Genomic DNA, 54,036 nt, shown 5'->3' with positions numbered 1-54,036 from the left:
TACCAGACTTATAAATAGCTTAAGTTAATAGCATTGGTGTCGCGTCTGACCAAGATGTTTACTAACATTAATTACTTATGCAAAAGTTATTCGCTCTCCTCATTTTATTTACGCTTTTTGGATTTGAACCTGTTGCAATCAATAAAATTAGTTCCAACAGGATTAATGAAGCCCTAACTTTCTGCAAGAAAAACAAAATGGATACATCTATCGCCATTATGGTTGATATGAGCATCCATTCTGGTAAAAACAGGATTTTTGTTTACGATTTTACACGAAAAGAAATTATCATCGAAGGTTTATGCGCCCATGGTGTTGGCGGTGGAAGCACACCAACCAAACCTGTTTTCAGCAATAAAGAAGGGAGTTATTGCACCTCATTGGGCAAATACAAAGTTAAAGGCCGTGCGTATAGTAACTGGGGCATCAATGTACATTATAAAATGTACGGACTGGAAAAAACAAACAGCAATGCTTTTAAACGGATTGTGGTTTTACATTCTTACACGCCAATTCCGGCTCAGGAGATTTATCCGCAAACCCTCTTCGGACAAAGTGCCGGCTGCCCTGTTTTATCAGATGCTACCATGCGAAAAATAGATACATTGCTTAAAACCAGAAAAAAGCCTGTACTGCTTTGGATTTATGTTTAAAATCGGCCCTCGCTCTTATCCGATAGGAGCTATCGAATTTGTTTCAGGGTCTATTAATGAAGAATTCTCCATCGATACATTTACCACATAAATTAATTCTGACAGGTATTTTATGGAAATCACTTCAGTTCCACATCATTTTCCAAACCATTTAATAAAATGAAGAAATATTTTATCGCAATTGCGCTCCTGGCCATCATCAATACTGCCAAATCTCAGAACACTAAACCTGCTGAAAGTTTTGAAAAAATAACTGAGCAGAATAATTTAATATTTAATCAGCCTTCAGGTTTTGTAAAAACAGAACCTATCAAAAATTCAGCTATGTTATATGAATATGCAGTTATTGATACTTCGAAACACATAGAAATCAGGTATGCTGTACGTTCTTTAACCGAAAGGGTAAAAGAATATCGAAAATGGTTAGAAACCAAAAAAGAAGGAGAAAACAGGATAAACCCCAATACCATGCCATCGGCCGCACTTACAGCAATCGCAATGAACATAGCTGGTAATTTTACTAAACCACCTTCTATTCAACAGTTTCCGGCGCCAGCTGTAAAAAAAGATTTTAATGCCGATGCGGGATTTTTTACCATAGTTGCACCCACCAAAAATTTCGGCAAAGACTACAAATTCTGCATGGTGGTTGCCATACATAAAGATGACATCGCCGATGCCTATACATTTATATTGACCGATGAAATGGAAAATCTCAAAAAATACATCACCCCAGCTATTTTCAATGCTTTAAGGTTTAAATAACAACAGCTTGTAAATTTCACCAATGCAAAAAAATGGCTTGTTTTTCATGGGCAATTCCTATCGGTCGGTGTGTCACCGACAGAAACGCATTAAAAAAACTATATATCTAACAACCGCTCTAAATGATGATAACCAATGCCAAAATACTCTTTGCTGGCTTTAATTTTCTGTAAAACTTCTGCTTTTCGCTCTGCACTAAGCGCTTTACTTTTAACCCCCACAACAAGTACATTCTTTGGCGTGTGCGCATCAGAAATAAATTCGAAAACCTTGGTTTTATAGCCAAAATATTCTAAAATCAAAGCACGTATACCATCGGTTACCATTTCGGCCTGGCGTTCTAAAAAGATCCCGTATTTGGTTAAAAAAGAAACATCGTTTTTCACTTTGTGATGCTCAATTTCCCTGCGGATTTGTTTGTGGCAACATGGTGCAACTACAATCAGTTCGGCATTGGCTTTAATACCTTTAAAAATGGCATCATCAGTTGCTGTATCGCAGGCATGTAACGCAATTAAAAGATTCACATGCTCTGCATTATAATCTTCAATCGTTCCCTGAACAAAATTCAATTGAGCGAATGAAGATTTTTCGGCAACCTGATTGCACAAATCAACCATATCCTGGCGGTATTCTACTCCCACCACCTGGCTTTCTAGTTTTAAAACCGAATGCAGGTAATCGTATAATGCAAAAGTTAAATAACCTTTGCCCGAACCCATATCCGCAACCTTTTTTATCGTTCCTGCTGGTAATTCTTTAATTAAAGAACTTAAAATTTCTATATAATGATTAATCTGCCTGAACTTATCCTGTGCATTTTTAAAAACTTTACCTTCTGCATCCGTAATTTTCAGTTCAGTTAGATACGATTTCGAATCAGGTTTAATCAACCTTGTTTTTTCTTTATCATGACTGACTGAAGGGGCTTCTTTACTCGATGCTTTACTTTCTCTCAAAACCATTTTTCCATTGTTCAGTTCTTCCAAAATCAGGTCTTTTTCAGTACTAAACAGTGTGGCAATCTTAAATCCATTATCCAGATAACCGGAAATTAGATCAACAGCCTCATCAGGGGCATAGTTTTTTACCACATCGCGTGTTTTGTAACGATAGGTAAAAGCCAGTTTAGTTTCGCGTTTAATGATCACTTTACGGATCAGCAATTGTTTTAATGCTTCCTCCTCTCCTTTGTAATTCCCTAATGAAATTTTGACAAAAGTTTCGGCATCCAGGCTTTCTTTTAAAGCGGTAGTAAATTGGTTGTTGTATTCTGACACTGACATTGATTTGAACTACAAAGATAATCAAGTTTATCCGGAGCTCAACATTCAGGAAATAATGTAACAATAGAGCGACTATATAAAAAAGTGATGGAAGATGTGAGATGGAAAATGGAATGTATTTTTGATTAAAGAACCACTTGCATTGCATTAAACAAATGAATCACGTAATACGATTTAGAAACATACAAAGCCATTATTATCTATATTGATTCCAAAATAGCGGAACACTTTTTTTTCAAAAAATTAAACTTTAGATTAGGGTATTTAAACATCTAACCACAATACATGAGTGACTTTCAGATAAAAAAATCGCCTACCGTATACGATGCCATTATTGTTGGCTCTGGCGCAGGTGGCGGTATGGCAGCGTACGTTCTGGCGCATGCAGGTCAAAAGGTTTTATTGCTCGAGGCCGGTCAAAATTTCGATCCGCGATTAGATTCACATCAATTAAAATGGCCCTGGGAATCGCCACGCCGTGGTGCAGGTACTGTTCGTCCATTTGGTGATTTTGATGCATCTTACGGAGGATGGGAATTGGAAGGCGAACCCTATACCCAGAAAAATAAAAGTGAATTTGAATGGTTCCGTTCGCGTATGCTCGGTGGCCGTACCAACCACTGGGGAAGGATTTCATTGCGGATGGGTCCGGATGATTTTAAACCGAAGGATGGCTTAACCGATGCCTGGCCGATTACTTATGCTGATGTAAAGCCATTTTATGATAAGGTTGACCGCATGATCGGTATATACGGAACGGCCGAGGGGATTGAAAGCGAACCCGACGGGATTTTTATGAAACCACCTAAACCGAGATTAAATGAACTTTTCATCAAAAAAGGGGCAGAAAAAGCAGGTGTGAAGGTAATTACCGGTCGTGGCTCTGTATTAACAGAAGCCTTACCAAATAACAGCGACCGTGCACCTTGTTTTTATTGCGGCCAATGTGGAAGAAGCTGTAAAGTTTACGGCGATTTTTCTTCTTCATCTTGTCTGGTAAATCCGGCGGTAAAAACCGGAAATTTAACCGTGATCACTGATGCCATGGTACGCGAAGTAATCACCGATAAGGATGGTTCGGCCAAAGGTGTTTCTTATGTAAACCGTAAAGATTTACAGGAATACCAGGTTAATGGCAAACTGGTTATTTTAGGTGCCAGTGCGTGCGAATCGGCACGTATATTATTAAATTCAAAATCTGCCTCGCATCCTAACGGCTTAGCCAATAGCAGCGGTGTGGTGGGTAAATACCTGCACGACTCCACCGGGGCAAGTGTTTCGGGGTTTCTGCCACAGTTAATGGATAGGAAACGTTATAATGAAGATGGTGTGGGCAGTGTACATATTTACTCACCATGGTGGCTCGATAACCGAAAACTCAATTTTCCACGTGGTTACCACATCGAATACTGGGGCGGCATGGGTATGCCAGCCTATGGTTTTGGTGGGGGCGTCGCCGAAATGAACGGCATGGTGCCGGGCAGGAATGGTAAAATGAAAGATGCCGGAGGTTATGGAAAATCGTTAAAAGACGATTATCGCCGTTTTTATGGAACTGGTGTTGGTATGGCCGGTCGTGGTACAGCCATTGCCCGTGAAAGCAACTATTGCGAAATTGATCCTAATATGGTGGATAAATACGGTATCCCTGTTTTAAGGTTCAACTATAAGTGGGACAAAGATGAAATCCTGCAGGCTAAACACATGCAGGAAACCTTTCTTTCGATTATGAAGGAAATGGGCGCCGTGGTTACTTCCGAAATTCAGGGAGCCGATACCAATTATGGATTGCTCAATCCGGGTAAAATCATCCACGAAGTGGGTACGATCCGCATGGGCGACGATCCGAAAAAATCGGCATTAAATAAATATTGCCAGGCACACGACTGTAAAAACCTTTTTGTAGTGGATGCCGGTCCGTTTGTACAACAAGGCGATAAAAATGCAACCTGGACAATTTTAGCCCTTTCGATGCGTACTGCCGAATATATTTTAGCTCAAAAGAAGAAACAAAACATTTAAGAATTACCATTATGAACAGACGTGATTCCATAAAAGCATTAGGTTTAACGGCGATCAGTACAGGAGTACTTCTTGAAGCCTGCAAACAACCTGAAACAAAAACCGAAGCAGCTGCGCCGGAAGAAACTGCTAAAGAAGCCGGCAGGGAACAATGGGAATTAGACCGTGATAAAAACCTGAAGTCAGAAACCTTTTTCACCAAACATGAAATGGCTACGATTACAGTTTTGGCCGATATCATTATCCCTAAAGATGAAGTTTCGGGTAGTGCATCGGATGCTAAAGTGCCAGAGTTTATCGAATTCATCGTAAAAGATATTCCCGAACATAAGGTACCTATGCGCGGCGGCCTGAAATGGCTCGATGTATACAGTTTTAATAAATTCCAGAAACCATTTGTTGAGGCTTCGGCAGATCAGCAGATTTCAATCGTAGATGAAATTGCCTACCCTAAAAAAGCCCGGCCAGAAATGCAGGCAGGCGTAACCTTTTTCAACAGAATGAGAAACTTAACGGCCTCGGGTTTTTATACCACAGAAATGGGCGTAAAAGACATCGGTTATGTTGGCAACGCGCCAAACCAATGGGCTGGTGTTCCTGCCGATGTACTGAAACAGTACGGCATGGAAAATGTAAAGATATAATCGTAAACCAAAGAAGTCAACTTGACTTCTTTTTTTTTGCCCTATCACAACAGTACGAAACGTTCCTAAGGAACGAAAAAACATGCTATTCTTTTTCCACCCATTAATCGTCCCGATGGGACGATTTTAGATATAAATATTATCCGCACGAAACTCCCGTCCCATCGGGACGCTTGATGGGTAGCCAATTGTGAAATTGGCGGTTTCGTTCCGTCGGAACGTTTGGTGTTTTATCTATTTAGTGCATCATATACCTATGCCATCTAAACCTAAACCGCTAGCTATCGGATGGAATGGATGCCGATTTTTCATCAGCAGAAGCGTAAAGCAGTACCGAGCAGAACCAATAGGCAACTGCACCTGCTTTTCTAAAAAATGCGCNAATAGGCAACTGCACCTGCTTTTCTAAAAAATGCGCTATAACCAAAGAAGTCAAGTTTTAAAAACTTGACTTCTTTTAATTATGAGGTTACTCCACAATCAAAATCAAACCTTTTCCTTTTTCAACAGGAACCGATTTTCCGTCAGGGTAACTGCCCGCGCTTTGGAATTTATCAATTGCTGGAGCGGTAATTTTAACTTTTGATGCATCCAAGCCTAATTTGTTCCAATCGATAACCAAATTAACTTTAACGTCGCCATCTGCCCAACTTGCCAAAGCAATCATCGTTTTTCCCTGCTTTTTATATACCGTTGCGAGTATTTTAGGGTTATCGGTTTTAACCGGACAGTTTTCGCTCCAGTAACCGATCATTGCAGATCCTTTGATACCGAAGTTATCCCAGGCCTTCCATAGTGGTTTCGGATCGCTCTTATCCGACCAGCCTAAACGGCTTGTCATACCGTAAATCATTCCACGCCATGGGTTTCCATCATCCTGCAACATCTCGCCCATTAAACCGAACGGAATACCGCTCACTTCGGTTAAAAAGAAATCAGGATTGTTTTTTTGATAGTCGAAATATTCGCCAAACCATAAACGATTGAGATAAGGGAAATGCTCGAGGTATAAAATGGCACTGTTGTTAAAACCATCACTTTTATTGTATTGGTTTGCCGAGTGCAGGTCGATAATACCGGGGTGGTTATTCTGCGTTAATACCCTTTTAATTCTTTTCATGGTTACGCGATCGAAGGCCACGTCATCAAGGTATACGCCATCAATCCCCACATTATTTACCAGCCAGTTCATGCCTTCTACATAGTAATTGTGCCAGCGGTTCATCCCGCTGTTGATTACGGCAGCATCTTTAATTTCGGGTACAAACCAGGCAGCAATATAATTTGAATCCAAATGTTCCTGCAACCAGCTAAAGCCGCCACCTTTGCCCGGCGAATATACTTCGGTACCCAAACTCCTTAAGGCAGGCCACTCGTAAGCATGGTTGGATAACTCGCGAACAGTATTGTAAATCTTTACTTTTAATCCTTTCGAGTGTGCATCATCGATGTAATTTTTCATCTTTTTCCATTCAATGAAAGGATAATTGATCCATGGATTAATCGGCGTGGCATGGTGGATATTAACTACCGTTGCCCCAATTGATTTGATTGCATTCAAATCATCATATTTATGATAAAAACGGTTATCCCACTGGAAATCGGTATTGATTAAATGGAAAGGCGTGATCAGTAAGTTGAAATTGTAATACAGTACATCTCCCTTTTTCATGCTTCTGGCACCTGTAAAATTATCAGATAACATCGAGCTGCCTTTCACATTAATCTGAATTCCGCCTTTATCTCCATTTCCCCACGATTTTGGCAATAATAAAGGCTTCTGAAGATAGAAATTGGTATTCAGCGGGCGAACGTAGTTTTCGTCCCTTAAATTGTAATAGAGGCCTGCATTTACGTTTCCGATCCATACGGCATCCTGGTTTTTACTGGCCACATCCCATTTCCATTTTACCGTATCGGGCCTAACACCGCCTTTTTCGCCTAAACCCATTAAATATTGGGTAGAACCTTTATCGAATGGGATATGGAAATTGACATTACTAAATTCTACATCCTTTAATGCTGTAACCTTAATTACATAATGTACATAACCATCAAATTCCAATGCACCTTCCAGATCCATTTTCAGGTTTTCAGAAGTATTGGTTGAGGTCCATTTTACCGTTCCGGCTTCTTTACTGGTGATCTGGAAATTACCCGGAACAAATTTCTCCTGTGTTTTTGGTGTATTATAAAAGTGAAAGTGAATGGGTTCTGCCAAAATATTGTTTGGTTTTTCACTGTAACCGGTCATTTCTGCATTAAAAAAAGTCTGAATCTGCTTAGGAAAACCATCAGCGTTAATTTCGAATTTTCTACCCAAAAGAGAAATTACATTTCCTTCAACCCTTAACGGTGTATAAGGCGCTACTACTGTATTGGCCTGTGCAAGGGTTGAGTTTAACCAGGTTAAGCGGGTTTGTTTATTAGGCGTTCCCACACCGGCATCTGCTAAAACTTCGTTACCAACGGCAATTTTCACGTCGACTATTTTCGATTTTCCGTTAGCTTTAACCGCAAACTTACCGGAGTACGTACCTGCTGTTGTGCCTTTTGGTACATTAACGGTAATCCACATCGGCTGAACTTTGCCTGAAGCTACATTTACCGTTTCAACCAAAGGTTTGTTATCGTAACTGGTTCCATTGGTATTTAAACAGTTGATGTATTTTGAAGAAATTACTTTACCAGTGGCAGTTCTTAAATCACCGAAGCTTACTTCTACATTTTTTAAATCTCTCAAAGCAAATACACCCAGTTGAAAGGCATAATTTTCACCTTTGCTTGTTGTTCCGTTAAATGAATTGCTTGCGCCTTTCTGTACCCAACGATAAGGCAGATCGCTTTGCATTTTGATGGGGAACATCCTGTCCTCCGGAAATACAATAAAAGCTTCGGATGGATACTTTGCTTTAATTGCATTGATTTCCTTAGCTATGGCAATTACTTCCATCGGATAAAAGGAGTTGAATGCATCGATAGACTGAATCTCTACCACACCAGCATTAACCTTAACCTGTTTAGCGTTAGCCAGCCAGGCCGCATCCGTTTGTTTAGGTTTAATGTAAACACCTTTTGGGTAATTACTTCTCCCTTCGTTTTTATACGCCAGATAATAAACGTAGTACCTGCCTGCACCAGAAGTTTCGAAATAGACATCGGCACTTTCTCTGGTTAATTGATCTGTTCCAACAGTTGAAACCGTTTTACCATTTGCATCCTGAACGATAATCCCCTTTAATTCGGGATGCTCATCCCTCCTGCGCCAGTCTATTTTGGCATGGGCAATTTTACCAGTACCTGCAAACTGGAGCACAACCCTGTGGTTACCCAACGAATCGGGATTCCAGGCGTTGTTACCATTGGTATATTTTAATATCTGTGCATTAAGGGAAAGCTGACTGAATAAACAGAACAGCAGAAAAAGCCTAAATTTCATTATCAATTTGTTTGAGGCTAATTTATGTATAGCAGACTGAAATAAAGCTATGTAATGAAAAAATGAGACAAACGTTTGCTTTGTTGGTGCATTAGTTAAATAGGTGCTGGTTTATTGGTGCGTAGTGTGTTACGATTGAAATCAATACTAAACGCAGTTCAATAAGTATTTGTTAAAAATAGTATTTTTAAAATGCCTGGTCCAGATCGATTCGCCATGCTGAATTCATTTCAGCATCTTTTTAGCATGAAAGACCCTGAAATAAATTCAGGGTGACGACTATGAATCGAAAGTATCTTACAAAAAGTCTAATAAAGGCACATAGTGATCTGACTGTGGTTTTGAGATGGTTAGATTAACATAAATCGTCAAACGGTAACCTCTGACACACAAAAAAAGTCCTGATCTTTCGAACAGGACTTTCTTATGCTTCAGGTGAATAAAATTATTCTCCTTTTGGTTCTTCAGTAGCAGGAGCTTCTTCAGCAGCAGGAGCAACTTCTTCGGCAACTTCAGCTTTCGCTTCAGCAGCTTTAGGTGCAGCAGTAGATTTGCTTCTACCACGACGAGTTGTTTTCTTCTCTTCTTTAACTTCTACATCATTACCGTAAACTGTATTGTAGTCTACCAATTCAATTAAAGCCATCTCAGCGTTATCACCCTGACGATTGTTTAATTTAATGATACGAGTATAACCACCCGGACGGTTAGCAACTTTCTCAGCAACTTCACGGAACAAAATAGTGATTACTTCTTTATCCTGTAGATAAGAGAAAACTGTACGACGTGAGTGAGTGGTGTCATTTTTCGCTTTAGTGATTAATGGCTCAACATAAGTACGTAAAGCTTTAGCTTTAGCTAAAGTTGTAGTAATTCTTTTTGCTTTAATTAGTGATGTAGCCATGTTAGCTAACATCGCTTTTCTGTGGCTGTCGGTTCTACCTAAGTGGTTTACTTTTTTACCGTGTCTCATTGTTTTTTGATTAAGTGTATACCGTCTCTGTCTCAGAGGGAATTATACACTGTGAACTAATAGTTTATTTCGCTTAGCGCATGGCGCTGTGCGCTTATTCTTCGTCTAATTTAAATTTAGACAGGTTCATACCAAATGATAAACCTTTTGATTTTACTAATTCCTGGATCTCTGTTAAAGATTTTTTACCGAAGTTTCTGAATTTTAACATGTCAGCAACATCGTAAGAAACTAAATCAGCCAAAGTACGGATATCAGCAGCTTTTAAGCAGTTTAATGCCCTAACTGAAAGGTCCATATCCACTAATTCAGTTTTAAGGATTTTACGCATGTGTAAAATTTCCTCGTCAACTTCTTTAGTTTCTTCTTTAGCCTGAGATTCTAATACCAGGTTCTCATCAGAGAATAACATAAAGTGTTGGATAAGGATCTTAGCCGCTTCTTTTAATGCTTCTTCAGGGTGAATTGAACCGTCGGTTGAAATGTCTAATACCAATTTCTCATAATCCGTTTTTTGTTCAACACGGAAGTTTTCAATTGTGTATTTTACGTTTTTCATTGGTGTGTAGATCGAATCGATAGCGATTACGCCTACAACAGCATCAGCAACTTTATTTTCTTCAGCAGGTACATAACCACGTCCTTTATTGATGGTTAATTCCACTTCCAAAGTAACAGATTTATCCATGTTGCAGATTACGTGCTCAGGATTTAAAACTGTAAAGTTGTTAGAGAATTTAGTGATATCACCAGCTTTAAACTGATCCTGACCATTAACGATGATGAAAACTTTTTCAGAATCGCCTGAATCACCAGTTTTCTTAAAACGTACCTGTTTTAAGTTCAAAATGATATCAGTTAAATCTTCTACAACACCTTTCATGGTAGAAAACTCATGAGAAACGCCTGAAAAACGAATAGTAGTAATAGCATAACCTTCTAATGAAGAAAGTAAAATTCTTCTCAAGGCATTACCAATTGTTACACCGAAACCGGGCTCTAAAGGACGAAATTCAAATGTGCCATCGAAATCAGTTGATTTCTGCATGATCACTTTGTCTGGTTTCTGAAATGCTAAAATTGCCATTTATAATTTTTTAAATTCGTTATTGAATATATAGTAACAAGAAAAAAGTTAATTACCCTTTGGAGGTAATTAACTATCTTATTTATTACTTTGAGTATAACTCGATGATTAAGTTTTCCTTGATGTTTTCAGGAATCTCATCACGTTGAGGGTAAGTTAAGAATTTACCGGTTAATTCACTGGCATTCCACTCTAACCATGCGAACTTGTTGATCGTTCTGCCTGCAACTGAGTTACTAATTGATTCTAATGATTTAGATTTTTCACGAACAGCAACCACATCACCAGCTTTTAACTGATATGAAGGGATATTTACAACTTCACCATTCACGGTTACGTGTTTATGGCTAACTAACTGGCGTGCACCAGAACGGGTTGTTGCAATACCTAAACGGTATACTGTGTTATCTAAACGTGCTTCTAATAATTGAAGTAAGTTATCACCGGTAATACCAGCACGTGAAGATGCTTTTTTAAACAAGTTACTGAACTGCTTTTCTAATACACCATAAGTATATTTTACTTTTTGTTTCTCCATTAACTGGATTGCATACTCAGATTGTTTTCCTCTTCTTTTAGACACACCATGTTGTCCAGGAGGATAATTTTTTCTGTCTAACACCTTATCAGGACCGAAGATTGGTTCTCTGAATTTACGGGCGATTTTTGATTTTGGGCCTGTATATCTTGCCATTTTTTTCTGTTTTTAAAGTATCATCCAACCTGTAGCTGGAGATTCTTAGCTTTAAAATTAATTAAACTCTTCTCTTTTTAGGAGGACGACATCCGTTGTGAGGAAGTGGAGTAATATCTTTGATAGATGTTACTTCGATACCTGCTACCTGTAAAGTTCTGATTGCAGATTCACGACCTGAACCCGGACCCTTTACAAATACTTCAACTTTACGTAAACCTAAATCAAACGCAACTTTACCGCAATCTGAAGCTGCTTGACCAGCTGCATACGGCGTGTTCTTTTTAGAACCTTTAAAGCCCATTTTACCAGCAGATGACCATGAAATAGTCTGTCCGTTGTTGTTTGTTAAGGTAACGATGATGTTGTTGAAGGTAGCATTGATATGTGCCTGACCAACAGGCTCAATTACAACGATACGTTTTTTTGTTACTTTTTTACTCTTAGCCATGTTTTTTATTACTGAATGAAAGAATGTTTGAGTGCTGAATGAAAGAATGTATAAACATTCAAAAATCCAATCATTCTATATTCAATCACTTATTTCCTATTTAGTAGCTTTTTTCTTGTTAGCAACTGTTTTTCTCTTACCCTTACGAGTACGTGAGTTGTTTTTAGTACGCTGACCACGAGAAGGTAAACCTTTTCTGTGACGTAAACCGCGGTAACAACCAATATCCATTAAACGTTTGATGTTTAACTGAACTTCAGAGCGTAAAGCACCTTCTACTTTAATCTCATCGTTGATCATTGTACGGATTGCTGATAACTCATCATCAGACCAGTCTTGTACTTTTTTGTTCAAATCGATACCTGCAGTAGTTAAAATACGTTGTGCAGTTGTTCTGCCAATTCCGTAGATGTAGGTTAAACCGATCTCTCCTCTTTTGTTTCTTGGTAAATCAATACCTGAAATCCTTGCCATATTTATTTATGTTTTTAAGTAACTCCGAACGGCGGGCCACCGTTGTACGGTACATTACAATATTTTTTAATTACCCCTGACGTTGCTTGTATTTAGGATTTTTCTTGTTGATTACGTAAAGTTTACCTTTACGGCGAATAATCTTACAATCAGCGCTACGTTTTTTAATTGATGATCTAACTTTCATTTTATTTGTATCTATAAGTAATGCGTCCTTTTGTTAAATCATAAGGAGACATTTCCAATTTAACCTTATCTCCAGGAAGAATTTTGATGTAGTGCATCCTCATCTTACCTGAAATATGAGCAATAATCTCATGCCCGTTCTCGAGTTCAACCCTGAACATTGCATTCGATAATGCTTCTCTTATTACTCCGTCTTGTTCAATTGAGGCTTGTTTAGCCATATTTTATTGATTGTTACTTAATTAGCTGCTTCTAAACAGGGTTGCAAAATTAAATAAAATAATTTAATTATTTATTTTTTTTGTTGTAAAACTTCTTCTATAATAGAAAACGTTGATAAAACCTCTGCTTTGCCCTTTTTTACGGCTACTGTGTGCTCAAAATGTGCCGATGGCTTATTATCTTTACTTGTTACTGTCCACCCATCCTTATGGAATTTAACACCGGCAACGCCCGCATTGATCATGGGTTCTATCGCAATTACCATTCCTTCTTCAAGTTTTGGTCCTGCGCCACGCTTTCCATAATTAGGAACTTCCGGTTTCTCGTGAAGCTTAACCCCCACCCCATGTCCTACCAGTTCTCTTACCACTCCGAATCCATTTGTTTCCGCATGGTTCTGAACCGCAAAACCTACATCTCCAATACGCATACCGGCCACTGCTTTTTCGATCCCCAACTCCAGGCAACGTTTTGTAACCTCAACCAGTTTCTGTTTTTCGGCATCAATCTCCCCGATGGAGAAAGTATAGGCCGAATCGCCAAAGTAGTTGTTTTTGATTACGCCACAATCAACTGAAATCAGATCCCCTTCTTTAATTACATATTCGCCTGGAAAACCATGAACAACCTGCTCATTTGGCGAAATACATAAAGAGTAAGGAAAGCCATTATAGTTTAAAAATGCAGGGATTGCTCCGTTGTCACTAATAAACTCGTAAGCCAGTTTATCTAATTGGATAGTAGTCATGCCTGCCTTTATCACTTTAGCCACTTCGGCCAAGGTTTTAGAAACAAGCATGGAACTTTCTCTTATTAACTCGATCTCCTCAAGAGATTTGTAATAGATTTTAGACATTTATTCTAGTTTTGAATGATTGAATTTTGAATGAACGAATAGCTGGATCAGCAATTCATTCATTCCATCATTCAAAATTCACTAATTAATATTTACAAAGCCGCATTGCTACTTGCTGCAGGAACACCTGTTCTGCCAGTAACCCTACCCGTTTTCATTAAACCATCGTAATGGCGCATCAATAAATAACTTTCGATCTGCTGTAAAGTATCCAATACAACACCAACCAAAATCAATAAAGAAGTACCACCAAAGAAGTGTGCGAATTCTTGTTTAATACCGAATTTAACCGCTAATGAAGGAAGAATAGCAATAATCGCTAAGAATACCGCACCTGGGAAAGTAATTTTAGAAATTACATCATCAATAAAAGTTGATGTTGCAAAACCCGGTTTAACACCAGGGATAAAACCACCGTTTTTCTTCATATCATCGCTCATTTGAGTTGGGTTAACTGTAATAGCCGTATAGAAGAAAGTGAATGCAATAATTAAAATAGCGAACGTTAAGCTATAAGCCAACGACGTTGTGTTACTGAACTGGATTAACCAAGAACCTTGTAAAGAAGGAACAAACTGCATTAAAGCACCTGGAATGAACATCAACGCCTGAGCGAAAATGATTGGCATAACACCTGCAGCATTCACTTTTAAAGGAATGTACTGGCGAACACCACCAAACTGGCGGTTACCAACAATTTTCTTAGCGTATTGTACAGGTACTTTACGTACACCCTGAACAATTAAAATGGTAAACATTACCACAGCAAATAATGCAACGATCTCTAAAACCAAAGCAACCGGGCCACCACCTTCACTGGCAGAACCTACACGGGCACTAAACTCTTGAGAAATTGCAACTGGTAAACGGGCAATAATACCAACCATAATGATTAGTGATGTACCGTTACCAATACCTTTATCAGTAATTTTTTCACCCAACCACATTACAAATAATGTACCTGCCGTTAATACAAACGTAGATAATACTAAAAATAAAGTGTTCGGTAATAAAATAGCTTCTGCAGGAACCTGCGTTTTAACGTAACCAACAGATTGAACGATTGTGATCGCTACCGTTAGGTAACGGGTAATCTGGTTCATTTTCTTTCTACCACTTTCGCCCTCTTTCTGCATTTTTTGGAAAGAAGGAACAGCAATACCTAATAATTGCACCACGATTGACGCAGAGATATAAGGCATTACCCCCAATGCTAAGATAGACACACGAGAGAAAGAACCTCCGGCAAACATATCCAGTAAGCCTAAAAGTCCTGATTTTTCGTTATTGCCTAAAGCAGTTGGATCCACACCTGGTAAAACCACGTGAGATACGAAACGGTATACCAAAAGAATTAAGAGCGTAAACAATATACGCTCTTTTAATTCCTGAATTTTCCAGATATTACTTAAAGTAGTAAATAGCTTCTTCATTTAATAATTACAATTTTACAATAGAACCACCTGCAGCTTCAATAGCTTTTTGTGCGGTTGCAGAGAACGCATGTGCTGTAATTTCTAGCTTTGCTTTAACTTCACCACGACCTAAAATTTTGACTAAGTCGTTTTTAGAAGCTAAACCATGTGCTTGTAAAGCAGCAAAATCGATAGTAGTTAAGCTGTGTTTTTCAGCTAATGCTTGTAACACATCTAAGTTTACACCAACATATTCGGTACGGTTAATTGGTTTGAAACCAACTTTAGGCACACGACGTTGTAAAGGCATTTGACCACCTTCGAAACCGATTTTGGTTTTGTGACCTGAACGAGAACCCGCACCTTTGTGACCACGGGTTGAAGTACCGCCACGACCAGAACCTGTACCACGACCAATTCTTTTGCTGTTTTTTGTAGAACCTACTGCAGGTTTTAAATTACTTAAATTCATTTTTTTGAATTTGTGTTGCCCTTCGCTTTCACTAAACAGGTACAACGATAAATAAATAATGACTGAATTTTGAATGATTGAATGTTTTGCAATATGCACATTCTTTCACTCAAAATTCATTCATTTGATAATTCTCTTAAATTGCTTCGATTGCTACCAAATGGTTCACTTTGCGAACCATACCGATAATTTGCGGAGTAGCTTCAACCTCAACACTTTGGTTCATTTTTGATAAACCCAAAGCCTGAACGGTTCTTTTTTGGCGCTCGCTTCTGTCGATAACGCTTTTTACTTGTGTTATTTTGATCTTAGCCATAATATTATCCGTTAAATACTTTGTTTAAATCAATACCACGGGTTTGGGCTACTGTATAAGCATCACGCATTTTAGTTAATGCATCAACAGTTGCTTTTACCACGTTGTGTGGGTTAGATGATCCTTTAGATTTTGCCAATACGTTGTGTACACCGGCACTCTCTAATACAGCACGCATTGCACCACCAGCAATTACTCCGGTACCTACTGCAGCTGGTTTGATCAATACAAAACCACCTGAGAATTTACCGATTTGCTCATGAGGAACAGTACCGTTTAAAATTGGAACTTTTACCAAGTTCTTTTTAGCATCATCCACACCTTTTGCAATTGCTTCAGTTACCTCTTTCGCTTTACCTAAACCGAAACCAACAACACCGTTTTCATCACCTACAACAACAATTGCTGAGAAGCTGAAAGTACGACCACCTTTGGTTACTTTGGCAACACGTTGTATACTAACCAAACGATCCTTTAATTCGATATCGGTGGTTTTTACTCTTTTTATATTAATAGTTGACATCTTACTTTTTCTTCAGATTAAAATACTAAACCAGCTTCGCGGGCACCCTCTGCCAACGATTTTACACGTCCGTGGTATAAATAGCCGTTTCTATCGAAAACAACTTGTTTAACACCTGCAGCAATTGCTTTTTCGGCAACTAATTTACCTACTGCAACTGATTGGTCGCTCTTGTTTCCAGTACCAGTAAAATCTTTCGATAATGATGATGCTGATGCTATTGTTTTACCGGTTACATCGTTAATTACCTGCGCATAAATCCCTTTATTGCTTCTATATACAGATAACCTTGGACGTTCTTCCGAACCGGTAAGTCTTTTTCTGATCCCTTTTTTAATACGATCTCTTCTTGATAATTTTTTACCTGCCATGATTACTATTTTTTAGATGCTGATTTACCTGCTTTTCTTCTTAACACTTCACCTACAAACTTGATACCTTTACCTTTGTATGGCTCTGGTGCACGTAACGAACGGATTTTCGCTGCTACCTGACCAATCAATTGTTTGTCGATACTCTCTAAAATAATTTTAGGAGTCTGACCTTTTTCTGATTGTGTAGTTACAGTAATTTCCGCCGGCAATTGGAATACATAATGGTGAGAATAACCTAAAACTAAATCTAATGTATTACCAGTGTTTGTAGCACGGTAACCCACACCAACTAGCTCTTGGGTTAATTTGTAACCTTCTGTAACACCAACAACCATGTTGTTAAGCAATGAGCGATATAAACCGTGTAATGCTTTGTGTTTCTTTTGCTCTGAAGGACGTTGAACTGTTAAAATTCCTTCTTCTTGACTTACAGTGATATCTGAATCTACTGCTTGAGTTAATTCACCTTTAGGACCTTTTACAGTTACTACGTTATCGTTAGATACGGTAATTGTAACACCTGCAGGGATTGTAATTGGGGCTTTTCCTATTCTTGACATTGTGCTGTTCTCCTAATATTAATAAACGTGACACAATACCTCACCACCAATGTTTAATTTGGCTGCTTCTTTATCGGTCATTACACCTTTAGAAGTAGATAAGATTGCGATACCTAAACCGTTTAATACTCTTGGCATATTTTCAACACCAGCATAGTTTCTCAAACCTGGTTTACTTACTCGCACTAATGTACGAATAGCAGGAACTTTAGTAATCGGATTGTATTTCAAAGCGATTTTAATGGTGCCTTGAACTGTAGTATCTTCAAACTTGTAGTTCGCGATGTAACCTTTATCGAAAAGAACTTTTGTAATTTCTTTTTTAAGGTTTGATGCAGGAATTTCTACAACACGGTGGTTGGCCTTAATGGCATTCCTTACTCTTGTTAAATAATCTGCTATTGGATCTGTATTCATTTTTTATTATTTATGGTAGTGGTTTCCTGTCACCACCCGGCGATGGGACCTGCTACCGGTTAAAATTCTTTTTAGTAAATAGACATAAGTATCAAGTATCAAGAAACCATTTGGTCTCGATACTTGATACTGTAGTACTTGATACTATTTATATTACCAAGATGCTTTTTTAACACCTGGGATTTTACCGTCTAATGCCATCTGGCGGAACGTTACCCTTGAAATACCAAAGGTACGCATATATCCACGAGGACGACCAGTTAATTTACAACGGTTGTGCAAACGTACCGGAGACGAGTTTTTAGGTAATTTATCTAAACCTTCGAAATCTCCTGCAGCTTTTAATGCTGCACGTTTTTCAGCGTATCTAGCTACCAATTTTTGGCGCTTAACTTCGCGTGCTTTTACACCTTCTTTTGCCATTATTCTGCTGTTTTTTGATTTTTAAATGGTAATCCGAATTGTTTCAATAACTCAAGCGCTTCAACGTCAGATTTTGCCGAAGTTACGAAAGTTATATCCATCCCTAAAATTTTATTGATTTTATCTATATTAATCTCAGGGAAGATGATTTGCTCAGTAACACCTAAAGTGTAGTTACCTTTTCCATCGAAACCTTTATCGTTAATACCTTTGAAATCGCGGATACGTGGCAAAGCTACAGAGATCAAACGATCTAAGAACTCGTACATGTTGTTATCGCGTAAAGTAACACGTACACCTACTGGCATACCTTTACGTAATTTGAAGTTAGAGATATCTTTCTTAGAGTTAGCTGCAACCGCTTGCTGACCGGTAATGGTGGTCAATTCTACGATTGTAGTATCCATGATTTTTTTATCGGTAACTGCGAAACGACCAACACCCTGATTGATACAGATTTTTTCCAATTTAGGAACCTGCATTACAGTTTTGTACTGAAATTTCTCTTTTAATGCATTTACAACTTCTTCTTTGTATTTGCTTTTTAACCTAGGTGTAGCCATTATTTGATCTCCTCTCCTGAAATTTTAGCAACTCTAACCAATTTACCATCAGCGTTTAGTTTACGACCAACGCGGGTAGTTTTACCAGATTTTGGATCAACCAACATCAGGTTAGAAATGTGAAGAGCAGCTTCTTTTTTAATAATACCACCGTTAGGATTAGCAGCATTAGGTTTAGTATGCTTAGATACTAAGTTAACGCCTTCTACAATGGCTCTGTTTTTATCTATTTGTACTGAAAGTACTTTTCCTTGTTGACCTTTTGAATCGCCAGCAATTACTTTAACTAAATCTCCAGTGCGGATTTTAAGTTTTGATGGTGTATTTACTTTGTTTCCCATTTTATAATACCTCCGGTGCTAATGATACAATTTTCATGAATTGTTTTTCACGTAGTTCTCTCGCAACCGGGCCAAAGATACGTGTACCTCTTGGCTCATCCTGTGCGTTCAATAATACAGCTGCATTATCGTCGAAACGGATATAAGAACCATCTTTACGACGGATTTCTTTTTTAGTTCTTACAACAACTGCTTTAGAGACTGTACCTTTTTTAATGTTACCTGACGGTATTGCGCTTTTTACGGTAACAACTACTTTATCACCAATTGAAGCATAACGTTTGCCGGTTCCACCTAGCACACGAATTACCAATACTTCTTTTGCGCCGCTGTTATCAGCAACGTTTAATCTTGATTCCTGTTGTACCATCTTATTTAGCTCTTTCTAAAATTTGTACCAATCTCCAGTTCTTGTTTTTACTCAAAGGACGAGTTTCCATAATTAATACTGTATCACCGATACCGCATTCGTTTTTCTCGTCGTGAGCCATAAATTTGGTAGTTTTCTTAACGAACTTACCATAAATCGGGTGCTTTACTTTACGCTCAACGCTCACTACAACAGATTTATCCATCTTGTTGCTTACCACTAACCCCGTTCTTGTTTTTCTTAATTGTCTTTCCATGACTCTCGAATTATTTAGTTTCAGTAGCTACTTCAGTGTTTTTCACTTTAGTTAACTGCGTGTTTAAACGGGCTATCTCTTTCCTTACTTTTGCAATACGCGAAGGATTTTCGATAGCTGAAATAGTGTGAGCGAACTTTAATTTTGATAAGTTCTCTGTCTCTTCCGCAATCTTAGCTACTAATTCTTCTTTTGAAAGCCCTGTGATTTCTGAATTTTTCATTTTTCTTTTTCTTTTACGTTGAGTGTAGCGGTTATAATAAACAAGTATTTACAACATTCATCTCAACACCTTTACTATGCTTCTACGTAATCTCTACGTACTACGAATTTGGTTTGGATTGGTAATTTTTGTGCAGCTAAACGTAATGCTTCTTTAGCAATTTCTAAAGGCACACCTTCAGCTTCGAAAATTACACGTCCAGGTCTTACAACTGCTACCCAATATTCAGGAGCACCTTTACCTTTACCCATACGTACCTCAGCAGGTTTTTTAGTTACTGGTTTGTCCGGGAAAATCCTGATCCATACTTGCCCTTCACGTTTCATGAAACGAGTTACGGCAATACGGGCAGCCTCTATCTGACGACTTGTGATCCAAGTAGCTTCTAGAGATTTGATACCGAAAGATCCGAATGCTAATTCAGCTCCACGAGAAGCTAAACCCTTCATTCTGCCTTTTTGCATCTTCCTGAACTTCGTTCTTTTTGGCTGTAACATTTTATTTTGTTCTAATCGTTAAACGATGTTAATAAATCAATTATTTACGAGGACCTCTGTTAGCGCCTGCGCCACCACCTCTGTTCTGGCCACCCTGACCCGGACCACGACCGCCTTGGTTTCCACCACGTCTGTCGTTACCACCGCCACGGTTGTCTCTTCCACCACCTCTGTTATCTCTTCCACCGAAAGCTGGTTTCTCTGACTGGCCTTTTGGACCGTTGTTTGTTGCACCAATGTTTGGAGACAAATCACGTTTTCCATAAACCTCACCTTTACAGATCCATACTTTAACGCCGATTTTACCATAAGTGGTTAAAGCTTCAGCTAAAGCATAGTCGATATCAGCACGGAATGTATGCAAAGGCACTCTTCCTTCTTTGTACTGCTCGGTACGTGCCATCTCAGCACCACCTAAACGACCAGAAGTCATGATTTTGATACCTTCAGCACCCATACGCATGGTTGATGCGATAGAAGATTTCATTGCTCTACGGAATGAGATCCTTGCTTCTAATTGTTTTGCAACACCTTCTGCAACTAATTGTGCATCAAGTTCAGGGCGTTTAATTTCAAAGATGTTAATCTGAATTTCCTTTTTAGTCAATTTCTTTAACTCTTCTTTGATTTTATCAACCTCAGCACCTGCTTTACCGATTACGATACCTGGACGGGCTGTGTGGATAGTTACAGTGATACGTTTTAAAGTACGCTCGATAACTACTTTTGCAACACCACCTTTAGCGATACGGGCAGAAAGGTATTTTCTTATTTTCTCATCTTCAACTAATTTATCGGAGTAGTTGTTGCCACCGAACCAGTTAGAATCCCATCCTTTGATAATTCCTAACCTGGCACCTATTGGATTTGCTTTTTGTCCCATTTCCTAATTAGTTTTGAGTTGTTTCTGTGTTTTTACTATCTACAATCAGCGTTACGTGGTTAGAACGTTTACGAATTCTATATCCACGGCCTTGAGGAGCTGGACGTAAGCGTTTTAACTGACGGCCACCATCAACCATAATTGTTTTAACAAAAAGTTGACTTTCTTCAGGGCGGGCACCTTCATTTTTAGCTTCCCAGTTTTTAATAGCAGATAATAATAATTTCTCAACTCTTATTGCTGCTTCTTTATTGGTAAACTTTAAAATGCTTAATGCTTTCTCTACACGTTCACCTCTGATAAGATCTACAACCAAACGCATCTTACGCGGTGAGGTTGGACAATTGTTTAATTTTGCTATTGCTTCCATTGTCTAATTATTTTTTCTTTTCAGCGTGTCCTCTGAATGTTCTGGTTGGAGCAAATTCTCCCAACTTGTGACCAACCATGTTTTCTGTAACGTACACAGGGATAAATTTATTTCCGTTGTGTACTGCAAATGTATGATTCACAAAATCTGGTGATATCATTGATCTGCGAGACCAAGTTTTGATTACAGACTTTTTGCCTGAATCATTCATAGAGTTTACTTTTTTCTCTACGTTATGGTCAATATAAGGTCCTTTTTTTATCGAACGAGCCATTATTTCTTCCTTCTCTCTATGATGTAACGATTAGAATATTTTTTAAGTTCTCTGGTTTTGTAGCCTTTAGCTAACACACCTTTTCTTGAACGAGGGTGACCACCTGATGATCTACCTTCACCACCACCCATTGGGTGATCTACCGGGTTCATTGCTACCGGTCTGGTTCTCGGACGACGGCCTAACCAACGTTTACGACCAGCTTTACCTAATACTTCGTTTGCGTGATCTGAGTTAGATACAGCACCGATAGTAGCAAGACAAGTAGTCAAAATTAAACGGGTTTCGCCTGAAGGCATTTTTAAAGTAGCATATTTACCATCGCGGGCAGCTAATTGTGCATAAGCACCTGCACTACGAGCTAATTGTGCTCCTTTTCCAGGGTGGATCTCCACGTTGTGGATGATAGAACCTAATGGAATTTTCGATAAAGTTAAAGTGTTACCTACTTCAGGTGCTGCTTTATCGCCCGATAATAATACCGAACCAACCTGCAATCCTTCTGGAGCAATGATATAACGCTTCTCGCCATCTGCATAGTGTAATAATGCAATGCGGGCAGTACGGTTTGGATCGTATTCAACAGTAGCAACTGTTGCAGGAATATCGAATTTATCGCGTTTGAAATCGATTAAACGATACGATTTTTTATGACCACCACCCATGTAGCGCATAGTCATTTTACCTGTATTGTTACGTCCACCAGACTTTTTTGATGATACAACCAAAGATTTTTCGGGCGTGGTTGCTGTAATCTCCGTAAAACTAGCACCAACTCTGAAGCGGGTACCTGGAGTAACTGGTTTAAATTTTCTTAAGCCCATAGTTATAATTAATTATTAAATTAAAGGGTTGCGTAATAATCTATTGTTTCGCCGTCTTTCAACGTTACGATTGCTTTTTTGTATTTAGGGCTACGGCCTGATACAAAACCTGCTTTAGTGTAACGAGATTTAGCTTTTCCATCAACAACCATTGTGTTAACTGCAACGATGGTTACACCGTACAATTTCTCAATAGCAGCTTTGATCTGGATTTTGTTAGCCTTGTGGTTAACGCTAAAAGTGAAACGGTTAGATTTCTCAGTTAAAGCTGAAGCTTTTTCGGTTAATATTGGTTTTTTTAAAATTTCCATATTACTTGGCAAATGCCTCCTCCAAAGTTTTAACAGAATCAGCAGTTAACACAAGTACACCAGCGTTTAATACATCATAAGTATTTAAATCTGCTGCCGAGATTACTTTAGTTTTCTGAACGTTTCTGCTTGATAAATAGATATTATTATTTTGCGCAGGTAAAACCAATAAAGTTTTTTGAGTACCTACGTTTAACGCAGCCAATAAACTTGTATAGTTTTTAGTTTTAGCTGTATCGAAGTTGAAATCTTCTAAAACTACCACGTTGTTATCTTTTGCTTTATAAGCTAAAGCTGATTTACGTGCTAATGATTTTAATTTCTTGTTCAATTTAAAGCTATAATCACGTGGCTGAGGACCGAAAACACGACCACCACCGTTAAATAACGGAGATTTAATGCTACCAGCTCTTGCACCACCTGTACCTTTTTGTTTGTATAGTTTACGGGTAGAACCTGCAATCTCATTACGTTGTTTAGATTTGTGAGTACCCTGACGTTGGTTAGCCAAATACTGTTTTACATCTAAATAAATCGCGTGGTCGTTAGGCTCGATACCAAATACCGATTCAGGAAGTTGCACCTTGGCACCTGTTTCTTTACCTGAAATGTTTAATACTTTAACTTCCATCTGATTACTTGTCTAAGATTACGTAAGAACCTTTAGCTCCTGGAATGGAACCACTAACTACTAATAAGTTTTGATCAGCATAAACTTTCAAAACCTGTAAGTTTTGAATTTTCACTCTGTCTCCACCTGTTCTTCCTGCCATGCGCATTCCTTTGAATACACGTGAAGGGAATGATGATGCTCCCAATGAACCTGGGGCACGTAAACGGTTATGCTGACCGTGAGTCTGCATACCAACACCGGCAAATCCGTGGCGTTTTACAACACCCTGAAAACCTTTACCTTTTGAGGTACCTACAACATCAACAAAATCGCCTTCTGCGAATGAATCAACAGTTACCACATCACCTAAATTAAGTGAAGTTGTAAATGAATCAAATTCTACCAGCTTGCGTTTCGGAGTTGTGTTTGCTTTCGCGAAATGGCCTTTTAACGGTTGAGTTGTGTTTTTCTCTTTTTTCTCATCGTAACCCAGTTGGATTGATGAATACCCGTCTTTTTCTTCGGTCTTTACTTGTGTAACTACACAAGGCCCAGCCTCGATTACCGTACAAGGAATGTTTCTTCCTTCGGCATCAAAGATACTGGTCATTCCTACTTTTTTTCCAATAATTCCTGACATTTTATCTTTTAATTTTAACACCCATCGAAGCAGTAGGGCTTCGTTCAAGGTGGTTGTGCATCCCCCGAAAGGGACGGCAAAGATAGGCAAGAATTATTAATTTTCAAATAGTTAGCGAAATATTTTTTCAAATAAATTGCTGATATGATGGTCTTTAGCCTGAAAAGGGAGGTAAATGGGCTATTAGCTTATTTAAAGCGAGGCGTATAAATTTGATTAAAAGCACTTTAGATATCGTTTTGCCTCGAAAAACCATAAAAGAAGTGCCTAAAATCAACAGGTTAAACTAATCTTCAATCCTATTGGTAATTATATTGCAAATAAATTGAATAATCAATTCAGTACAGCCATAAATATGCAAATCACATATCAATAGCCTACCGCAAATCACAGCATTAAAAAAGGTTGTTTTCAATGAAACAAGACTAATGTGCTATTCCACCATTTAAACTGATGGTGATAATGGTTAGAATAATAATCCCAATCAGCACATATAGATAATCGCGCTCTATTAAAAAGCTGAAAATGGCAAAAACGATGCGTGCGATGGGTGTAAAAATGAGCATGAGGATACCAAACTGTACAATGGCATCACCCTGGAAGGTTAATATCCCTTTAAATATACCTGCTATTGAAGAAAACTTGTTCAGTTCGGGTTTAAAAACTTTATAATCGGTGATGGCACCTTTGTTATGGATCAGGAAAATAGCGCCTCCCAATAATACAATAGCCATCGAAATGATTACACCTGCACGAAGCAAAGTGCCTAATATCACCTGAATGTCTTTATCGTTTAAGTTTTCTTTTTTCGCTGTTTCCATTATAATCCGCTTATACCTTTATAAATCATTTGCAGCGCCAAAAAGGCTACCACTACCGCAAATACCATTTTAAGTTTATCGGTTTTGGTTCTTAATAAAACCTTTGAGCCTAAAGATGCACCTGTTAATACGCCGATACATACAGGCATGGCAATACCAGGATCAATCTGCCCGCGGTGCAGGTAAACTACCGCACTGGCTGCAGCGGTAACGCCCATCATAAAATTACTGGTGGTGGTTGATACTTTAAAAGGCAAACGCATAATGTTATCCATAGCGATTACTTTTAAGGCCCCACTGCCAATACCTAACAGGCCAGATAGTGTACCTGCAAAAAGCATCATTAAAAAACCACCCGGAACATGTTTTACTGCATACGGATGATCGGTTCCTTTATCAGGAAAAGATCCGTTGAGTTTAAAAAATCTGGCCCATTTGTCGGTATCATCCTTAGTTGTGTGATCTACCTTTTTCTTCAAAGTCATGATGGCCGAGAAAATAAGTATGCAGCCAAAAAGAATGGCAATGTAGTTTGCATTGAGGTAAACGGCTACAACAGCACCACAAACAGCCCCAATTGTAGTGGCAATCTCCAAGAACATCCCAATGCGGATATTGGTGATACCCTCTTTAACATAAGCAGCAGCCGAACCTGATGAGGTAGCGATAACCGAAACGATGGATGCGCCAATGGCATAATGAATATCGACCCCTAATGCCAGTGTTAGCAAGGGGATAATAATTACACCACCGCCCAAGCCCGTTAAGGAGCCTAATAATCCGGCTAAAAAAGCACCTAATAAAACGATAATGGTAAACAGCAAAACCGACATGCGGGCAAATATAATGTACTGTTTTTGGCTAAACGAAGGTTTAAAGGAATAAAATAAAGTCTATATGGTATATGGATGATGTAAGATGGGGGATGGAAAATGTGGAAGAAACGGGTGATGGAAGAGGTAAAATGGATAATGGAAAAATAAAAAGGATAAACATCACAACTCATCATATTCACTTTCCAGTTCTGTTAAAATAAATTGAGGCTTGGTAACAGCATATTTGAACTTTATGGAATCGCCTACCTGTAAACCCTTAGGATTTATATCCCATCCTCCATCAAATGAATAATCAACATGATTTACCTGATATTTTACTTTAATAGAATGCCCTTTATAAGGTTTAATGTTTATAATCAGACCTTTTCCATAATCATATCCACTTTTAATAAAACCAATTCGCTCTTGTTGATCCTTTTTTGAAGATTTGTTTATCATAAATAAACCCAAAAGTACTAGGATTGTTATAACAAGAAGTGTTATAGCTACTTTAAACTTATCACTCATTTGGTTTCCTCATAAACTTTAAACCATCATCCATCTTCCATTACACATCTTAGATCATTTCCCCAGTCTCTTAATCATCTCCGCACTCAAATCCCTTCCATCATTTAAGCGGTTGGCAAAAAATGATTTGGCTGCTTCGAAATGCTCTTTATAACCTTTTAAATCACCATAACCAATAATAGATGCCCACTCGTGCACGGCGGTATGAAACTCCAAATCATCGCCACGGATGGATCTATCGTACAAAGCGGTGCTGATCGATTCTTCTAACATCGCTTCATTTTTAAAAAGATATTCGGCAATGCCCAATCTCAGTTTAAAAGGTGGAGTTTGGCAGATCAGGTTATCGTAAGGGTTTACGCCCATTTTATACCAGGCATACACCATGCTGAGCAAACTTAAATGCGAATTGGGTTTCTGTTTATGGTTGGCATCCGACAGGCTGAATTCTTTCATAATATTATCATCCAGCAGCAAAAGCGAACGGCTCTCGTGGAAAACAAAATCACGGGCAGCATAAATCTTTTCCCTAAACTCGGCTTCATTTTCACAGATCATCAGTTTAAATAGTTCTGATTCTGCCTGTGCATAATATTTCACCTGTTTTTGTGCATAAGGATTTAAGATCGCCAAACCGGCATAAATGTGCGATTTGTAGCTAAAAATTCTTAGGGTAGTTAAAATCTTTACATTATCAATTCCTCCGGCATAAGCAGGATTATCCCACGGGAAAAAACCTGCATTTTTCCAGGCCGATCCCATGCTTTCGAAACCCATGTGTGTAACGGCTTGGGTATCGGCCACAATGCGGTCGTGTTCCCGGTAATCGTCCATTTCAATAATGTTCGATTTTAAGGATTTGTAGATCTCCAAAGCCTGTGCATAAACAGCGTCGGTTGCACGGTGGCGCACCACCACCAGGGTTTGCCCTTCGGGACTAAAAGCCGGCCCATGCAAGGAGTGGCAGGTTACAATCTGCGTATCTTCCGGGAGGTGTTTTTCGAAAGCTGCAATCTCGGGGTGTTTAACAGAAGTTTGTCCGGCAACTATAGCCCCAAACTTTGTTGATCGGGCAAAAGTAGCTACCACTTCATCAATTTTTTCGGCTTCAACACAATAGATGATAAAGTCTGATTTACGTGCCACCTCATGTCCATCAATCAGTACTTCGATTGCCTTTGGCTCGAGCTCATTTTTTAAATCGGCGAAACGTAAAGGCATATCGGCCCCACATACTTTATAACCTGCATTTACAAACGATATTGCATATAATTTGCCCATATCGCCCAAACCAATAATTCCTATTTGCATGCAACAAAAGTAACCTATCGTAAATAATTTTATAATAAAACTAAGATAAAATTGTTATTTAGAGGTAAAAAGGAAAACAATTTTATTTATTTTTCATCCACCCTAATCAAAAATAGATTAAAGCAGAAATAGATAAAAATGTAGCTTTACAATCAAAACCTATATATTAAACTATGCAGAAAATTAAACACACCCTATTGTTTTTAGTAGCCATGCTGTTTTTCAATGTTGCCTTTGGGCAGGTTCAGCAAGACACCTTAAAAAATACCGATCCTTCGTTAAATGGTCAGTATGAGTTTATGTTAAGAAAATCTAAAAGCTTGTATGGTGCAAGGCTGATTAACCCAACCCGGTTATCGGCTTTATGGAAAAGTGTTAACGATACGCTAAAAAAAGAACGTAAACAACTTCAGCAGGCCAGGCAGGAGATTAAATCGCAGGCCGGTAATATTTCGAGTTTAAAGGGCGAAGTTAACGGAAAAGAAAGTTCGCTGGCCAATGCCAACGCCGCTGTTAACGAAATTAAATTTTTAGGAATCGCTTTTGATAAAGGCACTTACAATACCATTGTTTGGGCCATTATTATTGTATTGGCGATAGGCTTTGCCTTTGTTATTTTCCAATCGGGCAAACTAAAACATGAGGCAAAATACCGTACCGAACTTTACCAGGAAGTGGCCGATGAGTTTCAGGCGCATAAGGTAAAAGCAAAAGATAAGGAAATGAGGCTTGCACGCGAGTTGCAGGATGAAAGAAATAAATGGGACGAAAGAGGGGGAAGATAGGCAAAGCCTAATGATTGAATTTTGAATGATTGAATGAAAGTTGAAGCTTATTCAATCATTCAAAATTCGATCATTCAAAATTCAAAATAAGCCTTTAATTTCTAATACTGTATTTTAAGCCTACCTCAAACTCGCCATTGCTGTAATTCTGCATTTTAGAGGTGTTGGTAGTATACTGAAACAATAGCGAAACCTGGCCTTTATAATTAGCACCAAAGCCCGCAGTAAAACTATTAGAGCTATGATATATTCCATTAAACAATAGTTTATTATCAAGTACCTGGAGATTTACGCCTGCATCAAAAATACCGTCATAATTTTGCACCCCCCTGTAAACCAGTTTTGGTTCTATACTACTAATCACTTTATCAGTAGAAAATTTATAACCTGCTGCAACAAAATACGTAGAGCGATCTACTACATTTCTTAATACATCTCTTTTAAAAAAACGTTTAAGGTTTGGCAAAGCAGCCTGCAGTGTTAATTTATCGGTACGGTAGGCCACGCCAAAATCTCCGTCTAAATAAAGTCTGCGATCGTTAAAGCTATTAAGCACATCATCGTCCAGATCGCCTTTTACTTTACCAAAGTCTATCCATTCGTTCATAAGCCCGGCAGACAAACCAAAATCCAAAAAACTATTTCCGCTGTTCAAAGGCAAGTGGTAAGCATAAGTTACTGTTGCCCTTGTGCGGTTAATGGCACCTGCCGCTTCGTTATAAAAGAGAAAACCTAAGCCTACTTTATTATTTGTTAAACCATAATCGCCGGTTAAATACTGCGTTTTTGGAGCCCCGTCTACCCCGGCCCATTGGGTCTTAAAAGCGGCATTTAAATTAAGTCCCGTTTCCAAACCTGCCATTGCCGGGTTGGCCAGAAACTGGTTCTGGTAATAAATACTTCCCATAGGGTTAAGCTGGGCAAATGCTGGTGTAATCAACAAAAACATCAGCAAGGATATGTAATACTTTATCTTTCCCATACCCTTATTTTTTATATAAAACTGATATAAAACCCTTAATTGATCCATCCATTCCCAAATCGAGCATGTAGTAGTAAGTATCTTCTGATAATGGTTTACCATTGAAATACCCATCCCAGTTATTCTGATAATTACTGGTAGAAAAAATCAGCCTTCCTCCCCTATCAAAAATTGTAAGCTTATTGTTCGGATATTTTTCTAAACCTTTAATCAGGAAGAAATCGTTTTTACCGTCGGCGTTTGGTGTAATGATATTGTTTACAATGGCAACATCAGCACTAGTCTGGATGATTAAAAAGGGCTGCAAAAACCCCTGGGTTAAGGTATTATTACCCGCCTGAAAGGTTTGTACAACCGTTAGCTCGCCTATACTGAAATCGTATAACTGATCATTGATTTTTCCATAGCCACTGGCCGGGTTAAGCACATAAGGTAAACTTTGCGCTTTAACATTGCTTCCCATAAACATGCACAGCAAGAACATAAACAGGTAGTATATTTTTCCCATCATATTTAGTTTATAGAAATCCAGGCCGAACCATCGCTTTGAATGGTTAAGGTTTTTGCTCCGGTAAGGGTGCTTAGGTTAGAATCGTCGTTCATGATAACCGGGCTGTTTAACGTTACATCACCTGATGATAATGCTTTAATCAGCACATAAATCCTTCCTTTACAAGTGCTGGCCACCGGAAGATTGACGGTTACAGCTGCACCCGCATTTTTTATCCTTACGGTGTAATGACTGGCATCAAGTGTTAAAGCGCCCGCCGTACTGAAAGTTAAAATACCGGCCGCAACCGATCCGTTGATATTTAAGGTACTCGTATTTGCTGGTGCATAGGCAGTAGAAGTTGCTGCTGATGTTCCGTTAAGTGTTAAGGTACCACCATTTACATTAAAATTACCTGCTACTAAAGGATAAGCAGTACCCGAATTGGCTATAACAAGCGTATTATTTATGTTGGTACTATTACCGGCAGCATTGCTTCCGATAAAAACATTACCTGATCCATTGTTTTTTGATCCGGCATTACAACCCAAAGCCACATTATTATCGCCATTATTTGCTTCTAAGGCCAAACTTCCTACAGCAGTATTGGCAACACCTGTTCCATTGGCCAACAAAGTATGAGTGCCCAGGGCCGTATTGTTACTTCCAACAGTATTGGCAGATAAGGCCTGCGAACCAAAACCGCTGTTATTGATCCCACTGAAACTGCGTTGTAATACCTGGTAGCCAAATGCACTGCTTTCGTATCCTGAAATATTTACCGATAAAGCTTCCCTTCCGAATGCGCTGTTGTAGAAACCAGATACATTTGCCGTAAGGGATTTATAACCATAAGAAATGTTGGTTTCGGCAGAATTACCCAATCGCCCTGATTTTAAACCGTTAACCAGAAAATTAATGGCAACATCATCGGTATTACCCAAAAAATTATTATTCTGGTCGATATTGCCGGTATTTCCACGCAATGCCCAGGCATTTGCATTTGCAAACAGCGTCCTGCTAATCAATTCAGGCTTTCCGGTTGCTGCATTGGTAATGTAAACCTTATTCGCATCACTTACACCATTTGTGGTCAGCTTAGCGATAGTAACCGATGCATCGGCTAATTTTGGGGTAGTAACAGCACCGTCTGCAAGCTGAAGGGTATTTACTGCCGCGTCATCAATGTTAATATTTTTAACTTCTTTATTGCCTATTTTGATGGAAGTTACTGCCGCATCGGCAAGTTTTGGTGTTGTTACTGATCCGTCAGCAAGTTGAAGGGTGTTTACTGCCGCATCATCAATGTTAATATTTTTAACTTCTTTATTGCCTATTTTGATGGAAGTTACCGCTCCGTCGGCCAGTTTTGCAGTGGTTACCGATTTATCAAACAATTGCAGGGTATTTACAGCAGAATCGCCAATGTTGATATTTTTTACTTCTTTGCTTCCGATTTTAACTGAGGTTACCGCTGCATCTGCCAATTTTGGGTTAGTAACGGCACCATCTGCAAGTTTAACAGTACTTACCGCTCCGGCATTAATATCAATAATTACATCTTTTAACAAGGCAGTTGCCCCGTTAGTACTGATGCTTAAATCGGTAGAAGTTAGCGCTTTTGCGCCTGATAGCTGACTCACATCCAGGGTAACGGGTTTCCATGTTGTTCCATCAAATAACAGCACCTGGTTATTTGATGGAGCAGCCGCATTTAATGTTTTTCCCTGTAAACTGGCAATGGTTGGATTTGGAAAATTTCCGGTTAAATCACCACCTGCTGTTCCGGTAGATGGCCCAACCGGACCAGTATCTCCTTTATCGCCTTTGGGGCCTTGAGCCCCGGTTGCACCCTGTGCTCCTGTTAATCCGATTGGCCCCTGTGCACCCGTTGCTCCGGCAGGCCCGGCAGGTCCTTGCGGTCCGGCAATACCAGCTACCCCCTGCGCACCCGCAGGTCCCGTTGCACCGGTATCACCCTTTGGTCCTTGTGGCCCGTTAGCTGCATATAAAGCATAAGGAACGCTTAGTAATTGTGCAGTCCCGGCTAAACTAAAATTTGTACCATTATCAGGATCAATCTCTACTTTTACAAATTTTAACCCACTTGCCCAGGTTACCCCAGCTATACTCCCTGTGCTTGAACTCGCACCAGCCGAACCAATAGCCACCGCATACAAACCCAAAGTATTTGTGGTTACATTTCTAACTTCCATGTATTGTACGGTACCAGTTACTGATGCATCGAGAATACTGATGCGGAGGGCAATATTTTTGTTAGCCAGAGGCGATCCATTGGCATTTCTGGCTGCGCCCTGATAGTTAAATTGCTGAGGTGCCTGTGCTTTGGCAGCAAATGCCAGGCCTATGCTTAGCATAGCAAAAAGTAAAAGTTTTTTCATATAGAGGGACGAGATTTAAGCGTTGCGTTTAAAAAAAATAAAACGCCTAACGATCAAATCTAATAATTAGTGCATCCCGTTTACATTGCTTTACACGAAAAGCTAATTACTAATACTCATTAAATGAAAAAACACTGAATATCAAATATATGTGTAAAATTATATTTTAAAATTTTACACAAACACCCAATTTCAGCTCAAATCCCATGATCATAACAGAAGAAAAAATACTTTAAGCTTAATCAACTTACGTTTCTGAAGGAAAAGAAATTCCTTTAATGTTACGGTACAAGTCAACCGCATATAAATCTGTCATGCCCGATACAAAATCCAACACACTTTGTATAATGGAGTAAATATCAGTTAAATCAGTATGGTACTGTTTAGGAATCAGTTTTACCAGTTTTTTATAATAGTGGGTATTATTATGGATTAGGGCAGGCACAAATTCTTCCAGTAAACCAGCCATAATTTTATAACCGGCAACTTCCTTTTGAATTACGGACGAGAAATTATAAATACGCTCTACCGAAATCTTTTCTACTGCTTTCCAGGCCGAAATATAAGGTTCAGGCAACAGGTCGGTTAAACTTTGGTTAAGCTTTCCTTTAAGTACTTTTTCCTGTTCTTCGAAAAATATCCCCGCACATTGGTTGGTTAATGTATTAATTGCTTTTGCCCTTAACAAACCTATTTTAGCATCATCATCTTCGTAATCATTTTGTAAACGCTTTTCGATGGTTGTTGAGTTCGCAAATGGCAATAAATAATTCTTTACTTCTTCGTAAGAAAGGATCTTTAAGCGGTGTGCATCTTCCAGGTCGATAATGCTGTAACAGATATCATCTGCCGCCTCAACCAAATAAACCAAAGGATGGCGTTTATAAACCAGGTGTTCATTTTCTTCCTGCTCTAAATGAAGTTCGGTAGCAATTTTTCTAAATGTTTCTTCTTCCGACTGGAAAAAACCATATTTCTTACGGTGCAAAAGTCCTTTCTGCTTACCCGCGATTGACGCACAAGGATATTTAGCGATCGAAGCCAGGGTAGAATAGGTTAAAGCATAGGCATCGTTTCCCTTTCCTTTTAACGGGTGGGTAAGTATCCGGATTGCATTGGCATTTCCTTCAAAATTGATTAGATCGTGCCATTGCGATTCATTCATGTCTTTTTGATAAACACGGCCATCGCCATCTGTAAAATACCTCGAAATGGCTGCCTCGCCTGAATGACCAAAAGCAGGATTACCCAGATCGTGTGCCAGCGCTGCCGCCGCCACAATATTGCCTACCTCATTAATCAAAGGAACTTCTTTAATCAGTTCGGGCTGGTGAACGGTTACACTATTTAAAAAAATATTGGCCATTGAGCGTGCCACACTCGCTACTTCCAAACTATGTGTTAAACGGTTATGCACAAAAACACTTCCCGGTAGCGGAAAAACCTGTGTTTTATTCTGCAATCTTCTGAATGGGGATGAAAAAATCAAACGATCGTAATCACGCTGAAAATCAGAACGTGCCCGATCGGTGCTGGCACCATATTGTTCCTGTCCGTACCGTTTATTCGAAAGTAAATATTTCCACTCCATTTATACCGCTAAGCCTTTAAAATTTGGCGCAAGTTAATCAAAACAGGAAAATGGTAACGTATAAAGTTTAAGGTAAAATTTAAATTACGTTTATTAAAAGATTATTTATATTAGCTACAAAATAACCAAACAAACAAAACAATGAAGAAGATCTATTTAACGCTCGCTCTCTTGTGCTGCTTTACACTTTTTACAAAGGCACAATTTGAGGGTTCGAAGCAAATTTTTGAAAGTCCAAAACTAAGGGAGGCAATCAAAATCCAGAAAACGGTAGCTATTTTACCTTTTGAGGTAAAAATCTCTTACCGTAAACAACCAAAAAATTTTAGCGCAGAGGCGAACAAAAGTCAGGAAGAATCAATGGCTAGATCTATCCAGGCCAGTATGTACACTTTTCTGTTAAGAAAAGCTTCAGACTATACCGTAACGTTTCAGGATGTTGATAAGACCAATATTTTGTTAAAGAAAGCCGGAGTATTGGGTAAACTGGATGAAACGACTAAGGATGAGCTGGCAAAAATACTGGGTGTTGATGCAGTAATCGGCGGTCGTTTCGAGACTGAACAAACTAAAACTGAGGCAGGTGCAATAGCTTCTGCTGTTTTATTTGGAGGTTTCGGTGGAAAATCCGGAACTGGAACAATGTTCTTAACTATCAACAATGGCTCGGATGGAGAATTACTCTGGCGTTTCTTTAAAACAATGGACGATAACATCATGAGTTCAACTGATGATATGGTAGAGCGGATGATGAGGAAAATATCGCGAAACTTTCCTTATAAAAGTTAAGCAAAAGGCAGATAGAAATATCTGCCTTTTTTATTTAGATGTATTTTCTGTTCAAACTATTTAATAGCCAATCTGTTTTAAGATAAACTGATAGTTATGAAAACGAGCATCTATAATAAAGAAGAACATAGCGAGGGTTATGTAGGTCCGGATAAGCAACAGGAAGAGAAATCGGATGTGCAAAAAGCTTTCGAAGCGGGCAATAATGTTAATGAGGTTACTGCTTATGGAAAAGAGCCGAGTGAACTGATTAAAGGCAATCCTGACGCAAAGGATGGTTTAGATAACTCGGGCACACAAGGCAGGGATTCGCTTAGCGACGATGCTTACAACAGTGCGGATACACATCCAACAATTAAAAGTGCCGAGAGCCATACAGGCAGTTCATCTGAAGATTTTAAAAATAATACCCGTATAGATGAAACAGATGAAGACCGGGCTTTAAACACCGGAATATAAATTATTAAGCTATGGGATTATTGAAATATGCCATTTTAGGCGCTGCAGCAGTTTATGGTTTTAAATATGCTACAAAAAAGAGAGCAACAGACGGGAAATCGTTAGTAGATGATTTTAAAGAGAAAGCTCCCGAATATTTAGAAAAAGTTAAAAACTACGGGGAAAGGGTAAGACAGGACTATTCGCAGACCAGCGATTTATACTGACACTAAAAACAATCAACAAAGACATTATTTAATGACTTATATCAAATCAATTATTCCTCCAATAATTGCATATAGGATTTAAATGGTTGAAATTTGCGGCCGCATTAGGATTCGCGGCATTATTAACTAAAATCAGAGACTAAACGATTTAAGGGCATTAGCCTTTTGATTAACGCATTTCAGTTGTGGAATCCTAAATAACTTCCATCTACCGGAAAATGCATTATCGTTATCAGGGGATTATTCTATATGGATATTTCCCTTTTAACATGTTTAACTAAAGATCCTGGCCACTTATTCCTTTATCTGCTTCCTTGTTACGGTTGCCAATATCTTCATTCTGGCTTAAATTGGCATTTTTTAACTCTTCATTGATGTTATGCCCTGTACTTTCCGTTTTTGCCAGATGCGCCTGATCCGGCTGATCTTTTCTCTTAAAATCACTGCGTTTATGACCGTAGGTAGCCTCACCGTTATCCCAGTCTATATCCTGATCTGCATCCAGTTGTGAATTGATTTTTTTATTCTCCTCGTTCATTTCCATAACGTAATAGTTTTCAGACATTCTTATCTTAATAACAACAGATAACGGGAAAAAGTTTATGGAATGGAGATTTATTAAAATTACAGTCGTCGTCTCCACTGAAACGAAGTGAAATGGAGAGATTTATCCCCGGGTAGATTTAGCTTCGATGAACACTGCATGGTTCTCAACTGCGCTGCACTCCGTTCGAAATGACGTTCAGAGGATAGTTACTTCACTCCTTTCTCCTGGTTAATTTTGGTATCACTATCTACATCATCTTTGCTTGATCCATTTCCATCGCGATGCTTTGGCGGATTTTCCATCCTGCTTTCTTCAAGTTCAGAAAAATCGCCTTTTTTTTGATTGGCTACTTCTCCATGCGACGAAGGTTTATCTTTTAATGCCTCCTTCGGATCTGCAAAATCCTGCCCTTCAATTGGCAGGTCATTGCTTTGGTTTTCTTCATTTCTCATAACAAGTAAACCACTGCTTTTAGCTTTTGTTTGACATGTGATGGCATAAAAAAAGGCCGCGATTTGCATCGCGACCTTTTTTGTTCTTTTTAAAATCAATTAAACTTTGATTTCAACTTCAACACCGCTAGGTAATTCAAGTTTCATTAAAGCATCAACTGTTTTAGAGTTAGAGCTATAAATATCCAATAAACGTTTATAAGCGCATAACTGGAATTGCTCTCTAGCTTTTTTGTTTACGTGTGGAGAACGTAATACAGTAAAGATTTTTTTCTCTGTAGGAAGTGGAATCGGACCACTTACAACTGCACCCGTAGGTTTAACAGTTTTTACGATTTTCTCAGCAGATTTATCTACCAAGTTGTAATCGTAAGATTTTAATTTAATTCTGATTCTTTGGCTCATTTTCTATTTTAATTATGGTTTCCTGTTAGAGCTATTAACAACAGAAACCGGATTTATCTTCTTTAGTAGCAAGTATTTAGTATCGAGTATCAAGATGGAAAAACCTTTCTTGATACTTGACACTTTAATCTAGATACTAGAAATTAGTCTTCAGATTTAATTCTGCCTTTTGATTTAGCAACTACCTCGTCTTGTACGTTTTTAGGTGCTGGCTCATAGTGATCAAATTCCATTGTAGAAGTTGCACGACCTGAAGTGATGGTACGTAACTGGGTTACATAACCGAACATTTCTGAAAGTGGAACCAATGCTTTGATTACCTGAGAACCATTACGGGTATCCATACCTTGTAACTGACCACGACGACGGTTCATATCACCGATAACATCACCCATGTTTTCTTCAGGGGTTAAGATTTCGATTTTCATGATAGGCTCCATCAAAGCAGGTCTACATTTAGGTAAAGCCTCACGATATGCCATACGGGCAGCAAGCTCGAATGATAAAGCATCTGAATCGACCGCATGGAATGAACCATCGATCAAACGTACTTTCATATCAGGAAGCGGATAACCAGCTAATACTCCGTTCGCCATTGCAGAAGCAAATCCTTTCTCAACTGAAGGGATAAACTCACGTGGAATTGAACCACCCACAATTTCGTTTACGAACTGTAATCCACCTTTTTCAAAGTCTGCATCAATCGGAGAGATTACAACTTTAATATCAGCAAATTTACCACGACCACCTGATTGTTTTTTGTAAACTTCGCGGTGTTCTGTAGTACCGAAGATTGCCTCTTTGTAAGCTACCTGTGGTGCACCCTGGTTAACCTCTACTTTAAACTCACGTTTTAAGCGGTCGATCAGGATATCCAAGTGAAGCTCACCCATACCAGAGATAACGGTTTGACCAGTTTCCTGATCTGTTTGAACCCTGAATGTAGGATCTTCTTCAGCTAATTTAGATAAGCCCATACCTAATTTATCAACATCAGCCTGAGTTTTAGGCTCAATAGCTAAACCGATAACCGGCTCAGGGAATACCATCGATTCAAGAACGATAGGGTTTTTCTCATCACAAAGTGTATCACCAGTTTTGATATCTTTAAATCCAACTACCGCAGCAATATCACCAGCAGCCACATTAGGAACCGGGTTTTGTTTGTTTGCGTGCATCTGGAAGATACGTGAAATACGCTCTTTACTTTCTGAACGGGTATTGTAAACGTAAGAACCAGCTTCTAAGTTACCCGAGTAAACACGGATAAAGCATAAACGGCCTACAAATGGGTCAGTTGCAATTTTAAATGCTAAAGCTGCAAATGGCTCTTCGATGCTTGGTTTTAATAAAACTTCTTCGTTAGTATCAGGGTTAGTACCTACAACACCTTCTGAATCCAAAGGCGAAGGCAATAACTCCATTACATAATCCAACATGGTTTGAACACCTTTGTTTTTGAAAGATGAACCGCAAACCATAGGTACGATTTTAGCATCTAAAACAGCTGCACGTAAAGCGTCTAAAACTTCACGCTCAGTGATGGTTTCAGGAGCTTCGAAGAATTTCTCCATTAGAGACTCATCATAATCAGCAACTGATTCTAATAATTTCTCTCTCCACTCAGCAACCTCATCAATCATATCATCAGGAATTGGCACTTCGGTAAAGGTCATACCTTTATCGTGCTCGTTCCAAACGATACCACGGTTGTTGATCAAATCAACCACACCTTTAAACTGGTCTTCAGCACCGATAGGTAATTGCAATGGAACTGCATTACTACCTAACATATCTTTAACCTGCTTAACAACTTTTAAGAAATCTGCACCAGAACGGTCCATTTTGTTCACGAAACCGATACGGGCAACGTTATAGTTATTAGCTAAACGCCAGTTGGTTTCTGATTGAGGCTCAACACCATCAACAGCAGAGAACAAGAACACCAAACCATCCAATACACGTAACGAGCGGTTTACCTCTACGGTAAAATCCACGTGTCCCGGTGTATCGATAATGTTCATGTGATAGTTCTGGTTTCTGTATTTCCAGTTAACCGTAGTTGCAGCAGAAGTAATGGTAATACCACGCTCTTGCTCTTGTGCCATCCAGTCCATTGTTGCAGCACCTTCGTGCACCTCACCAATTTTATGACTTACACCAGCATAATAAAGAATACGCTCGGTTGTTGTAGTTTTACCCGCATCAATGTGAGCCGCGATTCCAATATTTCTTGTAAATTTTAAATCTCTTGCCATGTTATGTTTTTGATTTCTGACTTTAAATGATTACACCGATTATGTTAAAACAAATCGGTGTAATTTATCTAATCAGTATAATCTTCTAATTAAATCTGTGTAATCTTACTAATCTGTTAATCCTACTACTAGAATCTGAAGTGAGAGAACGCTTTGTTAGCCTCAGCCATTTTATGCGTATCTTCTTTCTTTTTAACAGCAGCGCCTTCACCTTTAGCGGCAGCTACGATTTCACCAGCTAATTTCTCTTTCATCGTTTTTTCACCACGACGACGAGCATATAAAATTAACCATTTCATACCTAAAGCTGTTTTACGCTCTGGTCTAACCTCGGTTGGAACCTGGAAGTTAGCACCACCAACACGACGAGATTTAACCTCTACAGCTGGCATGATATTAGTTAATGCACGTTTAAATACCTCTAAACCGTTTTCACCTGCTTTTTTCTCAGCAATTTCAACAGCATCGTAAAAGATTGAATAAGCGATAGATTTTTTTCCATCGTACATCATGTTATTTACAAAACGGGTTACCTGAACATCATTGAATTTTGGATCAGGAAGAATAATTCTCTTTTTTGGTTTTGACTTTCTCATTTCTTATTTCCTCCCGATTATTTCTTTTTACCTTTAGTTGGCGCCGCAGCTACTTGACCTGGTTTAGGACGTTTAGTACCGTATTTAGAACGACGTTGGTTACGACCAGCTACACCTGATGTATCTAATGCACCACGGATGATGTGGTAACGTACACCTGGTAAATCTTTAACACGACCACCACGGATCAATACGATAGAGTGTTCCTGTAAGTTGTGACCTTCTCCAGGAATGTAAGCATTCACCTCTTTACCGTTCGTTAAACGAACACGGGCTACTTTACGCATTGCTGAGTTTGGTTTTTTAGGGGTAGTGGTGTACACACGTGTACATACACCTCTTCGCTGTGGACAGCTGTCCAACGCTGGAGACTTACTCTTGAACTCCAGTGCTACTCTACCTTTTCTAACTAATTGTTGAATGGTTGGCATTGTGCTTTTTTATGTTTTTTATTTAAAAAATTTACCGCTCCCCCGGCATCTTCACAGATAGCCCATAAAACGGACTGCAAAAGTAGAACAATTCTTTTTAAAAATCAAGGGGTTAGCGTAAAAAGTTTTCAGTTAGCAATTATCAGTTTTCAGTTGAAGATTAAGGAGTTGCAGTTCTTCCTCTTACTCATCGTCATTGCGAACCGAAGCGGAGGAAATGGTAATGGCGTGCAGCAATCTTTCTCGCCTTAAACATTAAATCCATTACAGCATCTTTTCATGATTACAAAACATTATTTGGAAAGCAATTGCAGCAATCCTTAGGCTGGGTTCGGCCCCGCTAATGTTACAAGCTCGTGAAGAACTCACTTTCCACGTATATCGGGTTTAGGTGGCAAAAAACCGGAGCAATTTAAGTTTGCCCCCTCAAGGTTTAAAAATCCAAATCACCGTAATTGCGAACTGATGGAAACTGTGACGGAATGAAGCAATCTTTTTAAAACAAAGACAGAAAAGAACTGATTCAATTAATGAGATAACACTCTCTGTTAATTACAATCCTTAAAACTATCTTTAAGCACTTTTAATTTAGCTACCGCCGCTTCTAGCTCTTTCGGTGCTTTACCGTACTCGTAGGTAATTTTATATTGTTTGCCATCGGCATTGATCGAAATCCATTCGGCTCCGCCGTCGGCACAATCAGGGCACCCGATTACTTCGGGCAGGTTCGAAATCTTATTGATGTTGAGTTCGTTTTTAATGGCATCTATATCTGCTTCTGAAATGCTTTTACTACAGGTTTTGGTATCGGCTGGCTGGGCATTTTTCGATTTGGAAAAGGTAAGTTTTAAGTCGCTGATCACTAAACTGCTGGAGCAATAACCCACGCACATGCCAAAAGATGAACCGTAGGTAATGTTGTTCAGGTTTTTGATGCTGCCTTTTTTACAACCCGAAATAGATAATGTTAATGCAATGGTATAAATAAATAGTAGCGTTTTCTTCATAGATAACAGAATAAAATATCACTCAAAGATATTGTTTATCAGTTAATAAACTATACAAAAGAGGCTTTAAACAAAGAAAGCGATCTGAATTGAGATCGCTTTCTTTGAATTTACCATAATTTTAAAGTTTTACATATCCTTCAAAATTAGCGAGGCAAGGGTAACTCGTACCTTCGAGCAAAGTAATTTTGACATAACGGATCGGAGCTGTTGGTGAAACGGCAAATTTCTGCTCATTAACCGTGGTCGGATTAAAATTCCGGTCGTCGCCCAATTGGGTAAAAGTTGTACCATCTACACTTCCCGAAATAGAAAATTTGCTAAAACCTTGTTTCGGGTCGGTATGGGCGTTAAGGCCGATATAAGAAAGTAAACTCGCCTTTTTCATATCCACAATAATCCAGTGCGGATACGGATGCAGCACATCATAATCAGCTTGCCAAAATGAAGGAACGGTTGGTGCAGTTGGGCTTTTAGCCGAAATAACGTCAACCACATAAGCAGCTAAATTGGTTTCATCGCCAAGGTAATTTACTTCGCTCGAAGCCGTAGCTGTCCACCCTGTTTTACTCAATGCAATATCGGTAAGCGGCTTTCTTTCCTGCAGTCCAGTCACGCTAAACTCCGCTAAAAAAGTAATGTTACCTGTTTGCGTTGCAGCTTTTTCTATGGCGGTTAATTTAAGGTAACGTACATTCCTTGCCGGCGATAAGGTAAATGCCTGTTCGGTATACATAGCAGGATTAAATACAAGTTCTCCAATAGCGGTAAAACTGGTTCCATCATTACTGCCCTCCAGTCTGAATTTTGTAAAACCTTTCGGGTCGCCCTGTTTTGTAGTTAAGCCTATTTTTGTAACTACCGTCTGTTTTTTCATGTCGATTAATAACCAGTGCGGAAATGCCGCGGTAGCATTCGAACTCCAAAAGGTATTCGTATTTCCATCTAAAACAGTTCCCGGTAAATTGGTTGTTTCCTGACTTGAGGCTGTGGCGCTCCAGCCCGTACGGTCTAACACAACCTCTTCTAAATTGGAAGTCAGCTCAGCCCTCTTCTCCTTTTTACAGCTTATTGCCAAACCTGCCAAAAGAAGGAATATGACATATATTTTTATATTTTTCATCTCTTTAATTTTGATTTCAAGGGTGATAAAACCATGATTGTTATCATAAATGCACTAAGGATTTTGCGTTAGGTTTTTGTTATTGTCTATCTCGTATTGCGGAACATAAAAAATAACACGGGCATCAGTTGGTAAAATGGTTTGTGTGATGTTAGTATTGGGTGTGTTATTTAAGGCATGGGTACCCGGGTAGTTTCTTGTCATCGGTCTGTTGTTCCTGAACAGATCGTAAGCGCGCTGTCCTTCAAAAGCAAATTCGAGTCTGCGTTCTTCCAAAACTATATCCAAAGCTGTTTTATTTTCTGCAGCAATGCCTGCAAGCGTTAAAACTGGTATTCCAGCCCTGGTACGGATCAGGTTTACATCATCAAGTGCCAGTTGCGCATTGCCCAGTTTGGCATTTGCTTCGGCTTTGTTCAGATACATTTCGGCCAGGCGCAGGTAAACCGGCGAGCTTAAATTTGCAATTCCTTCCTGCAAATTATATTTCGTTACATAATACATCGGCACATTTGGCGCAATCTTAGTATTTACCTGCAACACACCGTTAATTTTGTAAGGAGCAATAAAACTGTGCCTTAAATCTGCAGGATTTTTATCCAGCTCTGCCACATATTGCTGAGAAGCATAAATTTCGCCGTAACCGGTATTACCTTGCGCACCCGGGGTAGATAAAGCACCTGGCGTACCGCTATAATACATGGAGCCGATGGCGCCAAAATCCTGATCTTCTGTTTTGGTATAACGGATGGCAAAAATAGTTTCCGAATTGGCTTCAGGTATTTTAGTAAAGTAACTGGCATAATCGGCTCCCTGAAGTAATTTATAACGACCTGAAGCAATCACCAGATCAGCATATTTTATCGCATTGGCATTATCGCCCATATTTAAATAAATGCGTGACAGTAAAGCATAGGCAACTTCTTTAGAAGCAAAAATGTCTGCTTTTGCTACAGTCATTAAATCGGCTGCTTTTAATAAATCAGCAATGGCTGCAGCATATACTTCTTTAACTGTATTTCTTGCCGGAGTGCCCGCGGGTACACCTTCTTTTAAGATGGGAACACCTGGATTTTCGCCGTTACCCTGTGGATAAGGTCTTCCAAAAACGCGAACCAGGTTAAACTCCATCATTCCCTTTAGGTAAAGATTTTCACCTTTAAGCTGCTTTAAATCCGCACTCGAATTATCTGGAATAGCTGCTATAATCTTATTTGCAGCAACAATAACATAATAAGCCTGTTTCCAAAAGTTAGCGCCGTGTGTCCCTGTGGGGATGTGGGTATAACGATAGCACCTTGAAAGATCGTCAGAAGATGGTTGCCCCTGGGCCACATTATCCCCCTGAAATTCTGTTAAAAAATGAGCACTCCGCACATAGGTCGCATTCCGCAATACCGCATAAGTGCCAATCGTTGCAGTCTCGATATCACCAGGATTTGTTAATGCAGATTCGTCATCAATGGCTGTTGATGGTTTTACTTCCTTTTTACAACTACTTACACTAAAAATCAGTGCAAGTACAACTATATATATTTTAATTTGATTCGCTTTCATATTTTTCCTCTCCTATAAACTAATGTTTACACCAAACAATATTTTTTTGCTGATCGGGTATCTAAAACTAGAACTACCCGGAATAACATTGGGATCATTATCATCTGGTGCAAGTACAACCTCAGGATCTATACCCGAAAACTTCGTCCCTGTCCATAAATTATCTCCGCTAACAAAAATTCTGGCACTACTTATTTTAATTTTACTTAACCAGCTGGTTGGAATTTGATAACCGAGCGTAATGTTGCGCAAGCGGATATAACTTCCATCTTCCAGGTAACGTGATGATTGTTGATTGGAATCGTGGTTACCACCTAACACCGGTTTAGGATGTGTGGCAATGTCTCCAACTTTTTCCCATCTGCTCCAGCCCGATTTTAATACCATGGCATTATAGCTCTCGTACAAGCCATCGTTATCAAAATAAGCACGGCTATTGTTGTACACCTCGTTACCGTAAACAAAATTGAAAAATGCACTCAGCGAAACACCTTTATAACTAAAGGTATTGGTAAAACCACCGGTAAATTTTGGCGAGGCCGATGTACCTGTATATTGGCGGGTAGCCTGTGAATAGGTGTTGGTTACCGCAATATGGTTTAGCCCGTCTACATCAGTAATTACTTTTTCCCATAGCGGATCGCCATTATTTGGATCTACCCCTGCCCATATCGGCATTTTGTAATCGTAAATATCGTGCCCTACGGCTTTAGGTTGCGAACCACCTGGTGTAATGGCATCTTTTCCTTCTGTTAAGCCTAAAATTGTATTGCGGTTAAAGGCCATATTTAAATTGGTTTCCCATTTAAATTCTCCGGTAAAATTTTTAGTGGTTAAATTGAACTCCAGCCCTCGGTTTTTTAATGCTCCAACGTTTTGAAAAATATAACCGTAACCATCGGTTGATGGCAGTGGTACTTTAAACAATAAAGCATTTGAGCGTTTATCATATAAATCAACTGTTAAATCTATCCTGTTCCAAAAACCGATATCAAAACCAATATTAGCCGTTTTTTGCTTTTCCCAGGTTAAATCAGGATTGCCTTTCTGATCAGGCCTTGCCCCTGGCAAACCACCATAACTGGCCGATGCATCAATTGCATATAATCCTAATGACGGATAATCGCCAATTTCGGCATTACCTGTTGTACCATAACTGGCTCTTAACTTTAAGAAACTAATTGGTTTAACGTCTTTCAAAAATGTTTCGTTACTCAAAATCCATGATGCTCCTAACTGATAAAAATCGCCTCCGCTTTTATTTAAACCAAAACGTGATGAGTTTTCATGCACAAACGATGCTATTGCAAAATATTTACCTGCATAGTTATAATCAACCTGACTTAAATATTTACTAAAATTATATTCGTTGGTTCCACCCGATGGATTGCTGATAATATCGGTTGCTGTAGACATTACCGGACGGCCGGCCGGAAGATTTTTGCCATTTAAATTAGCCTCATCGTAATATGATTTTTCGGCTTCGCCAACTGCCAGTACGGTTAAATGGTTTTCGCCAAAGCTGTTTTCATATTTCAGTCTGTTTGAGCTTAATAACCTGTTTTTGTAGGTGGTAGAATTGTAAAGCGAGCCATTGGTTGCTCCGCCCTCTTTGGTTCTTTTATCGTAATAATCTACAGCAAACGTATTGTAAAATGTGGTTCTGTTATAGCTGGAGAAAGTTAAGTTTTTTACAATGTTATAATCTAAATTTACATCGGCGCTTAAATTCAGGCTTCTTTGGTAAGAAAGGTTGTATTGTGTAGAATGAAGAAAATTTTCTACATCGCGGCCTTTCCATGTTGGTGTAATACGCGGATCAACCGGTGTACCATCGGCATTGTAAGCAGGGTCGAATGGAAGGTTTAAATATCCATCGCCCAAAGAATTACTGTTGGCGTAATTATTTCTTGTAAAAACACCATTTAGCAATAAACTTAATTTTAGTTTTTTAGTTAACTGGCTACTCAGGTTTGCACGTAGGTTATATGCATTTTTGTCATTATTAACTACTGTTCCCTGCTCTCTGTAAAAGTTACCGGCAACATAATACCGTGTTTTTTCAGTACCTCCTGAAGCAGATACAGTATAGTTTTGGGTCATACCATTCCGCGTTGCCAGATCCCACCAGTTGGTATCGTTTTTTAAAACTGATGGATCTGGATTGGAAAATGTTTTTTGATAATCATACAATTGCTGACTGTCCATCAATTTGAAATTACCGGTAGAAGGAGAGTTAAAACCTACCGTTGAACTGAATTCTATTTTAGCTTCGCCTGCTTTACCTGTTTTGGTGGTAACGATAATTACCCCGCTCCCTGCACGCGATCCATACAAACCAGTTGCAGCAGCATCTTTTAAAATGGTAATCGATTCTACATCATTTGGGCTATAGGTAGCACCTTCTGTACCGTAAGCGCCGAGAATATTTCCATCAACCACCAACAAAGGTGCTGTACCACCATTGATACTACCAATACCTCTTATTGTCATTTTAGGTGCAGAAGTTGGATCGCCGGAGCCAGAAGAAACCACTACGCCCGGGGCTTTACCCTGAATCATGGAAATTACATCGTTAGATGCTACCCCTTTTAACTTTTCGGCAGAAATTATGGAAACGGAACTCGACAATTCGCCCTGCTTTTTTGATGAATAACCCACCACAACCACATCGCTCAGGTTATTATTTTCTTCTTCGAGGCTAATGTTGATTGTAGTTTTGCCCTGAACAGGAATTTCCTGTGTTTTATAACCTACAGATTTTATGATCAAAATACCATCGGCAGGCACCGTGATTGCAAAATTACCTGATCCATCTGTAGAGGTTCCGATACCTGGATTGGACTTTAAAGTAATGGTTGCCCCGGGAACCGGACCAGATTTATCGGTTATTTTTCCTTTAATGGTAATATCGGCAAATTGGTTTGTCCCCGTTGCCTCGGGGTTAAGGTTTATGGAATGGTTTAAATTGGCAAAAGCTTCACTTCCGTTAAGCCAAAATAAGCCAACTGCACCAAAAATCAGTAAAGATTTAATCTTCATGTTATTGTTGTTTTTAAGTTAGTTGATAGGTTGTGGCGAGATAATTCAGATTTCTTCTTTTTAAATCATAGGCTAATTATCTTTTTTATACATAAGAATTTTAGGATGTTTGTTGCTCGCTCATTGAAAAAAGAAGTATGTATTGAAGCTGGTTACCCTTCGTATTTTCTCTTTCCAAACCTAATTTAGGCGATTTAAAACGCACAAAAACTTCAAACACCACGCAAACGTTTGATTATAAATTGAGAAATTGGCCGATTTTATACCCCCAGCCGGGTCGCATTAGAAACTTGGCTCAGGAACATCCTTTTAATATGATTGAAACTGTTTTTTCGAACCAATAATCCAAGAAATCCGTATAAGAAAACAGATGAATACCACTTGATAAAAAAACTAACAAACGTTTGCGTTAAGATTTTTTACCTAAAAAGAATAAATACCTCAAAATCAACTTAAGGAATAGTGTGAAAGAAAATAAACTAATGTTGGGCATTAGCCCTAAATATCTAGGGAATGTTGATTTATTTTCGAAATGATCTGAGAAAATACCCTGTCCCTACTTTCATCTGGACTTTCGATGTGGGTTTTGATAGTGAGATCTGCAAGTATTGCAGGCTCGAACCTGGCACTAATGCCGGTAAAATTTTTAATCAGGTTTAATCCTGCGTTTTTGTATAAACCTTTTACATCCCTTTCCTGGCAGATGGCTAAAGGGCAGTCTAAAAAAACTTCAAAATATTGTTCTCCGATAATTTCGGCAGCCAATGCCCGGTGTTCTTCCAAAGGTGTAATAAAAGAACAAATGGTAATGATATTATTTTTCAACATCACTTTGGCAATTTCTGCGGCCCGCCTGATGTTTTCTGCCCTGTCCTGTTCGCTAAAACCCAAGTCTTTATTAATACCTGTACGTAGCACATCACCGTCTAATGTCACTGTAAAATAACCTTCATCTTCCAACTTTTCTTTTAACAAGGTAGAAATGGTTGTTTTTCCAGAACCCGACAGACCAAAAAGCCAGATTACGATTCCGTTTTGACTGAGGCCATTTAAGCCTTTTTTAGATTCGGTTTGGAGAGACATTATGCGTTAACCGGGATTATTTAGCCTAATAAAAAATTAAATATACGCGGCTAAATTTACATTTAGCGTTTAATATATTTAAAAATATAAAATCCCTTAACATTATCTTTTGATAGAAATGTTAAGGGATTTTCAAACTTGCAACTTGTAATACACCGTTAATTAACCGTACTACGCGGATTACTTCTTTCGTTATTTGCCCCTACTTTGGTTAATTTATAATTCAATGAAAGGTAAAAGTAACGGGTAATGTTGTTGTAACGCACATCTTCAATCCGGCTGCTGTTTACAATCCTATCGATGCTGGTATTCTGGTTCAGGATGTCAAAACCTTTTAAGCTCAGGGTTACCCTTCTTTTCATCAGGTATTTGTTGATACCGGCATTAAGCAAAAAGTAATTATTGTTAAACCCGTCGGCACGGCCGGCAGAACCAATGTGGTTAAGATCGGCCTCCACCCTTAAATCTTTTATAAATTCGTAACTGAGGTTCAGGGTGTTTTCCAAACTGAAATATTTATTGTTAATGGCCGATTCTGCCGTGTTGTTTACCCTGGTATAACCTACGTAAGCATAAATACCCGCATTAAATTTATCGTCGATATCGTAACTCCAGTTAATATTCGGCCCTATTTCGAACCTGATGGTAATGTTTTTATCGCCGCTGATAAAGTTTGTTCTGCGTTCTGTAAAGAAATTCGCACCATAATTCATCCGCAAACCTTTAAGCTTTGATGGCATTCCAAAATAGGTTCCGGCACGCACATAATAGTTGCCATTTACGTTAATGGGTTTTACCGTTTGGATACCGTTGTTGTAGGTAATATCATTCCCCGTATCATCAAACGATAAGTTATAAAGGAAATATCCATTCCAATAGTGATTATTATCCGGACTGAAAGTATTGAAGTTTACCGAAAGACGGTGATTCTTTCTCGCTTCAAGATCAGGGTTACCAATTCGTTGGTATAGCGGGTTGGTATTGTTCTGTACGGGTTGGAGATCGGTAACTGAAGGCAAATTAACACTCGCCCGGTAATTAATGGCTATAGTTTGGTTGGCTTTATTCTTAAAATTAACCGTTAAACGCGGCAATAAATTATAATACGATTTTTCGATGTTTCCAATATTAGCACCAACATTATTAAATACATTGGCATTTAATAAACTTTCCTGCGCATTGAGTCCGAAATTGTATGTCCAGTCTTTTCCGGTATAAATAAAACCCAAACCGGCGGTTTGCAGGCTGTTGTGGTTATCGAAAGTATTGGTTAGTGATGGCACAATGGTTTCGTAACGATCGGTTGTTGGGTTATAGTCAAAAGTGACCTGCTGGGCATCAACAATGCTCCGTGTATAACCGTAGGCTAGGTTGGCACTCCATTTTTGATTTAACTGCCTCGCATAATTTCCGTTGATGGTATAGGTTTTTGAAGCATTTTCCTGATTGGCCTGCTGGTTGATATTGGTAACGGTAGTGCCGCCATTAACATACTGGTTAAGCAGTGATTTATTCAACCAGTCAGAATTAAAAGTGTTCTGCGTGCCATTTAAACGTAGCGAAAACGAACCTTTTTTATTGGCCAGTCTTCTCAGTATGCTAAACTCTCCAAATAGCGAAGGGGTAAAATTATGCTGGTTATAATACTGGCTTCCATCATTTGCCTTACCCGTAGCATCAAAATTAGCATTAAAAGTACGGTTATTGATATTGGTGGTACTGTTCAAAATTACATTCGGGCGCAATACCATATCCGTTAACGAATCGGGATGATATTCGGCTTTAAAATTAAAACGGTGTGCCTGGTTATCACTGTTGCGGTTAGTATTATCCAGGGTACGCAGAATATCACCGGAACTTAAATCCTGGATATTGGATAATTTATTGCCCAAACCGGAAGAAAAATAAGTAAAATAACTGCCGCTGATGGCCAGTTTATTGTTTTTGCCCCAGGAGTTACTATAATTTACCCCGCCACTGTGCGTAGTGTATAAGCCTATGGCATTGTTATCAAAAACACCACTACCGCCAATGGTGGTTTTACCGTTATTGCTATTAATCGAGAAACTTCCTCCGGCGGGTGGTGCAAAGATATTACCGATGTTGCCCCCGCTGAAACTGCTCAGGTCATCGTAACCGAAACTGGCATCATTGGTATTGTTGCTCATGCCCAAAACGGCAAACTGCAGGTTATTGTTAAAATGATTTGCACTTAAATAACTTCCGTATTTATCTGTTGTGCCACCGGCAAGGTTGGCATTGCCAAACCAGCCTTTTTTCTTATCTTCTTTAATGGTGAGGTTTAACACTTTTTCGCGCTGACCATCGTCAATTCCGGTTGCTTTGGCTTCCTGCGTTTTGCTGTCAATCAATTGTACTTTTGCAATGGCATCGGCAGGCAGGTTTTTGGTTGCGGTTTTAGGGTCGGTACCAAAAAAGTCTTTACCATCAACTGTTAAACGCGTAACTTTTTGTCCCTGCACTAAAATACTTCCGTCCTTATCAACCGTTACCCCCGGTAGTTTTTTCAAAAGGTCTTCTACCGCAGCATTTGGTCTGGTTTTATAGGCATCGGCATTAAATTCTATGGTATCTTTTTTTACTGTCGCCGTAGCATAACGACCACTTACTGCAACATCTTTTAAAGCAATGGCATCTTCTTCCAACTTTAAAGTCCCAAGATTAAGAGCTTTTCCGTTAACGGTGATATTTTTAGTTATCGGGTTATAGCCCATTGCCGAAATCCTGATTTTATAATCGCCATTGGCAACGGCATTAAAAGAAAATTCTCCGGCTTTATTGGTTACCACGCCTATTTTTTTGGTAGAATCGGTTTTATTGGATAAGATAATCCCCACATATTCAATGGGCTGATCTGTTTTTCCGTCAATAATTTTTCCATTTATATTACCCGTCTGTTGTGCGAAGACTTTCGTAGATATCAGGCACAACATTATCCATAAATAGGTTTTCATAGCTAAAATTTCATTTTTTTTAATTTGTTCGATTAACCTTTTTACGAAGGTTTCAGCTATATGACACCAAAAAATAAAAAGTGTGACAGAAAAAAGTATTTTTTTTCATCCGAAGTTTAAACGAGGCGGTAGAAAAGGAGAAACTTTGGAAGCTTAATGCAAACTTCCGAAGTCTCAAAGGCCCCAGGCAAAGGCCGACTTCGGAAGTTAAGGCTTCTGAAGTTAGATAAAAACAAAAAAGTCTTTCGGTTTTACCTGAAAGACTTTCCTTTTTTAAGCTTTAGCTACTTTCTTTGAATGTTTTTTATGATGGTGTTTTTTATGGCCTTTTTTGGTCTGTGATTTTTCTGTTCCGGCTTTTGCAGGAGTGGCGGTTTGAGCGCTTACGGTATTAATGGTAAAAGCGGCTACGAGGGCGATTACTAAAACTTTAATTGCTTTCATTTTTACATTGATTAATGATGAATAAACCTTGTTATTTTATTAATTAAATCTCGAAAATCAATGTGAAGATTGCATGAATAATTTATTGTTGAATGAGAGAAGGGTTTAATGATTGAATGAGAGAATGATTGGATAAATGAATGAGTGAGTGAGGGATTGAATGAGTGAGTGGAGGAATTTTAGGATTCATTCATCATGAGATTAACGCTATGGCAATTCAAATTTGTATACATAATTGAGCCGTTTTCCACTTAAAATATAACCGGAAACTTCTTTACCATCAACAAGTATTTTGTATTCGGCGCGGGATTTCGCTCCTGCTTTGGCCAAGGCCTGAAACTGTACACGGGTGCCCGATTTTAATACCACCTGTTTTTCCCAGATGCCATTTATTTTTTTGAGTTCCACATCTCCACCATTTTCATCTGTATAAATGATATTGGCACTTAAACCATCGCCAAAAGCTGCACGATAGGTTATCTGGTAAGATTGTTTTTTCGGCACATCCAGTTTGCCTTTTAAAACCTGATAGGTAGCATTAGCGATGCAGCCCGATAAAACGATTGCCAAAGTAAGGCTGTATAAAATATTTTTCATTTGATAAGGTTTAGATCTGGATGACGAAGATTTTAAAAGAAAGGTTGCAAGGGTGGGAGAAATGAATGAATAAATGATTGAGTGAATAATTGAATGAGAGAGGGACGGAAAGATTGACTGAATGAGAGAATGAATGATTAATTTAACTCCAGAAACATTCATTCATTCAAAATTCCATCATTCTAAATTCTATCATTCAAAATTCATTCATTTCCCAAACGTGTCCACGTATAAATCTTCTACTTTTTTTCTGGCCCAGGGCGTTCTTCTTAAAAATTTTAAACTCGATTTTATAGATTGATTATTATTAAAACAATCGATCCTGATGAGTGATCCCAGTTTTTCCCAACCATAATGTGTTTGGAGATCGGTTACAATTTTTTCTAAAGTGATACCGTGTAAGGGATTATTTTTTTGCTGTTCGGCCATAGGGCAAAGTTAAGGCAAAATTATCAGGGTTTGTATTGTGCCATCCAAACATTTGCACCACCACAATCAGGGTCGTTTACTTTGTGTTTAAGCACCTCAAATTGGTTTGACTGGAGCAAATTCTGATATTCGGTGGTATTTAGTGAAGCATGAAAAAGATTTTCGCCATCATTTATCCCCCACACTTCTCCCCTTTCGGTACCTGAAGTAAAAAGCAGAATACCATTAGGTTTTAGGTGCTGTTTAAAAATACGGAACATATCGGGCTGATCATCGGCAGGGAGATGAAAAAAGCTGTGCCATGCAATAATAACATCATATTTTTCATTCAGATTCAGTTTGCGCATATCTTTTAATAAAAACCGGGTAACAGGGAAATTATTTTTTGCCAATCCGATCATCTGTTCACTGGCGTCCACCCCCAAAACATCTATATTGTGTTTAATGAAGTATTCCAGTATAGGTTTGCCATCACCGCAGCCAACATCCAAAACTTTTGCATCAGGTGGAAGATTTTTGAGTATATCATTCAGGTAAGCCTGCTCAACAGCATCAGCATAACGGTTTTCGGCAAACCAGCGGCCTATTTTATTGTAAACTTTGTAAACGTTTTTTCTTTCTCCTTTTTCCATCTGTATATCATGCTTTAACAATGCCAGATTAATAATATTTTATTGGAAATAAATGTACAATGGTTCTTGGCAGATGCAGTACTGCCATCCGCTTTATTCCGTTTCACTCCATGCCCGCTACTGTCAGGTTTAGGATGAAAGGTCTGCTCCTAGCTTAGCGCCAAAGGTATCGAACCAACGTTTCTAAACCCGATTGAAGTGGTAGCTGCCGGCTTCACGCCGGCACTACAAACGGAAAGCGGGACTGAAAACCGCCAAGAAAAAAGAACCCCTCATTTCCAAAAAAATATCGGTTTGGCAATAATTGTAACCAATTTTACAAATTAACCAACAGCCACGGCATCAATTTCGATCAGCATACCGTTTAGGGCCAGCCTTTGTACCGGAATAAGTGTATTAACCGGGAATTTCTGGTCAGGCCATATTTTGTTCGATTCTTCAATCAGCACATGGTGTTTATCTTCATCGTAATCAACCACCAACGTGGTCAGTTTTGCAATATTGGCCATGGTTAAATTTTTGCTTTTTAAAGCTAAGGCAATATTTTCGAAAACAATGTTTACCTGTGTCCTAAAATCATCACTTAAAATCCCATCCGTTCTGCTACCGCCCTGGCCTGCAACATATACCAATTGGCTATTGGCCGGAACAGAAGCCACATGTGAATATCCGTGCGGACGCGGATCATATATCCCATCAGGATTGGTAATTTCTAAAGTTTGTTTTTCCATATCTGTAAATTTTATGGATGCTAAATTATCCGATAGTTTACAGTAAAGCGTCGGTAGTTTGCAATAAAGTAAGCGTGGTCGTCACCCTGATCCGATAGATTCTGTGTTAATTTCCAAATAAAATATTTTAT

64 protein-coding genes are annotated in these 54,036 nt (G+C 38.8%); 8 read left to right on the top strand and 56 right to left on the bottom strand.

Translation table 11 applies throughout. The annotated features are described in order from the left end of the window. Positions 1-77 precede the first annotated feature (77 nt). Together DRW42_RS26165 and DRW42_RS26160 are read left to right on the top strand one after the other, a co-directional pair. The gene (locus DRW42_RS26165) at positions 78-653 is read left to right on the top strand and encodes a murein L,D-transpeptidase catalytic domain-containing protein (RefSeq protein WP_113951811.1); all 576 of its coding nucleotides are present in this window, start codon (positions 78-80) and stop codon (positions 651-653) included. A gap of 159 nt (positions 654-812) precedes the next feature. Then, positions 813-1,418, top strand: coding sequence for a hypothetical protein (locus DRW42_RS26160; protein WP_113951810.1), 606 nt, complete (start codon positions 813-815; stop codon positions 1,416-1,418). 98 nt (positions 1,419-1,516) lie between these two features. On the opposite strand, the gene DRW42_RS26155 is transcribed toward DRW42_RS26160, so the two are convergent. Beyond that, positions 1,517-2,704, bottom strand: a complete 1,188-nt coding sequence (locus DRW42_RS26155; RefSeq protein ID WP_113951809.1) for a class I SAM-dependent methyltransferase — start codon at positions 2,702-2,704, stop codon at positions 1,517-1,519. Positions 2,705-2,989: 285 nt separating this feature from the next. Here DRW42_RS26155 and DRW42_RS26150 point away from each other — a divergent pair, with 285 nt between their 5' ends. Further along, positions 2,990-4,726 carry a GMC family oxidoreductase gene (locus DRW42_RS26150; protein WP_113951808.1) on the top strand — a complete coding sequence of 579 codons (1,737 nt, stop codon included), beginning with the start codon at positions 2,990-2,992 and terminating at the stop codon, positions 4,724-4,726. 11 nt (positions 4,727-4,737) lie between these two features. Further along, entirely contained in the window at positions 4,738-5,370 is a 633-nt protein-coding gene (locus DRW42_RS26145; protein WP_113951807.1) for a gluconate 2-dehydrogenase subunit 3 family protein, read from the top strand. Positions 5,371-5,839: 469 nt separating this feature from the next. On the opposite strand, the gene DRW42_RS26140 is transcribed toward DRW42_RS26145, so the two are convergent. From DRW42_RS26140 to DRW42_RS25975, 34 genes are all read right to left on the bottom strand, one after another. Further along, entirely contained in the window at positions 5,840-8,809 is a 2,970-nt protein-coding gene (locus DRW42_RS26140) for a glycoside hydrolase domain-containing protein (protein ID WP_113951806.1), read from the bottom strand. Positions 8,810-9,254: 445 nt separating this feature from the next. Continuing rightward, positions 9,255-9,782 (bottom strand): 50S ribosomal protein L17, encoded by a 528-nt coding sequence (rplQ, locus tag DRW42_RS26135; RefSeq protein WP_113951805.1) that lies wholly within the window; start codon positions 9,780-9,782, stop codon positions 9,255-9,257. Between the two features lie 94 nt (positions 9,783-9,876). Continuing rightward, on the bottom strand, positions 9,877-10,869 hold the full coding sequence (locus tag DRW42_RS26130) for a DNA-directed RNA polymerase subunit alpha (RefSeq protein WP_025145205.1): 993 nt from the start codon (positions 10,867-10,869) through the stop codon (positions 9,877-9,879). Between the two features lie 85 nt (positions 10,870-10,954). Continuing rightward, positions 10,955-11,563: a 30S ribosomal protein S4 gene (gene rpsD, locus DRW42_RS26125; protein WP_010599884.1), complete on the bottom strand. Its 609-nt coding sequence runs from the start codon at positions 11,561-11,563 to the stop codon at positions 10,955-10,957. 61 nt (positions 11,564-11,624) lie between these two features. Continuing rightward, positions 11,625-12,014 carry a 30S ribosomal protein S11 gene (gene rpsK, locus DRW42_RS26120; protein WP_010599885.1) on the bottom strand — a complete coding sequence of 130 codons (390 nt, stop codon included), beginning with the start codon at positions 12,012-12,014 and terminating at the stop codon, positions 11,625-11,627. A 96-nt stretch (positions 12,015-12,110) separates the two neighbouring features. Beyond that, positions 12,111-12,488: a 30S ribosomal protein S13 gene (rpsM, locus tag DRW42_RS26115; protein ID WP_010599886.1), complete on the bottom strand. Its 378-nt coding sequence runs from the start codon at positions 12,486-12,488 to the stop codon at positions 12,111-12,113. 70 nt (positions 12,489-12,558) lie between these two features. Then, positions 12,559-12,675, bottom strand: coding sequence for a 50S ribosomal protein L36 (gene rpmJ, locus DRW42_RS26110; protein WP_010599887.1), 117 nt, complete (start codon positions 12,673-12,675; stop codon positions 12,559-12,561). 1 nt (position 12,676) lies between these two features. Further along, positions 12,677-12,895 carry a translation initiation factor IF-1 gene (infA, locus tag DRW42_RS26105; protein WP_010599888.1) on the bottom strand — a complete coding sequence of 73 codons (219 nt, stop codon included), beginning with the start codon at positions 12,893-12,895 and terminating at the stop codon, positions 12,677-12,679. Positions 12,896-12,966: 71 nt separating this feature from the next. After that, positions 12,967-13,752 (bottom strand): type I methionyl aminopeptidase, encoded by a 786-nt coding sequence (map, locus tag DRW42_RS26100; RefSeq protein ID WP_113951804.1) that lies wholly within the window; start codon positions 13,750-13,752, stop codon positions 12,967-12,969. Between the two features lie 92 nt (positions 13,753-13,844). After that, positions 13,845-15,185, bottom strand: a complete 1,341-nt coding sequence (gene secY / locus DRW42_RS26095; protein WP_025145209.1) for a preprotein translocase subunit SecY — start codon at positions 15,183-15,185, stop codon at positions 13,845-13,847. A 7-nt stretch (positions 15,186-15,192) separates the two neighbouring features. Next, entirely contained in the window at positions 15,193-15,639 is a 447-nt protein-coding gene (gene rplO, locus DRW42_RS26090; RefSeq protein WP_025145210.1) for a 50S ribosomal protein L15, read from the bottom strand. A 136-nt stretch (positions 15,640-15,775) separates the two neighbouring features. Then, positions 15,776-15,955 carry a 50S ribosomal protein L30 gene (rpmD, locus tag DRW42_RS26085; protein WP_010599892.1) on the bottom strand — a complete coding sequence of 60 codons (180 nt, stop codon included), beginning with the start codon at positions 15,953-15,955 and terminating at the stop codon, positions 15,776-15,778. Between the two features lie 4 nt (positions 15,956-15,959). Continuing rightward, the gene (gene rpsE / locus DRW42_RS26080; RefSeq protein WP_010599893.1) at positions 15,960-16,478 is read right to left on the bottom strand and encodes a 30S ribosomal protein S5; all 519 of its coding nucleotides are present in this window, start codon (positions 16,476-16,478) and stop codon (positions 15,960-15,962) included. A gap of 17 nt (positions 16,479-16,495) precedes the next feature. After that, positions 16,496-16,849 (bottom strand): 50S ribosomal protein L18, encoded by a 354-nt coding sequence (gene rplR / locus DRW42_RS26075; protein ID WP_113951803.1) that lies wholly within the window; start codon positions 16,847-16,849, stop codon positions 16,496-16,498. Between the two features lie 5 nt (positions 16,850-16,854). Beyond that, entirely contained in the window at positions 16,855-17,412 is a 558-nt protein-coding gene (gene rplF, locus DRW42_RS26070) for a 50S ribosomal protein L6 (protein WP_113951802.1), read from the bottom strand. Positions 17,413-17,430: 18 nt separating this feature from the next. Next, positions 17,431-17,829 carry a 30S ribosomal protein S8 gene (gene rpsH / locus DRW42_RS26065; protein ID WP_010599896.1) on the bottom strand — a complete coding sequence of 133 codons (399 nt, stop codon included), beginning with the start codon at positions 17,827-17,829 and terminating at the stop codon, positions 17,431-17,433. Positions 17,830-17,982: 153 nt separating this feature from the next. Further along, positions 17,983-18,252, bottom strand: a complete 270-nt coding sequence (gene rpsN / locus DRW42_RS26060; RefSeq protein ID WP_010599897.1) for a 30S ribosomal protein S14 — start codon at positions 18,250-18,252, stop codon at positions 17,983-17,985. Then, positions 18,252-18,818 carry a 50S ribosomal protein L5 gene (gene rplE / locus DRW42_RS26055; protein WP_113951801.1) on the bottom strand — a complete coding sequence of 189 codons (567 nt, stop codon included), beginning with the start codon at positions 18,816-18,818 and terminating at the stop codon, positions 18,252-18,254. The genes rpsN and rplE overlap by 1 nt, the downstream gene beginning before the upstream one ends. Further along, positions 18,815-19,156, bottom strand: coding sequence for a 50S ribosomal protein L24 (rplX, locus tag DRW42_RS26050; RefSeq protein ID WP_109929319.1), 342 nt, complete (start codon positions 19,154-19,156; stop codon positions 18,815-18,817). Before rplX ends, rplE begins: the two co-directional genes overlap by 4 nt. A gap of 1 nt (position 19,157) precedes the next feature. Beyond that, positions 19,158-19,526 carry a 50S ribosomal protein L14 gene (gene rplN / locus DRW42_RS26045; RefSeq protein ID WP_113951800.1) on the bottom strand — a complete coding sequence of 123 codons (369 nt, stop codon included), beginning with the start codon at positions 19,524-19,526 and terminating at the stop codon, positions 19,158-19,160. A gap of 1 nt (position 19,527) precedes the next feature. After that, positions 19,528-19,782 carry a 30S ribosomal protein S17 gene (gene rpsQ / locus DRW42_RS26040; protein ID WP_010599901.1) on the bottom strand — a complete coding sequence of 85 codons (255 nt, stop codon included), beginning with the start codon at positions 19,780-19,782 and terminating at the stop codon, positions 19,528-19,530. Positions 19,783-19,792: 10 nt separating this feature from the next. Further along, positions 19,793-20,005, bottom strand: coding sequence for a 50S ribosomal protein L29 (rpmC, locus tag DRW42_RS26035; protein WP_113951799.1), 213 nt, complete (start codon positions 20,003-20,005; stop codon positions 19,793-19,795). Between the two features lie 74 nt (positions 20,006-20,079). Next, on the bottom strand, positions 20,080-20,502 hold the full coding sequence (rplP, locus tag DRW42_RS26030; RefSeq protein WP_113951798.1) for a 50S ribosomal protein L16: 423 nt from the start codon (positions 20,500-20,502) through the stop codon (positions 20,080-20,082). Positions 20,503-20,542: 40 nt separating this feature from the next. Beyond that, a complete protein-coding gene (gene rpsC, locus DRW42_RS26025; RefSeq protein WP_113951797.1) occupies positions 20,543-21,385 on the bottom strand; it encodes a 30S ribosomal protein S3 in 843 nt (280 codons plus the stop codon). 7 nt (positions 21,386-21,392) lie between these two features. Beyond that, entirely contained in the window at positions 21,393-21,755 is a 363-nt protein-coding gene (gene rplV, locus DRW42_RS26020) for a 50S ribosomal protein L22 (RefSeq protein ID WP_113951796.1), read from the bottom strand. Positions 21,756-21,762: 7 nt separating this feature from the next. Then, entirely contained in the window at positions 21,763-22,029 is a 267-nt protein-coding gene (gene rpsS / locus DRW42_RS26015) for a 30S ribosomal protein S19 (RefSeq protein WP_010599906.1), read from the bottom strand. Continuing rightward, the gene (rplB, locus tag DRW42_RS26010; protein ID WP_113951795.1) at positions 22,029-22,853 is read right to left on the bottom strand and encodes a 50S ribosomal protein L2; all 825 of its coding nucleotides are present in this window, start codon (positions 22,851-22,853) and stop codon (positions 22,029-22,031) included. Before rplB ends, rpsS begins: the two co-directional genes overlap by 1 nt. A gap of 20 nt (positions 22,854-22,873) precedes the next feature. Next, a complete protein-coding gene (gene rplW / locus DRW42_RS26005; protein ID WP_025145221.1) occupies positions 22,874-23,164 on the bottom strand; it encodes a 50S ribosomal protein L23 in 291 nt (96 codons plus the stop codon). A 1-nt stretch (position 23,165) separates the two neighbouring features. Beyond that, entirely contained in the window at positions 23,166-23,795 is a 630-nt protein-coding gene (gene rplD / locus DRW42_RS26000; protein WP_113951794.1) for a 50S ribosomal protein L4, read from the bottom strand. Between the two features lie 4 nt (positions 23,796-23,799). Beyond that, positions 23,800-24,417: a 50S ribosomal protein L3 gene (gene rplC, locus DRW42_RS25995; protein ID WP_113951813.1), complete on the bottom strand. Its 618-nt coding sequence runs from the start codon at positions 24,415-24,417 to the stop codon at positions 23,800-23,802. Between the two features lie 425 nt (positions 24,418-24,842). Beyond that, the gene (locus tag DRW42_RS25990) at positions 24,843-25,238 is read right to left on the bottom strand and encodes a DUF1634 domain-containing protein (protein ID WP_113951793.1); all 396 of its coding nucleotides are present in this window, start codon (positions 25,236-25,238) and stop codon (positions 24,843-24,845) included. Beyond that, complete coding sequence (locus DRW42_RS25985) at positions 25,238-26,071, bottom strand: sulfite exporter TauE/SafE family protein (protein ID WP_113951792.1); 834 nt, start codon at positions 26,069-26,071, stop codon at positions 25,238-25,240. The genes DRW42_RS25990 and DRW42_RS25985 overlap by 1 nt, the downstream gene beginning before the upstream one ends. Before the next feature lie 162 nt (positions 26,072-26,233). Beyond that, positions 26,234-26,581 carry a hypothetical protein gene (locus DRW42_RS25980; protein ID WP_113951791.1) on the bottom strand — a complete coding sequence of 116 codons (348 nt, stop codon included), beginning with the start codon at positions 26,579-26,581 and terminating at the stop codon, positions 26,234-26,236. 54 nt (positions 26,582-26,635) lie between these two features. Beyond that, positions 26,636-27,892: a prephenate dehydrogenase gene (locus tag DRW42_RS25975; protein ID WP_113951790.1), complete on the bottom strand. Its 1,257-nt coding sequence runs from the start codon at positions 27,890-27,892 to the stop codon at positions 26,636-26,638. A 173-nt stretch (positions 27,893-28,065) separates the two neighbouring features. Between DRW42_RS25975 and DRW42_RS25970 the strand changes: the two genes are divergently transcribed. Then, positions 28,066-28,677: a hypothetical protein gene (locus tag DRW42_RS25970; protein ID WP_113951789.1), complete on the top strand. Its 612-nt coding sequence runs from the start codon at positions 28,066-28,068 to the stop codon at positions 28,675-28,677. A 94-nt stretch (positions 28,678-28,771) separates the two neighbouring features. Here the strand turns inward: DRW42_RS25970 and DRW42_RS25965 are convergent, their stop codons facing one another. The 4 genes from DRW42_RS25965 to DRW42_RS25950 all read right to left on the bottom strand — a co-directional run bounded on the left by DRW42_RS25965 (position 28,772) and on the right by DRW42_RS25950 (position 34,142). Next, complete coding sequence (locus DRW42_RS25965; protein WP_113951812.1) at positions 28,772-29,659, bottom strand: PorP/SprF family type IX secretion system membrane protein; 888 nt, start codon at positions 29,657-29,659, stop codon at positions 28,772-28,774. A 4-nt stretch (positions 29,660-29,663) separates the two neighbouring features. Next, on the bottom strand, positions 29,664-30,167 hold the full coding sequence (locus DRW42_RS25960) for a T9SS type B sorting domain-containing protein (protein WP_158544408.1): 504 nt from the start codon (positions 30,165-30,167) through the stop codon (positions 29,664-29,666). A 5-nt stretch (positions 30,168-30,172) separates the two neighbouring features. Beyond that, positions 30,173-32,551, bottom strand: a complete 2,379-nt coding sequence (locus DRW42_RS29415; protein ID WP_113951787.1) for a beta strand repeat-containing protein — start codon at positions 32,549-32,551, stop codon at positions 30,173-30,175. A 247-nt stretch (positions 32,552-32,798) separates the two neighbouring features. Then, entirely contained in the window at positions 32,799-34,142 is a 1,344-nt protein-coding gene (locus tag DRW42_RS25950; protein ID WP_113951786.1) for a deoxyguanosinetriphosphate triphosphohydrolase, read from the bottom strand. A 141-nt stretch (positions 34,143-34,283) separates the two neighbouring features. Here DRW42_RS25950 and DRW42_RS25945 point away from each other — a divergent pair, with 141 nt between their 5' ends. From DRW42_RS25945 to DRW42_RS25935, 3 genes are all read left to right on the top strand, one after another. Further along, the gene (locus tag DRW42_RS25945; protein WP_113951785.1) at positions 34,284-34,931 is read left to right on the top strand and encodes a hypothetical protein; all 648 of its coding nucleotides are present in this window, start codon (positions 34,284-34,286) and stop codon (positions 34,929-34,931) included. A 96-nt stretch (positions 34,932-35,027) separates the two neighbouring features. Continuing rightward, positions 35,028-35,390: a hypothetical protein gene (locus DRW42_RS25940; protein WP_113951784.1), complete on the top strand. Its 363-nt coding sequence runs from the start codon at positions 35,028-35,030 to the stop codon at positions 35,388-35,390. Positions 35,391-35,401: 11 nt separating this feature from the next. Further along, complete coding sequence (locus tag DRW42_RS25935) at positions 35,402-35,596, top strand: YtxH domain-containing protein (protein WP_113951783.1); 195 nt, start codon at positions 35,402-35,404, stop codon at positions 35,594-35,596. Positions 35,597-35,873: 277 nt separating this feature from the next. On the opposite strand, the gene DRW42_RS25930 is transcribed toward DRW42_RS25935, so the two are convergent. The 17 genes from DRW42_RS25930 to DRW42_RS25855 form a co-directional block, all read right to left on the bottom strand. Further along, the gene (locus DRW42_RS25930) at positions 35,874-36,161 is read right to left on the bottom strand and encodes a hypothetical protein (RefSeq protein ID WP_113951782.1); all 288 of its coding nucleotides are present in this window, start codon (positions 36,159-36,161) and stop codon (positions 35,874-35,876) included. A 188-nt stretch (positions 36,162-36,349) separates the two neighbouring features. Continuing rightward, the gene (locus DRW42_RS25925; RefSeq protein ID WP_147243811.1) at positions 36,350-36,595 is read right to left on the bottom strand and encodes a hypothetical protein; all 246 of its coding nucleotides are present in this window, start codon (positions 36,593-36,595) and stop codon (positions 36,350-36,352) included. Positions 36,596-36,694: 99 nt separating this feature from the next. Next, complete coding sequence (gene rpsJ, locus DRW42_RS25920) at positions 36,695-37,000, bottom strand: 30S ribosomal protein S10 (protein ID WP_008244591.1); 306 nt, start codon at positions 36,998-37,000, stop codon at positions 36,695-36,697. 143 nt (positions 37,001-37,143) lie between these two features. Beyond that, on the bottom strand, positions 37,144-39,258 hold the full coding sequence (gene fusA / locus DRW42_RS25915) for an elongation factor G (RefSeq protein WP_113951780.1): 2,115 nt from the start codon (positions 39,256-39,258) through the stop codon (positions 37,144-37,146). A 128-nt stretch (positions 39,259-39,386) separates the two neighbouring features. Beyond that, on the bottom strand, positions 39,387-39,854 hold the full coding sequence (gene rpsG, locus DRW42_RS25910) for a 30S ribosomal protein S7 (protein WP_025145241.1): 468 nt from the start codon (positions 39,852-39,854) through the stop codon (positions 39,387-39,389). Positions 39,855-39,871: 17 nt separating this feature from the next. Next, entirely contained in the window at positions 39,872-40,285 is a 414-nt protein-coding gene (gene rpsL, locus DRW42_RS25905) for a 30S ribosomal protein S12 (protein ID WP_008244597.1), read from the bottom strand. Positions 40,286-40,833: 548 nt separating this feature from the next. Continuing rightward, complete coding sequence (locus DRW42_RS25900; RefSeq protein ID WP_113951779.1) at positions 40,834-41,292, bottom strand: hypothetical protein; 459 nt, start codon at positions 41,290-41,292, stop codon at positions 40,834-40,836. Between the two features lie 121 nt (positions 41,293-41,413). Further along, on the bottom strand, positions 41,414-42,415 hold the full coding sequence (locus DRW42_RS25895; protein ID WP_113951778.1) for a discoidin domain-containing protein: 1,002 nt from the start codon (positions 42,413-42,415) through the stop codon (positions 41,414-41,416). A 54-nt stretch (positions 42,416-42,469) separates the two neighbouring features. Beyond that, positions 42,470-43,972 carry a RagB/SusD family nutrient uptake outer membrane protein gene (locus DRW42_RS25890; protein WP_113951777.1) on the bottom strand — a complete coding sequence of 501 codons (1,503 nt, stop codon included), beginning with the start codon at positions 43,970-43,972 and terminating at the stop codon, positions 42,470-42,472. 12 nt (positions 43,973-43,984) lie between these two features. Beyond that, a complete protein-coding gene (locus tag DRW42_RS25885) occupies positions 43,985-47,014 on the bottom strand; it encodes a SusC/RagA family TonB-linked outer membrane protein (RefSeq protein ID WP_113951776.1) in 3,030 nt (1,009 codons plus the stop codon). A 498-nt stretch (positions 47,015-47,512) separates the two neighbouring features. Continuing rightward, a complete protein-coding gene (cysC, locus tag DRW42_RS25880) occupies positions 47,513-48,097 on the bottom strand; it encodes an adenylyl-sulfate kinase (RefSeq protein WP_113951775.1) in 585 nt (194 codons plus the stop codon). A gap of 158 nt (positions 48,098-48,255) precedes the next feature. Further along, a complete protein-coding gene (locus DRW42_RS25875) occupies positions 48,256-51,072 on the bottom strand; it encodes a TonB-dependent receptor (RefSeq protein WP_113951774.1) in 2,817 nt (938 codons plus the stop codon). A gap of 273 nt (positions 51,073-51,345) precedes the next feature. After that, positions 51,346-51,516 (bottom strand): hypothetical protein, encoded by a 171-nt coding sequence (locus DRW42_RS28905; RefSeq protein ID WP_158544407.1) that lies wholly within the window; start codon positions 51,514-51,516, stop codon positions 51,346-51,348. Positions 51,517-51,723: 207 nt separating this feature from the next. After that, positions 51,724-52,113, bottom strand: coding sequence for a hypothetical protein (locus DRW42_RS25870; RefSeq protein WP_113951773.1), 390 nt, complete (start codon positions 52,111-52,113; stop codon positions 51,724-51,726). 207 nt (positions 52,114-52,320) lie between these two features. Further along, a complete protein-coding gene (locus tag DRW42_RS25865) occupies positions 52,321-52,542 on the bottom strand; it encodes a VF530 family protein (protein WP_113951772.1) in 222 nt (73 codons plus the stop codon). Between the two features lie 23 nt (positions 52,543-52,565). Further along, positions 52,566-53,174, bottom strand: a complete 609-nt coding sequence (locus DRW42_RS25860) for a class I SAM-dependent methyltransferase (protein WP_113951771.1) — start codon at positions 53,172-53,174, stop codon at positions 52,566-52,568. 323 nt (positions 53,175-53,497) lie between these two features. Further along, positions 53,498-53,905 carry a RidA family protein gene (locus DRW42_RS25855; protein WP_113951770.1) on the bottom strand — a complete coding sequence of 136 codons (408 nt, stop codon included), beginning with the start codon at positions 53,903-53,905 and terminating at the stop codon, positions 53,498-53,500. Positions 53,906-54,036: the final 131 nt, after the last annotated feature.

It is taken from the genome of Pedobacter miscanthi (assembly GCF_003315595.1).
Taxonomy (GTDB): domain Bacteria; phylum Bacteroidota; class Bacteroidia; order Sphingobacteriales; family Sphingobacteriaceae; genus Pedobacter; species Pedobacter miscanthi.
The sequence above is the reverse complement of the archived record's forward strand: the minus strand, read 5'-3'. Positions and strand labels throughout refer to the sequence as shown.

Bases quoted from the DNA above. Each gene is read 5' to 3' on its own strand.
- DRW42_RS26165 (WP_113951811.1), top strand. From the start codon at position 78: ATGCAAAAGTTATTCGCTCTCCTCATTTTATTTACGCTTTTTGGATTT.
- DRW42_RS26160 (WP_113951810.1), top strand. From the start codon at position 813: ATGAAGAAATATTTTATCGCAATTGCGCTCCTGGCCATCATCAATACT.
- DRW42_RS26155 (WP_113951809.1), bottom strand. From the start codon at position 2,704: ATGTCAGTGTCAGAATACAACAACCAATTTACTACCGCTTTAAAAGAA.
- DRW42_RS26150 (WP_113951808.1), top strand. From the start codon at position 2,990: ATGAGTGACTTTCAGATAAAAAAATCGCCTACCGTATACGATGCCATT.
- DRW42_RS26145 (WP_113951807.1), top strand. From the start codon at position 4,738: ATGAACAGACGTGATTCCATAAAAGCATTAGGTTTAACGGCGATCAGT.
- DRW42_RS26140 (WP_113951806.1), bottom strand. From the start codon at position 8,809: ATGAAATTTAGGCTTTTTCTGCTGTTCTGTTTATTCAGTCAGCTTTCC.
- rplQ (WP_113951805.1), bottom strand. From the start codon at position 9,782: ATGAGACACGGTAAAAAAGTAAACCACTTAGGTAGAACCGACAGCCAC.
- DRW42_RS26130 (WP_025145205.1), bottom strand. From the start codon at position 10,869: ATGGCAATTTTAGCATTTCAGAAACCAGACAAAGTGATCATGCAGAAA.
- rpsD (WP_010599884.1), bottom strand. From the start codon at position 11,563: ATGGCAAGATATACAGGCCCAAAATCAAAAATCGCCCGTAAATTCAGA.
- rpsK (WP_010599885.1), bottom strand. From the start codon at position 12,014: ATGGCTAAGAGTAAAAAAGTAACAAAAAAACGTATCGTTGTAATTGAG.
- rpsM (WP_010599886.1), bottom strand. From the start codon at position 12,488: ATGGCAAGGATTTCAGGTATTGATTTACCAAGAAACAAAAGAGGAGAG.
- rpmJ (WP_010599887.1), bottom strand. From the start codon at position 12,675: ATGAAAGTTAGATCATCAATTAAAAAACGTAGCGCTGATTGTAAGATT.
- infA (WP_010599888.1), bottom strand. From the start codon at position 12,895: ATGGCTAAACAAGCCTCAATTGAACAAGACGGAGTAATAAGAGAAGCA.
- map (WP_113951804.1), bottom strand. From the start codon at position 13,752: ATGTCTAAAATCTATTACAAATCTCTTGAGGAGATCGAGTTAATAAGA.
- secY (WP_025145209.1), bottom strand. From the start codon at position 15,185: ATGAAGAAGCTATTTACTACTTTAAGTAATATCTGGAAAATTCAGGAA.
- rplO (WP_025145210.1), bottom strand. From the start codon at position 15,639: ATGAATTTAAGTAATTTAAAACCTGCAGTAGGTTCTACAAAAAACAGC.
- rpmD (WP_010599892.1), bottom strand. From the start codon at position 15,955: ATGGCTAAGATCAAAATAACACAAGTAAAAAGCGTTATCGACAGAAGC.
- rpsE (WP_010599893.1), bottom strand. From the start codon at position 16,478: ATGTCAACTATTAATATAAAAAGAGTAAAAACCACCGATATCGAATTA.
- rplR (WP_113951803.1), bottom strand. From the start codon at position 16,849: ATGGCAGGTAAAAAATTATCAAGAAGAGATCGTATTAAAAAAGGGATC.
- rplF (WP_113951802.1), bottom strand. From the start codon at position 17,412: ATGTCAAGAATAGGAAAAGCCCCAATTACAATCCCTGCAGGTGTTACA.
- rpsH (WP_010599896.1), bottom strand. From the start codon at position 17,829: ATGAATACAGATCCAATAGCAGATTATTTAACAAGAGTAAGGAATGCC.
- rpsN (WP_010599897.1), bottom strand. From the start codon at position 18,252: ATGGCAAAAGAAGGTGTAAAAGCACGCGAAGTTAAGCGCCAAAAATTG.
- rplX (WP_109929319.1), bottom strand. From the start codon at position 19,156: ATGGGAAACAAAGTAAATACACCATCAAAACTTAAAATCCGCACTGGA.
- rplN (WP_113951800.1), bottom strand. From the start codon at position 19,526: ATGGTACAACAGGAATCAAGATTAAACGTTGCTGATAACAGCGGCGCA.
- rpsQ (WP_010599901.1), bottom strand. From the start codon at position 19,782: ATGGAAAGACAATTAAGAAAAACAAGAACGGGGTTAGTGGTAAGCAAC.
- rpmC (WP_113951799.1), bottom strand. From the start codon at position 20,005: ATGAAAAATTCAGAAATCACAGGGCTTTCAAAAGAAGAATTAGTAGCT.
- rplP (WP_113951798.1), bottom strand. From the start codon at position 20,502: ATGTTACAGCCAAAAAGAACGAAGTTCAGGAAGATGCAAAAAGGCAGA.
- rpsC (WP_113951797.1), bottom strand. From the start codon at position 21,385: ATGGGACAAAAAGCAAATCCAATAGGTGCCAGGTTAGGAATTATCAAA.
- rplV (WP_113951796.1), bottom strand. From the start codon at position 21,755: ATGGAAGCAATAGCAAAATTAAACAATTGTCCAACCTCACCGCGTAAG.
- rpsS (WP_010599906.1), bottom strand. From the start codon at position 22,029: ATGGCTCGTTCGATAAAAAAAGGACCTTATATTGACCATAACGTAGAG.
- rplB (WP_113951795.1), bottom strand. From the start codon at position 22,853: ATGGGCTTAAGAAAATTTAAACCAGTTACTCCAGGTACCCGCTTCAGA.
- rplW (WP_025145221.1), bottom strand. From the start codon at position 23,164: ATGGAAATTTTAAAAAAACCAATATTAACCGAAAAAGCTTCAGCTTTA.
- rplD (WP_113951794.1), bottom strand. From the start codon at position 23,795: ATGGAAGTTAAAGTATTAAACATTTCAGGTAAAGAAACAGGTGCCAAG.
- rplC (WP_113951813.1), bottom strand. From the start codon at position 24,417: ATGTCAGGAATTATTGGAAAAAAAGTAGGAATGACCAGTATCTTTGAT.
- DRW42_RS25990 (WP_113951793.1), bottom strand. From the start codon at position 25,238: ATGGAAACAGCGAAAAAAGAAAACTTAAACGATAAAGACATTCAGGTG.
- DRW42_RS25985 (WP_113951792.1), bottom strand. From the start codon at position 26,071: ATGTCGGTTTTGCTGTTTACCATTATCGTTTTATTAGGTGCTTTTTTA.
- DRW42_RS25980 (WP_113951791.1), bottom strand. From the start codon at position 26,581: ATGAGTGATAAGTTTAAAGTAGCTATAACACTTCTTGTTATAACAATC.
- DRW42_RS25975 (WP_113951790.1), bottom strand. From the start codon at position 27,892: ATGCAAATAGGAATTATTGGTTTGGGCGATATGGGCAAATTATATGCA.
- DRW42_RS25970 (WP_113951789.1), top strand. From the start codon at position 28,066: ATGCAGAAAATTAAACACACCCTATTGTTTTTAGTAGCCATGCTGTTT.
- DRW42_RS25965 (WP_113951812.1), bottom strand. From the start codon at position 29,659: ATGGGAAAGATAAAGTATTACATATCCTTGCTGATGTTTTTGTTGATT.
- DRW42_RS25960 (WP_158544408.1), bottom strand. From the start codon at position 30,167: ATGGGAAAAATATACTACCTGTTTATGTTCTTGCTGTGCATGTTTATG.
- DRW42_RS29415 (WP_113951787.1), bottom strand. From the start codon at position 32,551: ATGAAAAAACTTTTACTTTTTGCTATGCTAAGCATAGGCCTGGCATTT.
- DRW42_RS25950 (WP_113951786.1), bottom strand. From the start codon at position 34,142: ATGGAGTGGAAATATTTACTTTCGAATAAACGGTACGGACAGGAACAA.
- DRW42_RS25945 (WP_113951785.1), top strand. From the start codon at position 34,284: ATGAAGAAGATCTATTTAACGCTCGCTCTCTTGTGCTGCTTTACACTT.
- DRW42_RS25940 (WP_113951784.1), top strand. From the start codon at position 35,028: ATGAAAACGAGCATCTATAATAAAGAAGAACATAGCGAGGGTTATGTA.
- DRW42_RS25935 (WP_113951783.1), top strand. From the start codon at position 35,402: ATGGGATTATTGAAATATGCCATTTTAGGCGCTGCAGCAGTTTATGGT.
- DRW42_RS25930 (WP_113951782.1), bottom strand. From the start codon at position 36,161: ATGTCTGAAAACTATTACGTTATGGAAATGAACGAGGAGAATAAAAAA.
- DRW42_RS25925 (WP_147243811.1), bottom strand. From the start codon at position 36,595: ATGAGAAATGAAGAAAACCAAAGCAATGACCTGCCAATTGAAGGGCAG.
- rpsJ (WP_008244591.1), bottom strand. From the start codon at position 37,000: ATGAGCCAAAGAATCAGAATTAAATTAAAATCTTACGATTACAACTTG.
- fusA (WP_113951780.1), bottom strand. From the start codon at position 39,258: ATGGCAAGAGATTTAAAATTTACAAGAAATATTGGAATCGCGGCTCAC.
- rpsG (WP_025145241.1), bottom strand. From the start codon at position 39,854: ATGAGAAAGTCAAAACCAAAAAAGAGAATTATTCTTCCTGATCCAAAA.
- rpsL (WP_008244597.1), bottom strand. From the start codon at position 40,285: ATGCCAACCATTCAACAATTAGTTAGAAAAGGTAGAGTAGCACTGGAG.
- DRW42_RS25900 (WP_113951779.1), bottom strand. From the start codon at position 41,292: ATGAAGAAAACGCTACTATTTATTTATACCATTGCATTAACATTATCT.
- DRW42_RS25895 (WP_113951778.1), bottom strand. From the start codon at position 42,415: ATGAAAAATATAAAAATATATGTCATATTCCTTCTTTTGGCAGGTTTG.
- DRW42_RS25890 (WP_113951777.1), bottom strand. From the start codon at position 43,972: ATGAAAGCGAATCAAATTAAAATATATATAGTTGTACTTGCACTGATT.
- DRW42_RS25885 (WP_113951776.1), bottom strand. From the start codon at position 47,014: ATGAAGATTAAATCTTTACTGATTTTTGGTGCAGTTGGCTTATTTTGG.
- cysC (WP_113951775.1), bottom strand. From the start codon at position 48,097: ATGTCTCTCCAAACCGAATCTAAAAAAGGCTTAAATGGCCTCAGTCAA.
- DRW42_RS25875 (WP_113951774.1), bottom strand. From the start codon at position 51,072: ATGAAAACCTATTTATGGATAATGTTGTGCCTGATATCTACGAAAGTC.
- DRW42_RS28905 (WP_158544407.1), bottom strand. From the start codon at position 51,516: ATGAAAGCAATTAAAGTTTTAGTAATCGCCCTCGTAGCCGCTTTTACC.
- DRW42_RS25870 (WP_113951773.1), bottom strand. From the start codon at position 52,113: ATGAAAAATATTTTATACAGCCTTACTTTGGCAATCGTTTTATCGGGC.
- DRW42_RS25865 (WP_113951772.1), bottom strand. From the start codon at position 52,542: ATGGCCGAACAGCAAAAAAATAATCCCTTACACGGTATCACTTTAGAA.
- DRW42_RS25860 (WP_113951771.1), bottom strand. From the start codon at position 53,174: ATGGAAAAAGGAGAAAGAAAAAACGTTTACAAAGTTTACAATAAAATA.
- DRW42_RS25855 (WP_113951770.1), bottom strand. From the start codon at position 53,905: ATGGAAAAACAAACTTTAGAAATTACCAATCCTGATGGGATATATGAT.